Genomic DNA, 52,472 nt, shown 5'->3' on the forward strand with positions numbered 1-52,472 from the left:
TATGCAAATTGTGGTTCAAGCACTCATCAGAAGGGTGTTTGCTCACAAGCCACGTCCTTTAGGGCGTGGTGGTTGACGTAAAAGATGCATTATTATAATCATTAACACTAATTGAAAAGAAGGCAACAACCATCCAAAAGCATAATAATCCCATGTCTATTCGTATTTTGGCCCTAGTCATCGGTCTGGTCCTAAACGCCCTCGGCAACGGTCTGACCGTCGCCACCAATGTCGGGACCAGTCCCTGGACCGCCTCTGAAGTCAACATTGGTAACTTAATTCATACCACGGTCGGGATTCCGATGTTCTGTGTGGGCGTCCTGGTCGCCATCACTAACCAGCTTCTAATTCACCAGTGGGATAAGTGGCGCTTCTTCGGGGAAATTGGCTTCATCGCCTGTTTCAGTTATTTTGTCGACGTTTTTGTTGCCCTCTTCACCTGGCTGGGAGTAGGCCGTCTCCTATTCCTCATCCGGACCATCCTATGTTTTATCGGGGTGGCGACCTTCTGCTGCGCCATCTCCATCTACCAGCGGGCCAACCTGGTCATGCACCCCAACGACGATACGACCAACATCCTTCGCTTCCTCTACCTTCATAACCACGTCGCCGTGGCTCAGTTGGTCAACTTCATTCCGCCGATCGTCATCATGGTGGTCACCTTCCTGATCAGCGGTCACCTGTACGCCATCAACATTGGGACTCTGTTTGCCCTGCTAGCCAACGGTCCCCTGATCGGCTTCTTTGACCGCCACGTCTGGCACGGCCTGACCCACAATTTCCGGGTCAAGCGCGCTGGTGATGCCGCCTAAATTAAAATAAGGGTTTGTGACAAACGCACCTTTGTCACAAGCCCTTTTCGTTTACTCAGTTAGAAAATCAGTCACCAGCTGAACCACTTCTGCACGATGAGCCCCGTCAAACATGTGCCCTTCCCCGTCAATCAGGTGGAGAACACTCTGGGGCATAATGACGTGATACTTCCGCGTGGCTGCCGGTGAAACCACCTGGTCGGTCGTACCGTGAATCAGTAGGGCCGGACCGGCAAAGTGTTGCGCCGTCTCGTAGATCGGCAGCAGCTGGGCAGTCCGGAAGTAGTCCCCGCCGACCTTGAAGCCGTCCACCATCACGTGATCCGGGATGTGGTTGGGATCATAGGTGCTCCCTTGGCAGGTCCCCTGCAGGGCATCATCCTTCAGCGTGGCTGCCGGCGCCAGGAGAACCAGCTTGTCGATCACGTCCCGGTAGTAGGCTGCCAGCATCGAGGCCACCACCCCACCCTGGGAGTGCCCAACCAGGTAGATGTGCTTAGCCTTGACCTTTTGCCGGACAAAGTCGATGACCTTCATGCCGTCAAGGAGCTCGCCCAGCACGGTCATATTTTCAAGCCGGCCATTGCTCTTGCCGCAGCCGGCAAAGTCGAAGCGCAGCGTAGCCAGCCCCGCCTGGTTGAGAACACGGGCCAGGGTCGGCAGGATCTTAGTCTCATCGTAGCCCAGGTCACCCTTGAAGCCGTGCATCAGGATCGCCACCGTGTCGTTTTCCAGTGTGTCCGTCCCTTCCAGCAAGCCGTGGAGACGGAGACCGTCGCGTTCAATCGTAATTTCCATGATAATTCACCTCGCTATCATTATACCGGCTCGGCCCGGCGATCACCAACGGCGCCGGGCCGGAGTAATTTCTTTGCCCCGCATCGCTTTCGCCGTATAATTAAACTATCCTAAAAATAAGAAGTGAGTTTTTTAATGACAGCAAACAAGCGATTGTTGGAAACATTCCAACCAGAACACTATGACCTCTACCTCGACATCGACCGGGGTAAGAAGACGATCAGCGGTCGGACGACCATCACCGGTTACGCCAGCCAATCTCAGATCGCCGTCAACCAGAAGTACCTCCACGTCAACAGCGTCCAGGTCGCTGGTCAGGATGTGCCGTTTACCACTGATGACCAGGCGGAAGCGATCGACATCACCCTCCCGCAAGCCGGAGCAGTGACGCTGACCATCGACTACACCGCGCCCCTGACCGACACCATGATGGGGATCTACCCATCCTATTACGAGGTCAACGGGGAAAAGAAGCAGCTGATCGGGACCCAGTTTGAAACCACGGCGGCCCGGCAGGCCTTTCCAAGCGTCGACGAGCCAGCGGCCAAGGCTACCTTCAGCCTCGCCATCAAGTACGACGAACATCCTGGTGAAACGATCATCGCCAACATGCCCGAGGACCACGTCGAAAACGGCGTCCACTACTTCCAGGAGACGGTCCGGATGTCCACCTACCTGGTAGCCTTTGCCTTCGGGGAAATGCAGAGCAAGCTGACGGAAACCAAGTCCGGCGTCAAGGTCGGCGTCTTCGCTACCAAGGCCCACCAGCCAAAGGAACTCGACTTTGCCCTCGACATCGCCAAGCGGGCCATCGAGTTCTACGAAGACTTCTACCAGACTCCGTACCCACTGCCGCACTCCTGGCAGTTGGCCCTGCCCGACTTCTCCGCTGGGGCCATGGAAAACTGGGGACTGGTAACCTACCGGGAAGCCTACCTCCTGCTCGATCCTGACAACACCTCCCTGGACATGAAGCAGCTGGTCGCCACTGTGATCACCCATGAACTGGCGCACCAGTGGTTTGGTGACCTGGTCACGATGAACTGGTGGGATGACCTCTGGCTCAACGAGAGCTTTGCCAACATGATGGAATACGTCTCCGTCGACGCCATCCACCCTGACTGGCACATCTGGGAACTCTTCCAGACCACGGAAGCCCCGATGGCCTTGCAGCGGGACGCCACGGACGGGGTTCAACCAGTCCACGTTGCGGTTAACAACCCAGCTGAAATCGACTCGATCTTTGACTCCGCGATCGTTTACGCCAAGGGTTCCCGGATGCTGGTCATGGTCCGGGCCCTGCTCGGTGACGATGCCCTGCGCAAGGGACTGAAGAACTACTTTGCTGCTCACAAGTACCACAACGCCAAGGGGAGCGACCTCTGGCAGGCCCTCGGCGAAGCTTCCGGCCTGGACATCGGCAAGATCATGAACTCCTGGCTGGAGCAGCCCGGCTATCCAGTGGTCACGGCAGCAGTCGATGACCAGGGCCAGCTCGTGCTCAGTCAAAAGCAGTTCTTCATCGGTGACGGGGTCGACCAGGGACGGACTTGGCAGATTCCGTTGAACAGTAACTACGACGCTGCCCCACAGATCATGACTGACAAGCAAGTCGTCCTCGGCAATTACCAGGAACTGCGAGATAAGAACGGCCAGCCATTCCGGCTCAACGTTGGCAACAACTCCCACTTCATCGTCAAGTACGATGACACCTTGTTGAAGGACATCCTCGATAGCGCCGACCAGCTGGACCCAATCAGCCAGCGGCAACTGCTCCAAGACTTGCGGCTGCTTGCGGAAGGTCAGCAGGTTTCCTACGCCGACCTGGTCCCACTGCTGAAGCGGTTTGCCAACAGTCCATCGGCCATCGTCAACGCCGAGCTCTACCACATCGCCAACAACCTGAAGATGTTTGTCCAGCCTGGCAGTCCGGAAGAACAAGAGCTGCGCGCATTCTTCGACCAACTGAGCAAGCAGGCGGTGGCCCGGCTCGGCTGGCTCCCTAAGGACGGCGAGAACAATGATGACCAGCTGACCCGGCCATACGTTCTTAACGCCTCCCTGTACGCCCGCAACGCCGATTCAATGGCGGAGGCCCACCGGATCTTCAGCGACTACCAGGACCGGTTGGAGCAGCTGTCTGCCGACGTCCGGGAGTTGGTGCTCAAGAACGAGGTCCAGAACTACGGTAACGATGAGCTGTTTGAAAAGCTGATCAAGGCCTATCAGGACACCGCCGACGCCAGCTTCAAGCAAGATATTCGTGGTGCCTTGCCAAACACGACCGATCCGGCAACGATCAAGAAGATCATCGCCCTCTACGAAAACGCCAGTGTCATCAAGCCGCAGGATCTGCGGGCCTGGTACCGGGGCGTACTCGCCAACGATGCCGGCCAGCAAGCAGCCTGGGATTGGCTGCGGACCGACTGGCAGTGGCTTAACGATACAGTCGGCGGCGACATGGAGTTTGCCACTTTCATCACCGTCACTGCGGGCGTCTTCCACACGCCGGAGCGCCTGGCCGAGTTCAAGGACTTCTTTGAACCAAAGATCAACACACCTGGTCTGACCCGGGAGATCAAGATGGACATCAATATCATCGAGAGCAAGGTCGCCCTGATTGATTCTGAGAAGGCCGCCATCAACGCTACGATTGCCAAAAGCTTAGACTAATAATAAACACGAAACGTCCCTGGACCGGGAATAGTCCAGGGACGTTTTCTAGTTAAAATTGATCCATTATCAGTTGTTCTTCAACGTATTGACCAAAGTACGGCAACATAAAGTGAACATAGCCATAACCAGCTGGGGCAATAATCTGGTCGTCGATTAGTTTCCGCCGATACACAGAAACATAGCCTGGCTGCTTATCCATAGCCTGACCAATTTGCTGAGCTTTGACTTTTTCTTGACCGGTCTTAACCATTGCCTGGACAAATTCGCGTTCACGCATTGACATCTCGTGATAAACCTTGTGGTAAACATTACGGAAAAGTTCGCTAACGTAAGTATCAAGAACATTTTTTACTGTATCGATTGTAATTTCCTTACGGGCTTGTTTCTCACTAGTCTGCCAAACCAGATAGCCTAAAAGCTGAAACGCATACGCAAATCCCATTGTCTGTTTGGTCATATAAAGTAATGTTGGTGCTTCAACCTGATAACCAGCACTACGAAATATCCGCGCATAGCTAGTCTTAATACTCTCCACATCAAGAGGATTAAGAGTGATTCGATTAGCACGAAGTAAGAATGTCAGGACATCATCGTTCTGAATCTCCGAAATATTTTCTGGTAACCCTGCCATTAACAACGCTACAGACAGGTTATCGCGAAGCATAATTTGGTAACAACTGATCAGCTTCTTTAAAAGCGACGTAGTTCTGACCTCGTCAATCGTGATTAAAACTTTAACATTCTTTTGTGTGAATTTTTCCAGCAACCTATGAAAGACTGTTTGAAAGCTTTTCTGAATTGTCGATTTACTAAGTTTGGTATCTAATTGGATTCCCTTAAATGCAATTTTCAGGTCAAAATCTTTCAGAATTTTCATATCTACCAATTTCTCTTGTAACTGAGATATTAACGATTCTAGTAGGTCATCATCCAGTACCAAATTGACCACCTGCCAATGCGGATCTTTTTTTAACTCATTAGCAATATCTGTCATTAGCGTTGTCTTACCTGCACCTCGCTGGCCATATATCAGTGAAGTTTGAAATGGTGAATTATCATTATTAAGCTCCGTAACAATTCTTTTAGATAACAAGTTCCGATCTAGAAACACGCTTGGAACTGTTCCAAAACTAGGATTAAACGGATTCTCCATATCCGACGCTCCCTTTTTTATAACTTTTTATAACTCTCTGTTTATTTTATAACTTTTTATAACTTTTTAGCAAACGGAAACTATCTAATCATATTTTTTAGCAGTTGCCTTAAAAAACTCATCATCTTATCAAAAATAAACCTGCCATAAGCTCCACAAAACAAAAAAGGAAGCGTGACAGAAGTCATTTATGCCTTCGTAATCACAGCCCCCTCTTATGCTATTACTTTCCTGCCAGGTCGTTAGCCAGTTCCTGCTTGCTGACGCCGTAACGGGTGAGATATTCATAGGGATCCTGGTGGTCACCCCAGATGTGCTGACTGACCCAGCGGTGGCTCTTAATCCCCTTACTGCCCGTGCTGCCCTGGTCAAGGGCCAGTGGAATATCGTACTTGCCGGCCATGTCCCGGGCCAGGGCAACGTAGGCCCGGTAGTCCGCCCGAAATATGCTCTGACTGCTGGCGTGGCCGAGTTCAATCTGGACAGGAGCATTCTGATTGGCCGTCACCCCGGCCCCCCAGGAAACAATCCCCGGACGCTTCATCTGGTAGACCGTCCCGCCGTTGCCGACAATGAAGTTGGTGTAGGCCTGACTGCTGTTGGCCGTCCGCTGCATGAAACTGGCCGCTTGCTGTCCATCGGCCCGACTGCCCACATCGTGCAGGATAATGTACTTTGAACTGGCCGGCTGGCTGGTCCCCTGGTTGCTAGAAAGCTGGTACTGGTAACTGATCCGGTAAGGCAGGACCTGCTTGCCATCGCGGGCAAAGTGATAGGTGACCCCGTTGATCTGCCGAGTCCCGGTCACCTTATGGCCGCCCTGGACGAACGCCCAGTCCCGACCGTCATAATACCAGCCGTTGTGCAGGTAAAAATGCTGTCGGAGGGTCGCCGATGAAACGTAGTGAATTCCCCGGCCCGGGATCATCAAGACCGCCAGCATGATGATTGCCAGCGTGGTGATAATACAGGCCAAGATTAACATTAGTTGCCGCTTCTGCATTATGGACCCTCCCTTAAAATTTCATTGTCACTATCATACGAAAACCAACGGTAAAAGGTAAAATCATTTGTGCTTTTATGAACTTTCTGCGTGATGCACGCTTTTATAGTTCTTATTTTACTATTATTTTAAGCATAGATATTGATAAATACCCGGCTATATCGTATACTACCCACCGTTGGGGTAGGAACTGCCGAGTAATTGTTCGACGGAACGGAATGTGAACGTCGAAAGGAGGCCAGATGGGCCGCTTGGTTTTTTCCGCATTCACCACATTGGACACGAGTCAATGTCGTCCCTAACAAAAAATATTTAGGGAGGTTTTGACAATGTCAATTCTATCTTTTTCTGGTCCGCGTTTCACAACTCGTCAGATGACCTTGGCATCCATGCTGATTGCCCTCCAGGTCGTTCTCGGGAAGCTCTCGGTTGGTGATCCCACCGTCGTCAAGGTCGGCCTAGGCTTCATCGCCACCGCCCTGATCGGCTACTTCCTTGGTCCCTGGATCGGTGGTCTGGCGATGGTGATCAACGACCTGATCTCTAACACGATCTTGAGTTCGGGCACCCTGTTCTTCCCCGGCTTCACCCTGTCGGCATTTATCTCCGGGGTGATTGCGGGAATGTTCCTCTACAACCAGAAGATCACCTGGCAGCGGGCCCTGGTCTACGAGTTCTTCCAGATCCTCGTAACCAACGTCATCTTCACGACTCTGTGGATTTACCTGATGAGCCTCAGTTCGTCAAGCACCGGCCGGACTTTCATGGCCCTGCTGACGATCCGGCTCCCCAAGGAGGTCATCACCTGGCCGATCGAAGCCCTGATCGTCTTCGTTATTTTACGTCAGGTTTCCAAGATCAACCTGCAGACGACCAGATAAAATTTTTCTAAAAAAGACTTGCAATTGCTTAGAAATAGGTTAAAATATCATTAAAGATTTCAAAAGCGATGAGGAAGAAGAGTAAATCGCCGCATTCGTCAAGTGAGTCCGTGCCAGTGCGAAACGGACCGACCCTGGACGATTGAAAAACACTTTCTCGCAATGCCGCTGACCCAAATGATTTCGATCAGAGTAGGCTCAGCCGTCCCCGGTACGTTACCTCGCCGGTAGAACATGTAGTGTTCGAAAAGAGTGGCCTGGGTCCTTGCCCAGACAACTTGGGTGGTACCGCGGAATAAAGCCTTTCGTCCCTTAGTTGATGGGGACGAAGGGCTTTTTTATTTGCTCCCAAATACCGATTTTCTAAAGGAGTGTTATTTATGAGTTTGATTATTCCAAAGGATTACGATCCAAAGTTGTCAATTCGTGATACCGAAGCAGCGATCCGGTTCATTCGGGAAAACTTCCAAGATGAGTTTGGCCACGAACTCCACCTGCAGCGGATGTCTGCGCCGATGTTCGTCGAAAAGGGCACCGGGTTGAACGATAACCTGAACGGGATCGAAACGCCGGTCTCCTTCTCCATGCAGTCCATTCCGGATGAAACGATTGAAGTTGTCCACTCCCTCGCCAAGTGGAAGCGGCTGGCCCTCAAGAAGTACGGCTTCGGCATGCACGAAGGTCTCTACACCAACATGAACGCTATCCGGAAGGACGAAGACGTCGACAACTTCCACTCCATCTACGTCGACCAGTGGGACTGGGAAAAGATCATCGCCAAGGAAGAGCGGACTGAGACGACCCTGAAGGCCACCGTTCGCCAGATCTTCAAGGTCATCAAGCGGATCGAACGCGAACTCTGGGAGCTCTACCCGGACGCCGTTTACCAGCTGCCTGACGACATCCACTTCATCACCACCCAGGAGCTGGAAGACCGTTGGCCAGACCTGACCCCGATGGAACGTGAGGACAAGATCGCCAAGGAGATGGGCGCCGTCTTCATTATGAAGATCGGTGACAAGCTCAAGCGCTCCGGTAAGCCGCACGACGGCCGGGCACCCGACTACGATGACTGGCATCTCAACGGGGACATCATCTTCTGGTACGAACCGCTGCAGTGCAAGCTGGAAATTTCCAGCATGGGGATCCGGGTCAGCGAAGAGTCCATGCGTGAACAACTGAAGAAGGCTGGCGCTGAAGACCGGGCCAAGCTGCCATTCCATAAAATGTTGCTCAACGGCGAATTACCATATACAATTGGTGGAGGAATTGGCCAATCACGGCTCTGCATGCTCCTGCTGGGCAAGGTTCACGTTGGGGAAGTACAAGCCAGCGTTTGGCCAGAAGATATGCTGAAGAAATGTGAAGCAGCACATATTCAAATTCTGTAAAAATAAACAAGGTTGGGAGAGTATTCAACAGTGGAAACAATTACGATTAGTGAATCACCTAAGTACGTTGGCGAAACCGTTAAGATCGGTGTTTGGCTGACGGACAAGCGGTCCAGTGGTAAGATCGCCTTCCTGCAGCTGCGGGACGGCACCGGCTTCTTCCAGGGAATCATCCGGAAGAACGATGTCGACGAAAAGACCTTTGACCTGGCTAAGCATGACCTGCACCAAGAAACCAGCTTCTACGTTACCGGTGAGATCGCCGAAGACAAGCGTTCCAAGTTTGGCTACGAAATCCACATCAAGGACATCGAAGTCGTTGGGGCCAGCGAGGACTACCCGATTGGTAACAAGGAACACGGGATTGACTTCCTGCTCGACCACCGTCACCTGTGGCTGCGTTCCCGCAAACCGTGGGCATTAATGCGGATCCGCAGTCGGGTGAAGCTGGCCACGATGGAATTCTTCGACAAGCACGGCTTCACCCAGTTCGATGCCCCTGAACTGACCGCCAGTGCGCCAGAAGGGACGACGGAACTCTTCGATGTGAAGTACTTCGATGACGACGCCTACCTGTCACAATCCGGTCAGCTCTACGCCGAAGCCGGGGCCATGGCACTCGGTCGGGTCTACACGATGGGCCCAACCTTCCGGGCTGAAAAGTCCAAGACCCGGCGGCACATGACCGAATTCTGGATGATTGAACCTGAAATGGCCTGGATGCACCAGGACGAGAGTTTGAAGATCCAGGAACAATACGTTGCCTACCTGGTTCAAGACCTGATTGACCACTGCGCAACCGAATTGGAAATGGTTGGTCGTTCTGTGGACAGTCTGAAGCCATTCACTGAGCTGCCATACCCACGGATCACCTACAAGAAGGCCATCGAAATGCTGCAAGAAGGCGGCTTCGACTCCAAGTACGGTGACGACTTCGGCTCTCCAGAAGAAACCTACCTGGCCGACCAGTTCAAGAAGCCGGTCTTCATCATGAACTACCCACGGGCAATCAAGGCTTTCTACATGCCAACTGACCCCGAGGACGACCGGCAAGTTATCTGTGCCGACCTCCTGGCTCCCGAAGGCTATGGTGAAATCATCGGTGGTTCCGAACGTTCCTACGACTACGAATACATCACCAACAAGCTGGAAGAAAACGGCCTGAACAAGGAAGACTACGGTTGGTACGACGACCTCCGCAAGTACGGTTCCGTGCCGCACTCCGGTTTCGGGATGGGTCTGGAACGGTTCCTGGCATGGATCACCCTGCAGGACCACATTCGGGAAAACATTCCGTTCCCACGGATGCTCAACCGCCTGCGCCCATAATAAACTAATTTGGTAAATTACAAATCCCCCGTAAAATGGTATTTTTACCATTTTGTGGGGGATCTTTTTTGATTATAATCTTCAAAAATGCGTTTTTCGAAGTTTTCATGATGGTTTCATAGCAGCTATTGCCCCAAAATGACATTTTTGAAGAATACGTTCTTAGTAATAAGAACTAAAACACACCGAGTACTTGACTTTCTAACTAATATCGGCGCAACCAAACTCATATCTAAAAAGCCTAAGCAGCACGAGATTCTTATTATCTAGTTCCTTGTTAACCATTCTTACGTTATTCTTAACCACTTCAAAGCATTAATTCAGTTATGAACTTGATATAATTAATACTAAAGAAACCTAGATTTTACAGGAGGATTGGATATGACGAAACCAAGTTCACTGAAGTCGCGCTTAGTACGCATGATGGCCGTTACCGTTCTGACCACCAGCGCCATTGGTGGTATCAGTTTTGCCATTAACTCAACAACTGTCAGTGCGGCCCGGGCTACGACCGCCGATATCAAGCTCAATCAAGCGCAGGCCGTCCAGCGGTTCCACCGGCTGTTCAAGGATGCCCAGGTGACCGAGATTACCCTGGAGCCCAAGGGCAACCGGTACCAGTACCAGATCGACGGCTTCGACAAGGAGCAGGAGTACACCGCAGTGATCAACGCCAAGACTGGTAAGATCAGGTGGAGCCACTCGACCAAGCTCGACCACGACGACAAGTACTACGCCCTCGACCTGAACAAGACCATCAGCCGCCAGGACGCCACTAAGCTGGCCGAGAACGAGACTAAACAGGGCAAGGCGCAGCGGTGGAAGCTGGAAAATGATGATGGCCAGCAGACCTGGGAGGTGGACGTGATCGATGGCCACCACACAACTGAGGTCAAGATCAACGCCCTCACTAAAGACATCATCAACGACAACTAAACACAAAATGCCCCGGCACTCGGCAATTCTAGGTGTCCGGGGTAATTGTTTTCTATAAGTCAATGATTTCCGGATCGTAGCTCTCGGCCTTGAGGAACTTGAAGAGGTCCGGGGTCTTGATAAAGATGGTGTGGGTATTTTCGTTGGGGTGGAATGTCTGGATCGGTTCATCGACAATGTCCTGATCAAAGTAGACCTGGACGTTGTAGGCGGTGTTGTTGAGCAGGCCGAACGGGGAGACGATTCCCGGGGCCAGGCCGAGCTGTTCCTGCAGGTCCTCAGGCCGGGCCATCGAAACCCGCTTGGCCCCGGTCAGGTCCTGGAATTCATGGAAGTCCATCCGCTTCTTGTCATCCATGATGACCATGTAGAACTTCTTTTTCTTCCCCTTCAGAAACATTGTCTTGGTCCGCACGCCTTCCCGGCCGGCAATGTAGCGGTCGGCCTCCTCCGTAGTGTGGGCTGCCGGGTGATCGACCACCTCGTAGTCATCGATTCCCAGCTTCTTGAGTTCATCCTTAACCTGTTGATACGTTCCCATCGGCATCGTCGTCACTCCTTTACAGTTAATCGCTTACATTTATTATAACTGTTTCGGTTGCCAAAACAACACATGACAAAAGGCCCGGCACCTCTGACAGCCAACTGAGGAGGCGGCTGTGTTTGTCGGGGAGACGAGCCTTTTCGGGAGATTTTTTAGTTAATCATTAGTCGTTAGCGTGAACATCAAAGGCATTCAACAGCATTTCACCAACACCTAGAGCATCGGGATCGTGCATGCCCTTGCCCTTGTCGGGCTTGCTGAGAGCATCTATTTCATCAGAGATCAGTTCAAAGTCAAAGAGCTCGGCATTGGACTTGATCCGGGCTTCGTGGACGGACTTAGGGAAGACGATGACCCCCAGTTGGTGTTCGTAGCGTAGGATAATCTGGCCGACGTCCTTGTTGTACTTCTTGGCCAGGTCGTTCAGGACTGGTTCGGCAAAGAGGTCCTTGTTCCCTTCACCCAGCGGTGCCCAAGCTTCCAGCGCCACGTGACTGTCAGCTAAAATGTCACGCAGTTCTTGTTGTTGGAAGTACGGGTTGAATTCCACCTGGTTAACGGCTGGGGTGACGTTGAAGTTCGGCACCCACTTCTTCCAGAGCTTTGGCGTCATGTTGGAACCCCCCGATGGAACGGATCTTGCCCGCCTTTTGTGCTTCCTCCAATGCCCGCCAGGCTTCGTCAACCTTGCCGTATGGCTGGTGCAGGAGGTAGAGGTCGATGTAGTCCAGACCCAGCTTGTCCAGTGACATGTCGATGGCCTTTTTGGCATTCTCGTAGGCGTAGTCCTGGAGCCACATCTTAGAGGTAACCCAGATTTGGTCACTGGGAATCCCGCTGTCCTTGATGGCCTTGCCGACTTCCTGCTCGTTGAAGTAGGCAGCGGCAGTGTCAATGTGCCGGTAGCCGAGCTTCAAGGCTTCACTAACGGCCTTATAGGTTGAACCGTCAGCGGGGATCTGGAAGACCCCGAAACCAAAGGACGGAATCTCGTTGCCATCGTTTAACTTAAATGTTGGAATATTCATTCTGAGTAAACCTCCTTAGAACTTGTTCTTTTCGTCGTCTTGAACGACCCGCAGACTGGAACCGAAGATCTGTTCAATCGTAACCGGATCACGGTGATCAAAGAATTGACTCTCGTTCTTGTCAAGACCGGCCATGGCCTTCATGTCGTCATCGGACAGTTCAAAGTCGAAGACATCGATGTTCTCGGCCATCCGCTTCTGGTGAACGGACTTTTGAATGACCGTGATGCCCCGTTGTAGGAGCCAACGCAGGATGACCTGACCATTGGACTTGCCGTACTTGGCTGCAATCTTGGCAATCGTTTCGTTGGTGAAGATGTTGTGCTTACCTTCGGCGAATGGTGCCCAGGCTTCAACCCGGATGCCTTCACCTTGCGCAAACTTAACTTCCTGGTTCTGTTGGTACCAAGGGTTAACTTCGATCTGGTTAACAGCGGGCTTAACGGGTTCCGTCAGTTCCAGGTCCTCTACCAGACCGATTACGACGCTCTTAGAGAACTGACCAGGTACACCAACTTTCCCTTCTTTACTACTAATATTACCGACGAACATGGTCCTGAAGACTACCACATCGGCGATCGGGTTACCCTTCCAATCACGGATCCAACTGCTACAATGACCTTCTACGCTAGCTACTTGAAAGATCAACGCGACCAGCTTCAACCACTCATCAAGGATTTCACGGCCAACTGGCCCCAGTAATGGCCACCGGGACTTGTCATTTCAAGATCAGCCCATTAAAATATGTAGCAAAAACGGGTGGTTTCACATGACACAAAAGAAAATCCTCCTGCTCTCCACCGGGGGCACCATCGCTTCGGTCGTCTCGGACCAGGGCCTCGTACCCGGGGAGACCGGCAAGCAGCTTGTCCAGACACTGGGCAACGTTCCTTACAACGTCACCGTCAAGGACATCCTCCAATTAGACTCCTCCAATATTCAACCGGAGGAATGGAAAGTGATTGCTAAGGCAATTTACCAGTACCGCAACGACTACGATGGAATCGTTGTTTCACATGGAACAGATACCATGGCCTACACTGCCTCGATGATGACCTTCATGCTCCAGCATATTAACATTCCGGTGGTCTTTACCGGGAGCCAGGTCCCGATGAACGTCATCCTCAGTGACGCTCCGGACAACCTCCAACTAGCTTTCGCGGCAGCCGCCAACCTCCAGCCGAACATCTACCTGGCTTTCAACCGGAAGATCATGCGGGGGTGCCGAAGCGTCAAGGTCCGGACCACGGCCTTCGATGCCTTCGAAAGCGTCAACGTTCCACCGGTGGCCGAGGTAACCTCCGATGGCTTCACAATTAAGACCAAGCGTCCACGCAGCACTGAACCATGTGTCTTAAACACCAAGATCGATACCAACGTCTTCCTGATCAAGCTCTTCCCTGGCTTTGACCCCCGCCTCCTGATGGCCCTGGCCGAACATGACTGCCACGGGATTGTCATCGAAGCCTATGGTCTAGGCGGCATGACCTACATCCGCCGGAACATCGCGGCGGCGGTTGGTGAGCTGATCAAGCGCGGAATCCCCGTCATCGCCACCAGCCAGTGTCTCTACGAACGGAGTGACCTGACTAAGTACGAGGTTGGGCGCCAGGCGCTAGTTGAAGGAGCCATCAGCGCTCATGATATGACCTCCGAGAGTGCCATTACCAAGCTGATGTGGGGTCTCGGTCAAGGAATGGACGTCAAGAGAATTGCCAAGTTCTTTGAAACCGACGTGGCGGGCGAGGTCACCCTCGACTAACTAAAAAACGACTACTAAACAGCAATATTGTTGTTCAGTAGTCGTTATTTTTTATTGGCGATCTTTAAGCCGTTCCCAGCCTGACGTCACCGTGAACGTGAGCGCACAGATCAAGAAGATAAACAGGAATACAATCTGAATCCACTTGGGTGCGTGGAGGCTTGGCAATGCAGTGATGACTAACAGGACCAAGCTGACCAGGGCCACCCCGGCCGTCAATCGTTGATTCTTAAAAAAGCTCTTCACTAATTTTGCTTCCTTTCCGGTTTTAACGTGATTATATCACAAGCCGGTGGAGGCATAACAAGATGAATGGTCAGATTTGTCGACTGAGCGAGATCATCTCCAGAAGGCTCTGTGCCGTGCTGGCCCCCTCGTTCCCCATCTTCAGGCCGGCCCGCTGCATTGCCTGTTCAATGTCATCGGTTGTCAGAATTCCAAACGTTACTGGGATCTTACCCTGAACGTTGAGCCGCATGATCCCGCTGGCGACGTTTTGACAGATCAAGTCATAGTGATCCGTCTCGCCCTTAATCACGGCCCCCAGGGTCATGATTCCATCAAACTGGCCGCTCGCCAGTAGCCGTTGACTAATAAAAGGAATTTCAAACGCTCCTGGAACATGGTAAACATTGATCTGGTCTGTTGGAACCCCAAACTTTTCCAGGGTTGCCACGGCCCCTTCCATCAGCTGGCGAGTAACGGTGGCGTTAAAGTCAGCGACCACAATGGCAATCTTCAAGTTCTGCTGGTCAAATTTTCCACTAAATTCGTTCATGTTTATGCCTCCAAGTTCAATAGGTGATGAAATTTCTGCTTCTTCGTTTCCAGATATTTGTGATCATGAGCATTCGGTTGGATCTCTAGTGGTAGGCGGTGATTGATGGTAATCCCGTCTAGGCGGAGCTGGTCGATTTTATCCGGATTGTTGGTCAAAAGGTCAATCGTGGTTACGCCAAGCTCTTTAAGCATGTGTGCCGCCGTTTCGTACTTTCGCTCGTCAGGTGCAAAGCCCAGCTGTTCGTTGGCCTCCACGGTATCGTACCCTTCTTCCTGCAGACGGTAGGCCTTGAGCTTATTACGCAGGCCGATTCCCCGGCCCTCCTGCCGTAAGTAGAGGATGACCCCCTGCCCATTCTCCTCAATCCGGCGCATGGCCTCATGGAGCTGGGGACCACAGTCGCACCGCAGGGACCCAAGAACATCACCCGTAAAGCATTCCGAGTGCAGGCGGATCATCACTGGTGCTGATCTTGTCAGATCACCCTTGATTAGGGCTAGGTTGCCACCGGGAAAATAGTGTAAGCGAAAGTTTCCGTAGGTGCTGGGGAGCTTCACTTCTTCGACCGGCCTACTCACCTCGTTTCGCCGGTATTCCTGAAGCTCCTTGATGGTGATAATCGGCAGGCTGTATTCTTCCGCCATCTCGTGGAGTTCCGTGGACCGGGCCATCTCCCCATTCGACTTCAAGATCTCGCAGATATAGGCCACTGGCTCCTCACCCGCCAGCTTGGCCAGGTCAACTGCTGCCTCGGTATGACCGTTACGTTCCAAGACGCCGCCCTCCTTGGCAACTAATGGGAAGATGTGACCGGGCTTGTAGAAATCCTGGTTGGTCGATTTGGGATCCGCCAGGTGGGTAATTGTCCGCCAGCGGTCAAAGGCCGAAATCCCGGTCGTAGTCGAGCGGTGGTCAACACTGATCGTAAAGGCCGTGCCAAACGGGTCCGTGTTATCTGCCGTCATCTGAGGCAGCTGGAGGCGTTTAGCCACTTGCGGCGCCATTGGCACACACATCAGTCCCCGCGCATACTTGGTCATAAAATTGACCTTCGCCGGGGTTGCCTTGCTGGCGAGACCGATCATATCCCCTTCGGCCTCGCGATCCTGATCATCCATCACAATTACCAGCCCACCATTCTTCAGTTGTGCCAGTGCATCCTGGATCTTTTTAACATTCATTATTTCAGCCCCACTTTCATATTTCGCGCAACATACTTACCTAAAATATCAGTCTCCATGTTGACCAAATCGCCGTCCTGCAGCCTATCGAGATTGGTCACCGCCTGGGTATGTGGGATCAGGCCAACACTAAAGCTGGTTTCATCGGCCTGCATCACCGTCAGGCTAACCCCGTTGATAGCGACACTCCCTTGTGAAACCACCTGTCCGCGAAGACGTGCTGGTAACAAGAAGACCAGTTCAATGGCATTTTCGTTCAGTCGACGGTCAATCACCCGGGTAACTTCATCGACGTGTCCCGTCACAATGTGGCCTTCCAGCCGGTCTCCCAGTTTCAGCGAGCGTTCAAGGTTTACCAAATCACCAACTTGCCGTTCCTTAAAAATCGTCTTCATAAAGCTCTGCGGCATCAAGGTAACGGTAAAACCATTATCCACAAACTGTTCGATTGTTAGACAGGTACCGTCGATCGCAATCGAATCGCCAACTACCGCTCTCTTCAAAAAACCACTTGCTTGGGGGACCACTGTCAAACACATCGTCTCCCCAGTTTGCGCCAGCTGGCGGATCTTTCCGGTCGTTCCAATTAGTCCGCTAAACATTTGCTACCATCCTCTCACTTATTCTGATATTGTCATCTAAATGTTCCACCGTAGTCTCGTGCCCCGGATTCTGCCGCGGGTACCAGGCACCGGCTACCCCATGTTCTCCAATCCGCCTTGCGCTCTGGTAAGTCAGCAGTTCATTCACCAGACCACTCTTCAGAAAGGCCCGGTGAACGGTGGGACCACCTTCAACATAGAGGGCCTGCAGACCACGCCGCCCGCATTCCGCCACAACCGCCGGGATATCAGCGTCCGCCTGGTAGATCACCTCGGCGTTACTATCTGCCAGCCGCTCCTTCAATCCGGGATCACTGGTGAAGACCCAGGTAGGGGCGGCGCCGTCTTGTAACAGGGGCAGTGTTGAATACTGCGCCAATCTGCCTCGCCGGTCGAGGACGATCCGCACCGGCGGAAAGCTGGTGGGGGCCGTGGTCAGGAGGGTGGGATTATCAACGATGGCCGTTTGACTGCCGATGACAATCCCGTGAAACCAGGCCCGCTCCTGGTGAACCCGGTCATAAACGGCCTGATTAGTAATCGTAGTTCGCTCGCCGGGAGCCGCAGCCACCTTACCGTCCCGCGAAATTGCCTGCTTAAGGGTGACCCATGGTCGATGTTTCTGAAAATAAAAGTTGTAGTGGGGATTCACCACCGCGGCCTGATCAGCCAAGACTCCCGTTACAACTGCCACCCCACTGTCTCGCAACCGCCGAATTCCTTTCCCGGTCACCAGGGCATGCGGATCGGTCTCCGCAATCACAACCCGCCGAATCCCCGAATCAATAATCAGGTCCGCACACGGTGGCTGTTTCCCATAGTGGCTGCAGGGCTCTAAGGTCACATACAGAGTTGTGCCCCGCAGTTGGTCCGCCGACAGCTTTTTGATCGCGTTCCGTTCCGCGTGCACACCGCCGAACTCGTGGGTGTACCCCGTCGCCAGGAGCTGGTCGCCCTTGACGACCACGGCCCCGACCCGGGGATTCTGCCAGGTCGTATAGTCGGCCCGCCTTGCCTGGGCAATTGCTAAACGCATCCATTTTTCATCACTTTGCATCTATCTTCCCTTCCCAACAAAAAAGCTCCGAGAATATTTCTCGGGGCTTTTTCATCCTAGTTCTAGTGCGGCTTTAAAAATAAAACCCGGATAACAAACAATTATCCGGGGTCATTAACAATATTTAAAAACACTACTAGCGTTCCTAGTATATTAAATTTCTTCTCCCATCCAGACTTTAACTGTCGGTACCAGACTCACACTGGTTCAACCGCTAATCATAATGATCAGCGGGTCACGGACTCCAAGATTAACTTGTTACCGTCGGTTGGGAATTTCACCCTGCCCCGAAGAAATATATTCGATTTATTTTAAGAATACTATCTAACTTATCATTTGTAAAGGACTTCACTTAACCATTTTCAGCCAGCGGTGCGTCAACGCCCACTGTAACAGCCAGATCAGGCCAGCACAAACCAGCGTCAAAGCCATCGTTAGCAGGGTTCCCCAGAGGATTGGAACGACCTGCTGGTTTTGCAGGCCATCGAAGAGCAGCTGACCGAGCCCCCCGGCATTGATCGTGGCGGCAATCGTGGTCATCGCCATCGTCGACGCCAGGGCCACCTGGATGCCGCTGAAGATCGCCGGCAGGGCCAGGGGCAGCTGAACCTTGGTGAAGGTCTGCCACCGGGTCATTCCCATCCCGTGCGCCACCTCGACCAGGGCCGGGTCCACCCCCTGGATTCCGGTAATGAAGGACCGCAAGAGGATGTACTCACAGTAAACCGTCAAGACGATCACCGCCGTCCGCATTCCCAGTCCGGAGAAGGGCAGCAGGAGAGCGAAGAAGGCAAAGCTGGGGATCGAGTACAGTAAGGAGAAAAAGTAGACTAGGCCGTTCAGCCAGTTCCGGCGGCGCAGAAAGACCAGGACTAGCACCATCGCCACCAGCAAAGCAATCAACAGTGATAACAAGACCATCTGGGCGTGCTGGCCGACCTCCTGCAGCATCTCGGTGGAATTCATCTGCCAATACTCAATCATGGGCCCGCCCCCATAACTGCTCATTCTGCTGGACGGTTCCCAGCAGTTCCTTGACGAAAGCCGTTGCCGGGTGGGTGACCACTTCCTCAGGGGTCGCAAACTGTTCGATCTGGCCGTCATGCATCACCATCACCCGCTGGCCAAGGAAGAGGGCCTCGTTGATGTCGTGGGTGACAAAGAGGAAGGTCTTATTAGCCAGACTATCGTGGATCCGCTTAATCTCCCGCTGCAGCTCCAGCCGGGTCAGGGCATCCAGCGCCCCAAACGGTTCATCAAACAGGACATAGGGCGGGTTGGTCGCCAGGGCCCGGGCCACGCCGACCCGCTGCTGCTGACCGCCCGACAGCTGGCTGGGGTAACGGTCCGCAAAGCTATCTGGGTCGAGCTGGACCAGTTGGAGGAGCTCTGTTACACGTGAAACAATCTTCTCATGCGGCCAATTCAGCATCTTCGGAACCACCCCGATATTTTGGGCAATCGTCATGTGCGGGAAGAGGCCGATCTGCTGAACCACATAGCCGATGTGCCGGCGCAGGTTAACCAGGTCTTGGTCAGCCAGCTTCTTGCCCCCGATCAGGATCTCCCCGGCACTCGGTTTCAGGAGCCCGTTGACCATCTTAAGGAGGGTCGTCTTCCCGCTCCCCGAGGAACCAAGGATGGTGACAAACTCTCCCTCCTGGACGGTGAAGGAGAGGTCCGGGATGACCAAGTTGTCACCGAAGCTTTTTTGGACGTACTTAAATTGAATACTTGTTTTGGTCATTGCGTTGTACCTTCCTAATCAAAAAATCAAAACCGAGCATTGATAACAGCGAAAGCAGGGCCACACTAACCCCACCGATCACGACGTAGGACATATCGTACAGGCCCAGGCCGGTGAAGATCAACGTCCCCAGGCCGCCGGCGCCGATGTAGGTAGCCAAGGTTGCACTGGCGATAATTTCGACCAGGGCCAGCTTGATTCCGTTCAGGATATAGGGCATCGCCAGCGGAACCTCGATCTGCCGCCGCAGCTGTCGCCGGTCCATTCCCAACGCCAGCCCCACCTCCTTGTAGGTAGGGCTGACCTCGTTAAAACCGAGGATGGTGTTGATCATCAACGGTGGCAAGGCCAGGACTACCAGGGCGATCAGGGCTGGCACCACCCCGGTCCCGATAAATGGGATCAACAGGAATAACAGGGCCAGGCTGGGGATGATCCGCAGTACCTGGGCGAAGGCGGTGCAAAAACTGGCCACCGCCTTAACCCGGGAGCCAAGGTAGCCCAGTGGCAAGGCGATCACCATCGCAATGGCCAGCGCGCTGATGCTCAGCAGGATGTGCTGGCCGACATATTGCCAGTACTGGCCGCTGTCTGTTTGAAAATAATGAATAATCTGTGCTAACAAGGGTTGCCTCCTGATACAAATAAAGCTGTGACCTGTTTATCACAGCTTCCTGACAATTTACTTCATGTTCTTATTATACCAATTCTGGGCGACGGTCCGATAATTTTGCCCGTCGACACCGACTTCCTTGTTCAGCTGGGTCACGGTCTTGGTGGTCAGCTTGGCATCAACCTTGTTCAGCGTCTTCTCCATCTTCGGGTAACGCTTGACGGCCTGCTTGTTAGCCAGCGGAACCAGGTTGTATGGCGGCCAGATGTTCTTGTTATCCTTGACCAGTTGGAACTTGCTGGTGGCCAGCTGACCGTCTGTCGTGGAGACTGGAGCGGCATCGGCCTTGCCCTGCGCCATGATCTTGTAGAGCAGGTTAGCATCGTAGTCCTTGATCGACTTGAAGTTGAACTTGCCATAGGCCTTGTTCATGGCCGGCAGTGCATCCGGCCGCTTTTCAAACTCCCCCTGGGAGGCAAAGCGGATCTTGCCCGCCTGCTTCTGGAGGTCGCTCAAATCTTTAATGTGGTACTTTTTAGCCACGCTGGTCCGAATGCCGACCCCCTGCCGGTTATCATCGGGAGCGTAGTTAAAGGTGGTCAGGCCATCCTTGGCGACCCCTTTGTGGGCCAGGCTGGCCATCTGGGCAGCGGACTTGCCCTGACCATTCTTCTTCAGGTAGGCCGTCACAATCGTCCCCGTATATTCAGGGTAGACATCTACCTGGCCAGTCTTCACAGCCCGGTAGACCACTGAATTAGAAATATTCTGCTTCCGGATCACCTTATAGCCGGCGTGCTCAAGGGCGATGGCGTAGATCTCGCTGACCGTCTTGCTCTCCGGAACACTCTTGGAACCAACAATGATCGGTTTATTGCTGGCAGCACTGGCGGTTGCCGGCGCTACGGCCCCCATCAATAGGGTCACGATTGCTAACAGGGCCGCCGCTACTATTTTCTTAAATTGCATGTCGATATCGCTCCCTTTGTAACTTATTAAGTTTCATCGACACTCATTATAAATTCTCAATTAACGTTTGTCAACTGATTCATTGTTGATATTTGTAACTTAATAAATTACAATAATAGCAGAAGGAGTGATTAAGATTGAAGATTTCAACCCGATTCAGTGATAGCATTCATATCCTTGCTTTCATCAATATCTATCACGGCAAGGTTCCCCTAACTAGTAACAATATTGCTTCCAGCATCGGGACATCCCCAGTGGTGGTCCGGCGCCTGATGAGTCAGTTGCGGAAGGCAGGGTTACTCAATACCGTCCACGGGGCCGCCGAGCCGTCCCTGGCTAAGGACCCAACTGCCATCTCACTGTACGACGTGTTCCTCGCGGTTGAGGACAACCCCCACCTCTTTACAATCGACCACAAGACCAATCCAGAATGCATTGTCGGCGGCAACATCCAGGAAACCCTCACCGAGGCCTACCACCAGGCCGAGGTAGCGGCAGAAGCTAAACTAGCCCGGACCAGCCTCCAGGACATCATCGACACCATCCTGGTTAAGCAGGCCCAAAAAGAAGCTCAACAGAGAAAGGAAGATTAACTTATGAAGTACATGATCACTGGCGCCACCGGCCACCTCGGCCAAAAGGTGGTGGTCCAGCTCAGTAAACTAACCGCTAAGCAAAACATTCGTCTGGGCGTTCACACCCCGGCCAAGGCCGCCCACTTTAAGGACAAAGGCTACGAGATCGCGGTGATCGACTACCAAGACGTTGCCAAGATGACGGCCGCCTTCACGGGCGCGGACGTCCTCATCTACATCCCCAGTCTGACTTACGACGTCCAAGGCCGGATCAACGAGTTTGAAAACTCTCTGACGGCCATGGAGCAGGCCGGAGTCAAGAACCTGGTCGACGTCAGCTTCATTGCCGACCAGTACAACAACCCCTTCCAGATGGCCGGCTACTACGCCTACCTCCCTGCCCGGCTCGCCTCATCAGGCCTTCAGTACGCGGTCCTCAAAAACGCCCTCTACGCCGACCCGCTGATCCCCTACCTGCCCGAGCTGATCGAACGGCAGAACGTCATCTACCCGATCGGTGACCAGGCGATGAGCTTCATCAGCCGGCAGGACAGCGCCGAGGCCATCGCCAACGTGGCCGTCAAGCCCTACCTCCGTGACCATGGGCAGAACTACCTGCTCTCCATGGAGCAAAACTACAACATGGTAGAGCTGGCGCATCTGATGACCCAGACAACCGGTAAGCAAATCGGCTACGCACCGGTGACCATCCAGAAGTTCGCCGACATCTACCGGGCTGAGAGTAACGGGGACGAGCTCGCCTCTATGTACCACGCCGCAGCCATGGGCTTGATGGACGGCGTCACCCGCGACTTCCGCCACATCACCGGCCACGCTCCGCAGAATATGGAAAGCTTCCTTAAGGAAAACTATCAACATTAATAACACTCAACTCAAAAGGCGCCGTACGATCAGCCAGACCGTACGACGCTTTATTTTGAATAAAACCTGCGTGAACCAAAAAACGGGAACCCTCCGCAACGATGGTCTCCCGTTTTGCTTATTTTTAGAACCAGCTGCGCAGCCAGTTGACGAACTTGTCCCACCAGGATATCGCCTTCTGCTGGGCCGCCTGACCGTCAGCCGAGTTGAGGAACTTCTTGGCCTTGTTCATGATGTCCCCAGAGGAGTTCTTAACGTTCTTGATCGTGTCGCTGACGTGGGAACTGTAGTCCTTGCTGGAACTGATCGGTGAGTTGTTAAACTGCACCAGGGCGTTGACGATCGGCCCGGTATAGTTCTTGGTCTGATTATAGATGTTGCGCTCCTGCAGGTTCTGGTTAAACGTGTTCTGGATCTCCGTCTTAGTCGGCGTCTCACCCTGCTTCTTCTGCTGGTTGATCGACTTAGTGGTATCACCGACCGCCGCCATCAGCTTACCAGAATAGGAGCTGTCGTCCTTGTTGGCCTCGATTGCCCCATTGGTGGCGTCCAGCATCTGGTTGGCAGACTGGGTGTTCTGACTGTCGAGATCGACCCCGTCGGCCGCAATGGCCTTGTAGACCCCGGTTAGGGCCGACTCACCAGAAACCGGCCGGTTAGCGCTGACGGTGATCGTCACGTCGGTTACCCCGGCCATCTGGGCAACCATCGCGTACTGTTGTGCGGTGACCTTGGTGATGTTGTTGTCACCGTTGAACTTCTTGACGTTGACCTGAACCCCAGAACTCGGGTCGGTTGGAACAATCGAAACTGAGCTGACCATGGCCGCATTGGTGGTCGAGCCGTTCGGGTTGATGTACTTCTGATAGTCACTAGCCGTTGCCGTCAGATTTGTGAAATCATCCCCGACTGCCAGGACCTGGTTCAGTTCATCCTTGTCCGTTGCTCCGGCCCCGTAGACCACGTAGGACTTCTTCAGGGTGTGGGTTTGGTTCTGACTGGCTGAGCTGGCACTGCTAGCAGAAGTGCTGGTAACTTGGTCATCAGCATGCACCACGGCCTGACTGACCGGTACCGCTAACAGCGTTAATGTTAAGGCAGAAGCCGTCAGGATTTTGGCTAATTTTGCAGATTTCATCTTTATTTTCTCCGTTCCTTAGTTTCTCACCTATCATAGGTGAACCGGTCATAAATTACCAGCCTTCTGGTAAATTTTTAGAACAGTTTTACGAAACAAAAAAGATCCTCGCCGCTCTGGCGCGAACCTTCTTTAATCACTTAGCGTAGAAGTGTTGCCACTCCTTGTTAACATTTTGACGAGTCGTCTTTGTTCCGGCCCACGATGGCACCTTGACGACCCCATCGATCTTGTTCTTCGGCACGAAGCCCCAGTAACGACCATCATTAGAAACGCTCCGGTGGTCCCCCAGGACGAAGTATTCGCCCTTTGGTACCTTCGTGGCCCCATTGTTCTTCAGCCAGCTGTTTTGAACGGAGATACTCTTCAGGTTCCAGTTCCCGGTTCCTGCATCCCGTTGACTCATGCTGATGTAGCTCTGGTTAATCTTCTTGCCGTTAACGTAGATGTTACCATTCTTGGAACGGACCGTGTCCCCCGGCAGACCAATTACCCGCTTAACGTAGTCGGTCTTAACGGCGACCTGCGGATCAACCCCGTTGGCATCAAAGATCACGACGCTCCCGTGGTGGATCTGGGACCGCTTCAGGCAGAAGACCCGCTCGTTATTCTGCAGGTTGGGCTGCATCGAAGGCCCGTCGACCCGGACAACTTGGAACAAAAACTGTTTAATCAGCAGGGCGATCAACAGTCCGATCACAATCGGGATCACCCAGCTCATCACTTGCCGAAATGTTTTCATATCTTACGCCTCATTCATCACTATTTTTCAATCTCATCAATATAATCATGGGCAATCTTACTGTCAGAAGCATATGGCGTGTTCACACCCTTAATCTTCTGGTAAGGATCTTCGCCCTTCCCGGCCAGGACCACGATGTCGCCATCCGTACTCCCATCAATCGCCTGCTTGATCGCGCTGGCCCGGTCCATGATAAACTGGACCGTCCCGACCTGCTCGTGGTCGATGTAGGAGTCAATCTCCTTGGCGATCTTCATTGGGTCCTCAAAGCCAGGGTCGTCAGTCGTCAGGATGATCCGCTCCGGGTGTTCCTCCGTCAGGCCCTTGCCCAGTCCGGGCCGCCGGGAAATTCCCTTATCACCGGCTGACCCCAGCACAACCGTCACCTTACCGGCATTGGTCTGCCGTTTCAGGAAGGCCAATAGCCGCTTGGTGCTGGCATAGTTGTGGGCATAGTCAACATAGATTGTCCCGTGGTGCTTCGTCGTCAGCATTTCCATCCGGCCCCGGATATGAACATGGTTAAGCGTTGCCGCAGCATCTTCTGCCTTGGCCCCTGCCAGGCCGCTGGCAATCACGGCCGCCACCGCATTACCCTCATTGTAGTCGCCGGGTACACTGGTTGTATAGCGGTGATCCAGCCCAAGGTGACGGGCCCGGTCGGACAGGGCCGCCAGTTCAAACTCGCTCTCATGCAGGTCCTCAAGGTCATTGCGGTACTCGAAGTCCAGTTGCCGGTCGTCTGGCAGGTCAACCTTAGCTCCGTGCCGGGCAAACAGGTAGATATTCTCCGGCTGCGTGGTTGCCTTGGCCGTGTAATAAACATCTGTGAAGTGCTGGGTCTCAGCATTGATCACGCACGTATCGGCATTAACCAACAGTTGTTCCTTGCAGTGCAGGTAATCCGCAAAAGTTGGGTGCTCATTGCGGCCGATATGGTCGGGGGTGATGTTTAAGAAGATCCCAACATCATAATGCAGGCCATAAACCCGATGCTTCTTGTACGCCTGGGAGGAGACCTCCATTACCAGGTGGGTCATCCCATTATTAACGGCGGCTCGCATGTCGTGGAAGAGGTCCAGCGACTCCGGAGTCGTCAGGTCCGACTTAAACTTGTCGCCCGGCTGGTTGCCCAAAACCCGGTCCAGGGTCGAGAACAGGGCCACGTGATCATCGGTTGCCCGCTTGAGGATGTGGTCGGCAAAGTAGGCCGTCGTGGTCTTCCCCTTCGTCCCCGTGATGGCAATGATGAACAGGTCGTTCTGTGGGAAGCCATAGAAGGCCGCGCCCAGCAGGGCCATGGCCTTCTGCTCGTCCTTGACGATAATTGCCGGCAGGCCCTGTCCTTCCGGATACTCCTGTTCGGCAACGTAAGCAATCGCGCCCTTCTCATTGGCCATCGCCAAGTACTTCGGCATGAAGTTCCCCTTGCAGAAGAACAGTGTCCCCTGTTCGACCCGCCGTGAATCATAGGATACAGCGGTTGCGGTAAAATCGGTTAAATTGCTGACGTGATCCAGTAAATGGTGCTCACGCAATAACGCTAGCATTGGCGTAACATGCAATTCCATTTGTAATTGACCCCTCTTATTTTTCTCTCTTAAAAGTCTATTATTTCATTTTTTAGGCTAAATGTGAATATATGGCAGTCAATCGTCACGAAATTAACATAAATAAAAGCTAGCTCACGGTATTTTATGAGCTAGCTTGAATAATTATTTAGTTTTGGCATTTTATTTAATTTTATATCCGAACCTAGTGACCAATCAATTTGAAGCCCATTGGTATCACAAACCTTTCGTCTTCCTCGAGGTCTACAATCTTTAGCTTACTGCCCGAATCATCTTCGTCATGGTACTCATCTCACAATTAAGAAACCTTAGTGACTTACCTCAACACAATTGCCCATTGGTATCACTCCGTTCTCTCAATTCCAAGCAACGGCAACGTTAACTTACTGCTCGAATCATCCTTATCATTGGAGTCACCTCACTAGGTATTACCTTTTCTACACTTATAGTATAGCATTTCTTGTTAGCGCTTTCAACTATTACAAAAAGAAATCACCCACCGTAGTAAATGAGTGATTTGATTGACCTATGCTTCGGCAGCAGCAGGCTGCTTAGCGCGGTCGATGCCGGACTCATCCGGCTTGAACTTGTCGATGAAGTACAGCTTGTACCAAACGAGGAAGGTGTAGACTGTCCAGATCTTCCGCCGGCCATCGATCTTGCCGGCAAAGTTATCGTCAGCCAGCTTCAACAGCTTATCCTGGTCAAAGAATTCACTGACAAAGTCCTGTTCGAACATTTCACGAACGATCTCGTAGTACTTCTTCTCCCGCAGCCATTCACGAACTGGGGTTGGGAAACCAAGCTTTGGACGGGTGGCCCATTCTTCTGGCAGGTGCCGGTTGGCCGCCATCCGGAATGCCCACTTGGTCCCCTTGTAGTTGAAGAGGTAGTTGGTTGGCGTGGTTTCCGCCACCTTCATAACCTCCTTGTCCAGCAATGGAACCCGGATTTCAACCGAGTTGGCCATACTCATCTTGTCGGCCTTCAGGCAGATATCACCGGGCATGAAGCGGTGCAGGTCCACGTATTGCTTCTTGGCCACTTCGTTCATGTCCTTCTTCTCGTCACACTTGTCGTAGAGCGGCTTGAGGAGGTCGGTGATGGATGGGCCATCCTGGTAGTCCGGCTTCAGGTACTCGTTGGCTTCAGTTGGGCTGAAGATGTAGGCCTGCCCGATGAAAGTGTCGCGGGCCGGTGCCAGGTTCCGGTAAAGGTGTTCGGAACCGTGGAACTGCTTGCCTTCCAGCCACTTACCTAGCTTGTAGCGCTTTTCTTTCGGCAGCTTCTTCAGCTGGTCAGTGACCCACCGCAGGAACTTGATCTTGGTGTTGAAACCGTAGGCCGTGTAACCGGCGAAGAGTTCGTCGGCCCCTTCCCCAGACAGGAGGGCCTTGTAGCCGTTGTCCTTAGCCAACTTGTTCAGGAAGTAGAGCGGCACCACGGACGGGTTGGAGTCTGGTTCGTCCAGGTAGTACTGGATCAGCGGGAAGGTCTTGAAGGCTTCCTCATCCGTCAGCAGCTTATCGGTGTTCTTCAGCTTCAGCTTGGCGGCCAGTTCACGGGCCTGCTTGGTTTCATCATAACCACTGTCAAACCCGATTGAGAAGGTGTTGTTCGGCCGCATCAGTGCCGTTACCAGACTGGAGTCCACTCCGGCAGACAGGAAGGAGCCAACCTTGATTCCCTTATCTGCAAAGGTGTGGGCCTTAACGGAGTCCTTAACCACGTTGTCGATGTTGTCAACAGCCTGGTCAAAGGGCTCGTCCTTTGGTTCGAAGTCCTCGTCCCAGTACTGGGTCATCTCAAACTTCCCGTCCTTGTAGGTAAAGTAGTGGGCCTCTGGCAGGCGGTAAACGTCCTTGAAGAAGGTCTCCTGGGTGACGTTGTACTGGAAGGTCATGTAAGACTTGAGGGCCCGCTTGTTCAATTCCATCTTGAAGTTCGGGTGGTCCAAGAAGGCCTTGATTTCGGAACCGACAAAGAAGGTCCCGTTCATCTTAGCGTAGTAGAGGGGCTTGATCCCAAAGTGGTCCCGGGCACCAAACATTTCCTTCGTCTTCTTGTCCCAGATGACGAAACCGAACATCCCGCGGAGCTTGTTGACGATCTCCTTGCCCCACTGTTCGTAACCGTGCAGGATAACTTCCGTGTCGGCATGGGTCTTGAAGGTGTGCCCGTCCTCGATTAATTCTTCACGCAGTTCTTCGAAGTTGTAAATTTCACCATTGAATTCGATGGCTTTGGAACCATCTTCGTTAAAGATTGGCTGGTTACCGGACTTAACATCGACAAAGCTGAGTCGCCGGAAGCCAAGGGCGACATCATCATCCACGTATTGGCCCTCGGCATCGGGGCCCCGGTGAATGATCCGGTCTTTCATTTTTTTAATTAATTGGTCCTTAATTTGTGGTTTTTCATTATCAACAAATGCAACAATCCCACACATTCTAAAGTACCTCTTCTTTCCCTAGATTAATCCGCTGATCGCCCGGACGATTGCGGGTGACGATCAGTAAAAAAGTGCGTAATTAAACTTGAAACTAAATTATATCATATTCAGGCCAATACTTCTGTAATATTCCCTCGGTCCCGAAAAATGGTCCTCTCCCCTGGTTTAGCCCATTAACCAAAAAAGGGGCCGTAACAAAAGCGCCTTCTGTTACAGCCCCTAATATTTACGAGTTTCTTAAAAGCAACAGTTAAGCTATTCCAGACTCAGCAAAATCACTGTTCGTTCTTCTTGGAGAACTTCCCTTGCCGGACGTAAACACTCAGGATGGCGATATCCGCCGGGTTAACCCCGGAGATCCGGGAAGCCTGGGCCAGGGTCTCTGGCCGAATCTTCTCCAGCTTCTGCCGGCCTTCCGTTGCCAGGCCATCGATGTCCTCGTAGTCAATGTCAGATGGAATCCGCTTAGCTTCCATCCGCTTCATCCGTTCAACTTTGACCTCTTCCTTCTTGATATAGCCGGCATACTTGAGCTGAATTTCAACCTGCTCAATCACGTGCCGGTCCAGAGTCTCCTGGGGAGCCGGAATAAAGTTCAGCAGAGTCTGGTAGTCGAAGTATGGCCGCTTCAGCAGGTCGGCGGCAGCGACCGCGTCTTTCAGCTGGTTGTCACCATGCTGCTTAATGAAGGTATTGATCTTCTCATCGCTTGGCTTGAGCTTGATCAACTTCAGCCGCTTGATCTCGGCAGCTACCTTGGCCTTCTTGTCCTCCATCTTGGCCAGTCGTTCATCGCTGACCAGGCCGATCGCGTGGCCCTTCTCCATCAACCGGAAGTCAGCGTTGTCGTGACGGAGGATCAGCCGGTATTCAGCCCGACTCGTCAATAGCCGGTAAGGTTCCTTGGTCCCCTTGGTAACCAGGTCATCGATCATGACCCCGATATATGCATCCGAACGCTTGAGAACAAACGGCTTCTTGCCCTGGGCCCGCAGTCCGGCGTTGATCCCGGCGATCAGACCCTGGCCGGCCGCCTCTTCGTAACCGGAGGAACCGTTCGTCTGGCCCGCCGTGTAGAGGTTCTTGACAATCTTCGTCTCCAGGGTTGGGTGCAGCTGGTATGGGGCCACCACGTCATACTCGATGGCATAACCGGGCCGCATCAGTTCGGCATGTTCCAGCCCCTTGATGGAGTGGACGATCTTGTTTTGGATTTCCTCAGGCATGGAAGTGGAAACCCCGTCGAGGTAGTACTCATCGGTGTCCCGGCCCTCGGGTTCCAAAAAGACCTGGTGGCGGGACTTGTCAGCAAACCGGACGATCTTATCTTCAATTGATGGGCAGTAGCGGGGACCAACCCCCTTGATTACCCCGGAGAACATCGGGGCCCGGTTCAGGTTGGCCCGGATGATTCCGTGAGTCGTTGGGTTAGTGTAGGTCAGCCAGCAGGCTAGCTGGTCACTGACGGAGATGTACTGGCTGTCGGGCGTGTCGAAACTGAAGTGGTGCGGTTCTTCATCCCCGGACTGGATGTCGGTCTCATCGAAGTTAATGGTGTTCCCATTAACCCGCGGCGGCGTCCCGGTCTTGAACCGTTCCAGGTCAAAGCCGAGGTCCTCCAGGTTCTCCGACAGCTTGACCGCGGACTTGGAGTTGTTGGGGCCAGACTGGTACTGCAATTCACCGATAATGATCTTGCCCCGGGCGGCCGTTCCCACCGTCAGGACGACCGTCTTAGCGTGGTAACGGGCCCCGGTGTTGGTGATGACCCCCTTGCAGACGCCATCTTCAACGATCAGCTTGTCAACCGTGGCCTGGCGAAGGGTCAGGTTTGGTTCCCGTTCAATGGTCAATTTCATCTGCCGGTGGTAGGCGTGCTTGTCGGCCTGGGCCCGCAGTGCACGAACAGCCGGGCCTTTCCCGGTGTTGAGCATCCGCATCTGAACATAGGTCTTGTCGATATTATGGCCCATTTCACCACCGAGGGCATCGATCTCCCGGACCACGATTCCCTTGGCCGGGCCCCCGACAGACGGGTTACATGGCATAAAGGCCACCATTTCCAGGCTGATCGTTACCAACAGGGTTTTATTCCCCATCCGGGCAGCAGCTAAGGCAGCCTCACTTCCGGCATGACCGGCACCGACAACAATGACATCATAGTCGCCGCCCTCGTACTGAACGGCGTCCGAAGTTTTTAATGATTCTGCAGACTTCATAACTTTCCCTACTTTCCTAGGCAGAATTGACTAAACAGTTGATCGAGCAGCTCGTCTTGGTAGCTATCCCCGGTAATCTCACCGAGCAGGTCCCAGCACCGGGTCATGTCGATCTGAACCAGGTCGACCGGCATCCCGTCCGCGATCCCCTTTAAGACATCGTTTAAGGCATCGTTGGCCTGGTGGAGGAGGCCGATGTGGCGAGCATTAGTAACCATGACATTGTTCTGGCTGCTCTCGATTCCCTGATCAAAGAACATGTGGCTAATTTGCTGGCCGAGCTGGTCCATCCCCTCGTGTTTGACGATCGAGGTTTCAATCAAGGCATCGTCGCCCACCAGCTTCTTCAGGCGGTCCAGGTCCAGCTTGCTTGGCAGGTCGGTCTTGTTCAAGATGACGATCCGCTGCTTGTCCTTGGTTGCTGCCAGCAGCTTCTCGTCCTCGTCGGTCAGCGGTTCGGAATTATCGATCAGCAAGAGGACCAGGTCAGCCGCGTCCAGGGCCTTGCGACTCCGCTCCACCCCGATTTTCTCGACTGTGTCGGCGGTGTCGCGGATTCCCGCAGTATCGATCAGCTTCAACGGTACCCCATTGACGTTGACATACTCCTCGATCACGTCCCGGGTCGTCCCGGCCACGTTGGTCACGATTGCCTTGTCCTCGTGAAGCAGAGAGTTCAGCAGACTGGACTTGCCGACGTTCGGCCGGCCGATGATCGCGGTGGCTAGGCCTTCGCGCAGGACCTTCCCCTGCTTAGCCGTCTTGAGCAGGGCTTGGATCCGTTGTTGGATCTCCGTAGCCTTCTCCTTCAGCATCTTGGTCGTCATTTCCTCGACATCATCGTACTCAGGGTAGTCGATGTTGACCTCGACCTGGGCCAAAACATCCAGGATGTCCTTGCGCAGGTGCCGGATCAGGCGGGAAAGGTCCCCATCCAATTGGTTCAGGGCCACCTTCATCGACTTGTCCGTCTTAGCCCGAATCAGGTCCATCACTGCTTCGGACTGGGAGAGGTCAAGCCGGCCGTTCAGGAAGGCCCGCTTAGTGAACTCACCCGGTTCAGCCATCCGGGCCCCGTAGCTCAGTACCAATTGGAGGATCCGGTTGGTGGCGAGCAGGCCCCCGTGACAGTTGATTTCAACCACGTCTTCCCGGGTGTAGGTGTGTGGTGCCAGCATCACTGAAACCATCACCTCATCGACCTCTTGCTTGGTATCGGGATCAACAATGTGGCCATAGTTGATTGTGTGGCTGGCCACCTTGCTCAGGTCCTTGCCCTTGTAGATTCGCTGCGCCACCTTGAGGGCATCATCACCGCTGATCCGGATGATTGAGATACCACCCTCGCCAACCGGGGTTGAGATAGCCGCAATCGTATCTGCCTCACTGTTTGCCATTATCTGCACTCCTTTCTAATAAAAAAAGTGCCCAGTCCACGTCTGAAGGCATTTCTGCCATCACCATGGTCAAAGCACTTTCACTACTTTAACTGATTTAATTTAATAACCGACAATATTCTAAAATCATCAATGATAAATGTCAACCAAAGACTTTCCGCTTAGTTCTGCGGAGCCACCACTACGCTGCGGTAGGGTTCGCGGCCGTGCGAGTATGTCTTTACGTGGGGATTATCTTCCAATTCCTTATGCAGCTGCTTGCGTTCCCGGGCTGGCATCGGGTCGAGGAAGACTGCCTGGCCACTGGCGACCACCTCGGTCTCAGCATGCTGAGCCAGTTCATGCAAGGTCTGCCGCCGCCGTTCACGATAATTTGAGGTGTCGAGCATCACCACCGTCTTCGGGGCCCCATGATAGTTCATAAAGACGTTGCTCAGCTGCTCCAGTGCGTTAATTCGTTGACCGTGACGGCCAATCACCCGTCCTGGTTCCGGCGACTTGATGTCAACGGTGATCGCGTGAGCTTCAACCGCCGTGATCGTCGGTACCGTCCCGATCCCCAGGTTCTTGAAGATCTCCTGCAGGTATTCCACCAGCTGGTCACCGGCAGTCCGCACCTTCTTCAGGTTGGCAGCGTGCCGCGCCTTGATGACGGCCGGATCCAGGTCATCCCCCGCAGCGACAGCCGGTTTTGCCGGAGCTTGCGCGGCGGCTGATTTTACCGGCGCTGACGAGGCAGGCGTCTTAACCTCTTTCGCCGCCTTTGGCTTGTGGGCAGCAATTGGTTCGGCACTGATCTGGGCTGGTCGCCGGCCGATTCTTAAAAAGCCCCGACGCGGTTCCTGAAGAACCTTGATCGTCAGCTGGTCAACGGGAACCCCGAGGGCCGCACCCGCCGCCTGTTTGGCTTCTTCAATTGTTTTACCAGTATAGATTGGCATCTTAATTCATTCCTTTGCATCAAGTTCTTCTATATATTGTACCCTGTTCGTCAATGACGGGCGAACAAAAAAAGCCGGCCACCGCACTTGGTACCCAGCTTCAATTGATTAATTTACTTGCGGCGACTCTGGTAGGCACGGCGCTTGGCCTTCTCCAGCTTCCGCTTCTTGTGCCGTTCCTCGCGCTGCTTCTCTTCTCGTTCCCGACGAATCTTGAATGGGTTCTGGATCAGCAGGGTCTGAACCACCTGGAAGGCGTTAGAAACCACCCAGTACAGAGTGATGGCAGAGGAGAAGCCCAGGGCCATGAAGAATACCATGATCGGCATGAACCAGGTCATGGCGGTGGTCATCCCGTTCCGCTCCGGCATCGAGGCCATCGACAGCCACGAACTGATGAAGGTGAAGAGGGCGGCCAGAATCGGCATGACGTAGTACGGATCGGTGTGCCCCAATTGCATCCAGAGGAAGGTCCCCTGCTTCAGTTCCGGCGTCCGCCAGATAGCCTGGTACAGGGCCCACATGATTGGCAGCTGAATCAAGAGCGGCAGCATGGAGGCCATCGGGTTAACCCCGGCTTCCTTGTAGAGCTTCCGTGATTCTTCCTGCAATTTCATCATTGAGTCCCGGTCCCGCGACGAGTACTTCTTCTGCAGGGCCTTCAGCTTCGGCGTCAGTTCCTGCGTCTTCAGCATCGTCCTCGTCTGGTAGAACATCAGCGGCAGCAGCAGCACCCGGATGATCAGCGTGAAGACAATGATCCCCATTCCGTAACCGCCGATGTGGTTAGAAAGCCAGATGATAAACTGCGAGAAATTATAAACAATGTAGTGATCCCAAAAGCCGGTACTGTTCTTCGTAACCGGCGCATTGGAACAGGCTGCCAGCAGCAGGGTCAGACTCATTACCGCTGACAGGCTCAAGATCTTCTTTCGTTTCTTTATCAAAACGTGTTCCTCACTTTTCATTTAATAGGTCTGCCCGCTTTAAGGCGTGGACAAGGTTCTTTTTCACTTCAGGCATCTCCAGGCCGTCTGCAGCCGGACGGGCGATCACCAGGAAGTCAACGTCCGGCTTGAGTTGGGGCTTGACCTCTAGCAGGGTCTGGCGAATGCGGCGCTTGACCCAGTTCCGGTGAACGGCATTCCCAATCTTCTTACCGACAGAGATTCCCACGCGAAAATGCTTTTGGCCTGGCTTTTTCATCTGGTAAATGATGAATTTACGGTTGGCGACGGAATTATGGGTTTCAAAGACCCGTTGAAACTCACTTTCCTTTTTTACTCGGTATGATTTTCTCATTTGTATAATCCCTAGCCTTACATTTAGATATGAAAAAAGGGCCAGGCAAACGTCCGCTAACTAAACAAAGCGGCCTGCCCTGCCCTAACACAATAAAAAAAGCCACTATAAAAGTGGCCGTGTGGTTATGCAGATAATACTTTTCTGCCCTTTTGACGCCGACGTGCTAATACCTTACGGCCGTTACTGGTGCTCATGCGCTTACGGAAGCCATGGACACGTGCACGGTGACGCTTCTTTGGTTGAAACGTGCGCTTCATACAATTGCACCTCCTATTCAATTGAATGGGTTTGCTTTCTAGTCTAAAAAGACGTTCTCTTCAAACATACTTTGGAAGTATACCATACTTTTCGCAATTAATAAATGGCAAAAATTTATTTTAATTTTTTATTTATCCACAGAATGATAAAAAACTATGCACAGGCCTGTGCAACATATTTTGCTGTGGAAAACTATCCACCACAATATCTTGTAGTTATGCACAATTCACACCCTGTGACTAGAGTTATCCACAAGCAAGTGATTTGTTGTTCATAAGTGTTTGAAACGTTGGTATGATCGTATCTAGTTATCCACAATCACTGTGTATTCATCAATTTAGGACAGTACAGATCACAAAATCAACAACGCTTATCAAAAATACCACACAGTGTTGTGTAAAGAACTTTTCTGCTTATCCACCCTGTGGAAAACTTTTTAATCTAATGATAAAATACCGTTTGGAATTTTATATATTAGGAGGAATTATTTTGACTGAGCTCGATTCTCTGTGGGAAGCGATCCAAAATTCATTCCGTCAAAATACCACTAAGGTCACTTTTGACACCTTGATTGCTCCGGCAAAAGCAATTTCTCTCTCCCAAAACCAACTGACCGTTTTGACACCAACCCAGGTTCACCGGGACTTTTGGCGGCAAAACCTGGATGCCAAACTCAAAGAATATGCCCGCTTAGAACTGGGCCACGACATTGAGCCACGGTACGTTTTAGAGAGCGAGATTAAACCAACCCCCGATAATAACTCGGCGGCAAAACCGACTTTCGAGATGGATACCCCGCTTAATCCCCACTACAACTTCAGTACCTTCGTTGTTGGTGAAGGCAACAAAATGGCCCACGCTGCAGCATACGCGGTGGCCGAAAGCCCCGGCGGTCTGTACAACCCCCTCTTCATCTATGGAGGGGTGGGGCTTGGCAAGACCCACTTAATGGAGGCTATCGGGAACCACATGCTCCAGGCCAACCCTAAGGCCAAGGTCAAGTACATTACCAGCGAAGAATTTACGAATGATTTCATCAACTCCATCCAGAGCAATTCAATGGAGAAGTTTCGGGAGGAGTACCGGAACCTCGACCTGCTCCTGATCGATGACATCCAGTTTCTCGCTACTAAGGAAGGGACTCAGCTGGAGTTCTTCTATACTTTTAATGCTCTGCATGACCGAAAGAAACAGATCGTCATGACGTCCGACCGCATCCCCAACGAGATCCCCGAACTGCAGGATCGCCTGGTATCCCGCTTCCGCTGGGGCCTGCCGGTTGAAATCACTCCGCCGGACCTCGAAACGCGAATTGCCATTCTGCGGAGCAAAGTCGAAGAGGACCATATCCAGATCGGCAACGACACCCTGAACTATATTGCCGGTCAGATCGATACCAACATTCGTGAACTTGAAGGGGCCCTTAATCAGGTCCAGGCCTTTGCCAACCTCAGCGGGGAACCGATCACCCCTCACCTGGCCTCCCAAGCCTTGAAAGGATTACGGCAAAAGCAGCAGACCACTATCTCCATCGCCGAGATTCAAAAGCAGGTCGCCAGTTTCTACAATATTACCCAGAGTGACATCCTGGGAAAGAAGCGGGTCAAGCAGATCGTTGTTCCCCGTCAAATTGCCATGTACCTTTCCCGGGAACTGACCGACTTCTCCCTGCCGAAGATCGGCAACGAATTTGGCGGCAAGGATCACACGACGGTTCTTCACGCCATCGACAAAATCGAGGCGGCCCTCAAGAAGGACACCGATCTGCAGAAGGATATCAATAACTTGAAGGAGCGGCTCCACTCGTAGCCTGTGCACAACTGAAAAAGTTATCCGCATTTTTATCCACAGGTTATCAACAGCGATTTCAGCTTGATATCAAGGGGTTAGCGCACTTATCCACAGTATTAACATCCCCTACTACTACGACTATTTTTAAACTATAAAATATATTTATATATAAGGAGCAATCAACAATGAAATTCACTATCAACCGACCAGCATTCATCAGTCAGCTTAACAATGTGTTACGTGCCATTTCATCTAAGACAACTATTCCGATCTTGACCGGACTCAAGATGGTGGTTGATAAAGAAAGAATCATTTTAACAGGCAGCAACTCTGACATCACTATTGAAAGTGTTATCGATGCGAATAATCCTGACTACGATTTGACAGTAGAAGATTCAGGAGCCATTGTGTTACCCGCTCGCTTCTTTAGTGAAATAGTCAAGAAGCTCCCAGACAAACAGGTAACCATTGAAGTCACAAGCGGTTTCCAGGCTGATATTACTTCTGGAACTGCCAAGTTCCAAATCAACGGCCAGGATGCTGAAAACTTCCCGCACCTGCCAGAAGTTGAGACCGACAAGACCATTACGCTGCCCAATGATGTTTTACAAGAGGTCATTCGGCAGACGGTCATTGCCGTTTCCAAGCAGGAAAGCCGGCCAATCCTTGCCGGGATTCACATTACCCTGCATGATGGCCTGCTGACGGCCGTGGCCACCGATAGCCACCGTCTGGCACAACGGAAAGTGGCCCTAAAAGATGTTGACAACGGCATCGATTTTGACGTCATCATTCCGGGGAAGAGCATGAACGAATTGTCCGGAATGATCAGTGATGTCGACGAAGATGTCCTGGTTCAGGTAACGGAGAATCAGATTCTCTTCATCTTTGGCAACACCCACTTCTACTCCCGCCTGCTTGAGGGGAACTACCCAGAAACCAGCCAACTGATCCCTGATACGGCGGATACCACAGTTGAACTGGACGCCGGCAGCTTCCTCGCCTCCATTGAGCGTGCTTCTCTGCTGTCCCACGAAAGCCGCAACGACGTGGTTAAGCTTACATTGAAGCCAAGTGAAAACCTGGTCCGGATCAGCAGCGACTCGCCTGACATTGGGACGGTGGAAGAAGAGGTTGCCACTACTGCCTTGGACGGCAACGACCTTGAGATTTCATTCAACCCGAATTACATGAAGGATGCCCTGCGCTCATTCGGGCAGACGACCGTCAAGATTTCCTTCACTTCCCCATTGCGGCCATTTACCCTGGTCCCAACGGAAGACGGTGAAAACTTTGTCCACCTGATTACGCCGGTGCGGACGTTCTAACGTGAATAATTAAAGATCTATATTATTAAAAGTCACCTGCTTGATTGCGGTGGCTTTTAATTTTTCCTACTGGACAGTTTTTGAAGGCAAAAGTGACAGAAAGTGGCTTGATCGGCCCATTGACCATTTCAAAAGCAATTTTGATGAAAATGCCTCGAGGGACACTAACGGGCTGAGATTGGCTCTTAACGCCTATTTAGTGGATAACTGTGCTATAATAGAATAAGTAAAGTAGGTGAATTAGTGTGGAAGACAAGCAAATTACAATTGACCGCCCGTTTATCACGCTCGGCCAATTGCTAAAAGAAGAAGGAATCATTCCCACCGGTGGTGCCGCCAAGTGGTACCTCAAGGAAAACCAAGTCCTTGTTAACGGTGAGCCGGACGACCGGCGGGGACGGAAACTGTACCCCGACGACCAGGTTGTTCTTCCCGATTACCCAACGCTGGTTATCAAGGCTAAGTAGGCGACGGCGATGATTCTGACGGAATTACGGTTGCACAACTTCAGAAACTATCAGGATCTGACCGTTCACTTTGCCTCCGGGATCAACGTCCTGATTGGTCGGAACGCCCAGGGGAAGACTAACATGCTGGAGGCAATCTACGCCCTGTCACTGACCCGGAGCCACCGGACCAGCAATGACCGGGAGCTGATCAACTGGCAGGAGCAGTCGGCATCCATCAGCGGGGTGGTGCAGAAGGCAACGGGCAAGGTCCCGCTGGAACTGCAGTTTACCAAAAATGGTAAGAAGGCTAAGGTCAACCACCTTGAGCAGGCCCGGCTCGGTCAGTACGTTGGGCAGTTGAACACGATCCTGTTTGCCCCCGAGGACCTCTCGCTGGTGAAGGGGGCGCCCGCTGTTCGACGGCGTTTCATGGACATGGAATTCAGCCAGATGAGCAGCAAGTACTTGTACGATGCGAGTCAATTTCGCACGCTTTTGCGGCAACGCAACAAGTACCTGAAACAATTGAAATATGGCCAGCAGCATGACCGGGTTCTCTTATCGGTTCTGTCAGACCAGTTAGCAGCGTATGGTGCCGAGGTAATCGTTGCTCGGCATCATTTTTTGCAGCACTTGGAAAAGTGGGCAGCGGACCTGCACTACCAGATCTCCCTCAACCAGGAGAAGCTCCACCTGGCCTACGTGACCCAGGTGAAGGTGGACGATGAGACAACGGTCGACCAGGTTTACCACGAGCTGCTGGGGCAATACACGGATAACCAGGAACGGGAGATCGATCAGGGAACCACGATGTATGGTCCCCAGCGCGATGACATCCGCTTCATGGTTAACGGCAAGAATATCCAGGCCTTCGGTTCGCAGGGCCAGCAGCGGACGACCGCCCTGTCGGTCAAGCTGGCCGAGATCGACTTGATGAAGGAGCAGACGGGCGAATACCCGCTGTTGCTTTTGGACGATGTCTTGTCGGAGCTCGATCCGGTCCGGCAGACCCACCTGCTGACGGCGATTCAGGATAAGGTGCAGACCTTTCTGACCACCACCAGCCTGAGCGACGTGGCCCGGCAATTGATTAAGGAACCAACGATTTTTGAGATTAAACATGGCACTTTGGACAAGGAGGAAGCATAGTGAGCGACGAGCGTAAGGAAACAAAGGCTGAGCTGGCGAGCGAATACGATGCCAGCCAGATTCAAGTTCTGAAGGGGCTGGATGCGGTTCGCAAGCGTCCCGGAATGTATATCGGTTCAACGTCTGCACAAGGTTTACACCACCTTGTTTGGGAAATTGTCGATAACGGGATTGATGAGGCCTTAGCGGGCTTCTGTACCGAAATCAATGTTGAAGTTGAACCTGACAACAGCATCACGGTCCGCGATAACGGACGGGGGATCCCGGTTGACACTCAAAAGGAAACCGGCAAGCCGGCCCTGGAGACGGTTTTCACGGTCCTACACGCCGGTGGTAAGTTCGGCGGTGGCGGCTACAAGGTCTCCGGTGGTCTGCACGGGGTCGGGGCTTCAGTCGTTAACGCCCTGTCAACGGAGCTGGATGTTAAGGTGGCCCGGCAAGGCAAGCGCTACTACATGGACTTCGACCACGGTCACGTCAAGACGTCCATGAAGGTGGTTGATACGGGGCTGCCCGAAGACGTTCACGGGACCACGGTCCACTTCAAGCCGGACCCGGACATTTTCCGTGAGACCACGACCTACAACATTAAGACCCTGACCGACCGTCTGCGTGAGCTGGCCTTCTTGAACAAGGGCCTGAAAATCACAATTCAGGATAAGCGGAACCAGGACGCCGAACGCCAGGAATTCCTCTATGAAGGCGGAATCCGGCACTACGTTGAATACCTCAACCGGGGCCGAGAAGTTCTCTTTGATCCGCCGATCTACGTTGAAGGCAAGGAAAACAACATTACGGTAGAAGTATCCCTCCAGTACATCAACGGTTACCGGAGTGAGTTGCTGACTTTCACCAACAACATCCATACCTATGAAGGTGGGACCCACGAGACCGGATTCAAGATGGCCCTGACCCGGGTGATCAACGACTACGGCCACAAGAGCGGGGCACTGAAGAGCAACGAAACCCTCTCCGGGGATGATGTCCGTGAAGGGCTGATCGCGGTGGTTTCCATCAAGCACCCTGACCCGCAGTTTGAGGGCCAGACGAAGACCAAGCTGGGGAACTCCGATGCCCGGACAGCTACTGACCACATCTTTGCGGAGACCTTCAACCGCTTCTTGATGGAGCACCCGGACGAGGCCAAGAAGATCATTGAAAAGGGGCAGCTGGCTTCTAAGGCCCGGGTTGCGGCCAAGCGGGCCCGGGAAGTTACCCGGAAGAAGAGCGGCCTGGAAATTTCCAACCTGCCTGGTAAGCTGGCGGACAACACCAGCAAGGATCCGAACATCTCTGAACTGTTTATCGTCGAGGGGGACTCCGCCGGCGGTTCCGCTAAGCAGGGCCGCTCGCGGTTGACCCAGGCAATTCTGCCGATTCGGGGGAAGATCTTAAACGTTGAGAAGGCCACCCTGGACCGGGTCCTGGCCAATGACGAAATTCGTTCCCTTTTCACAGCATTGGGAACCGGCTTCGGTGACGACTTTGATATCACCAAGGCCAACTACCACAAGCTGATTATCATGACCGATGCCGATGTCGACGGGGCCCACATTCGGACTCTGCTCTTGACTCTGTTCTACCGGTTCATGAAGCCGATGATCACCCACGGCTACGTCTACATTGCGCAGCCGCCGTTGTACCAAGTTCGGCAGGGGAAGTTCGTCAAGTACATCGAATCTGACGAAGAACTGGAACGGGTTGTCAACTCCCTGCAACCGAGTCCCAAGCCGGTTATCCAGCGGTACAAGGGGCTTGGTGAAATGGATGCCGAACAGCTTTGGGAGACCACGATGGATCCTGAACACCGGCACCTGCTCCGGGTTCAATTGGACGACGCCAAGCAGGCGGACGAAATTTTCCCAATGCTAATGGGAACCAAGGTTGGCCCGCGGCGGGACTTTATCGAACGAAATGCCAAGTTTGTTGAGAACCTGGACCTGTAAAATAATCACGAGAAATTAAAAAAGGAGGAGCGGCATTGGCTGAAGAAGATATGTCAAACCGGATCACGGACGTCAAATTGACGAGCCAGATGAAGAACTCATTCCTGGACTATGCCATGAGTGTTATCGTCTCGCGGGCTCTGCCAGACGTGCGTGATGGCTTAAAGCCGGTTCAGCGGCGGATCCTTTACGGGATGAACGAACTGGGGGTTACCCCGGATAAGCCGTATAAGAAGTCGGCCCGGATTGTCGGGGACGTCATGGGGAAGTTCCACCCCCACGGTGACTCCTCGATCTACGAAGGGCTAGTCCGGATGGCGCAGGACTTTAGTTACCGTTACATGCTGGTTGACGGCCACGGTAACTTCGGGTCGGTCGACGGTGATAGTGCGGCCGCCATGCGTTATACCGAGGCGAAGATGAGCAAGATCGCGGTGGAAATGCTGCGCGATATCAACAAGGACACCGTGGATTTCCACCCCAACTACGATGGCACGGAAAAGGAGCCCGACGTTCTGCCGGCGCGTTTCCCAAACCTGCTGGTCAACGGGGCTTCCGGGATTGCCGTCGGGATGGCCACTAACATTCCAACCCATAACCTGGGGGAAGTCATCAGCGCCATTCACATGCTGATGGACAACCCAGACGCCACCACCGAGGACCTAATGAAGGTGCTGCCGGGACCAGACTTTCCAACCGGCGGGGTTGTCATGGGCAAGTCCGGGATCCGCAAGGCCTATGAGACCGGCCGCGGTACGATCATCGTGCGGGCCAAGGTCGACATTGAGGAACAAAAGAACGGCAAGCAGCGGATTATCGTCCACGAGATTCCGTACATGGTCAACAAGGCCAAGCTGATCGAGCGGATCGCCGAATTGGCCCGGAACAAGGAGATCGACGGGATCACCGACATCAATGATGAAACCGACCGCGACGGGATGCGGATCGTGATCGATGTCCGGCGGGATGCCAGCGCGGAGGTCATCTTAAACAACCTCTACAAGATGACCCTGATGCAGACGACCTTCAACTTCAACATGCTGGCGATCGTCAACGGCGCGCCGAAAATCCTGAGCCTGAAGCAGATCCTGCAGTACTACCTTGAGCACCAGGAAAACGTTGTGCGGCGGCGGACTAAGTTTGACCTGAAGAAGGCGCAAAACCGGGCCCACATCGTTGCCGGACTGCGGATTGCCCTCGACCACATCGATGAGATCATCAAGATCATCCGGAACTCCCAGACCAGTGAGATTGCCAAGGATGAGCTGATCCAAAACTATGGTCTGTCCGATCGTCAGTCCCAAGCCATCCTCGACATGCGGCTGGTTCGACTGACCGGTTTGGAACGGGAAAAGATCGAGGCTGAGTACAAGAAGCTGATGGATGCCATTGCCGACTATAAGGACATCCTGGCCCACGACGAGCGGATCCACCAGATTATCTATGACGAACTGATGGAGATCCAGCGCAAGTTTGGCGACAAGCGGCGGACCGAATTGCAGGTCGGCGACATCACCAACATTGAAGATGAGGACCTGATCGAAGAAGAAGACATCATCGTCACCCTCACCCACAACGGCTACATCAAGCGGCTGCCGGTTGACGAATTCAAGTCCCAGCACCGTGGCGGCCGTGGTGTCAAGGGGATGGGCGTTCACAAGGACGACTTCATTGAACAGCTGATTTCCAGCTCGACGCATGACCTCCTGCTCTTCTTCACGAACTCCGGGAAGGTCTTCTCCATGAAGGGGTACGAGGTTCCTGAATACGGCCGGTCTGCCCAGGGAATCCCGATCATCAACCTCTTGGGGATCAACAATAAGGAGAAGATCAGCGCGGTCATCAACGTTTCCCACGCGGCGAATGATGATGACAAGTTCCTCTTCTTCACGACCAAGTACGGGACGGTCAAGCGGACGCCGGTACCAGAGTTCAAGAACATCCGGAGCAACGGTCTGAAGGCCATCAACCTCCACGATGGCGACGAACTGATCAACGTCAACGTCATCAAGGATGGGCAGCTGATGATCATCGGGACCCACAACGGTTACGCCCTGAGCTTTGACTCCGATGTAGTGCGGTCCATGGGCCGTTCTGCTGCCGGGGTACGCGGAATCCGCCTGCGTGATGAAGATTACGTCATCGGGGCTGCGCCGCTGAACCCTGACAGCAAGGTGCTGGTCATCAGTGAAAACGGCTTTGGTAAGCAGACGCCGGCCCGCGAGTACCCAATCAAGGGTCGTGGCGGCCTCGGTGTCAAGACAGTCAACGTGACGGCCAAGAATGGTCCGCTGGTTGGCCTGACCACGGTTGACGGCGACGAAGATATCATGCTGGTTACCGACCGCGGGGTCATCATCCGCTTTGGCATCGAGACGGTTTCCCAGACCGGTCGTTCTGCCGTTGGTGTTCACCTGATCAAGATGGATAAGGGCACCAAGGTAGCAACGATGGCCAAGGTTGAAAAGGAATCTGATGACGACGAAGAAGGCCAGGACGAATCAGCACAGACGCCGGTTAATTCCGAAGATCACCAGTAAAATTTATTAACTAAGACGAAAATCCTGAGTGCTTGCGTATTATCTTAATAGAGCGCAACTCTCAGGATTTCTTGTTATTTGTTTCTTGTTTTAAAGCCTAGTATATGCTATATTTTATATCTGTGAGTATACGTACAGACGTCTACTCTCCTTGTTCTTCTACAATTTAGAAGAGCCAGAGTCCATAAGGAGGTGTAACATTCATGGAAACACGTAAATATGAAATTACTTACATCATTCGTCCTGACATCGAAGAATCAGCTAAGAGCGAATTAGTTGACCGTTTTGACAAGGTATTGACGGACAATGGTGCAGATGTCGCTGAATCAAAGGATTGGTCAACGCGTCGCTTCGCTTACCCAATTGAAAAGTACACTGAAGGTACTTACCACGTGGTTACTTTGACCACCAACACTGACGAAGCATTAAACGAATTTGACCGTTTGGCTAAGTTCAACGACGATATCCTACGTCACATGATCGTTAAGCTTGATGCTTAATTAGATCGTCAATGTAAATAGAGAGGAGAACGATCGAATGATTAATCGTGCAGTTTTGACTGGACGCTTAACGCGAGATCCTGAGTTGCGATACACTACCAGCGGTACAGCAGTAGTCTCATTTACGCTCGCGGTTGATCGGCAGTTCCGCAACCAAAACGGGGACCGGGATGCAGATTTTATCAACTGTGTTATCTGGCGTAAATCTGCCGAAAACTTCAGCAACTTCACCCATAAGGGCTCCTTGGTGGGAATCGACGGCCGGATCCAAACCCGGAATTACGAGAACCAGCAAGGTCAACGGGTATATGTTACCGAAGTCGTGGTTGATAACTTTGCCCTGCTTGAACCCCGGCAAAATGGCGGGATGAACCAGGGTAGTCAGCAACCGTTCAATAACGGTAACCAGCAGTCGTTTGGTAACCAGGCCCCATTTAGCGGTCAGGGTCAATACGGCGGCAATAACAACCAGCCACAATCGACCAACAACGCTCCTCAAGCTAACTCGTCAGCCAATGCCGATGCTTCTGGCTTCGGTGTTGGTCAGAATAACTCAGCCAACCCATTCTCCAGCAATAACGATGATGGGGACACTGAGATCTCTGATGACGATTTACCATTCTAAAATTTTTTACCGGATAGGAGGGTAATTTCATGGCACAACAACGTCGGGGCGGCCGTCGTCGTCGTAAAGTCGACTTCATCGCCGCAAACCACATCGAATACATCGATTACAAAGACACTGATTTGTTACGTCGGTTCATTTCCGAACGGGGTAAGATCTTACCACGTCGGGTAACTGGTACGAGCGCCAAGAACCAACGTAAGTTAACGGTCGCTATCAAGCGTGCCCGGATCATGGGTCTTCTGCCATTCGTTGCTGAAGACTAATCCAAAATAAAAAAGCTTGCTTCGTTTGAAGTGAGCTTTTTTTGTATTGTCGTTAGGACGGGAAACGGCCACTGGATGCTTTTTTCATGGCTGCTTCGCTGCTTCGCCGTATTGGTGAAAGGAAGGAAAATGCGTAAGGTTGAAGGACACATTCATCTTGTTCGGGAGATGGCCGGTGCCAAGGGCCAGGGGCGGCTCAGTCCCCTGGGTAACGGGTACGCTATCTGGGACGATGGTGAGATTATCAAATTGATTCCCGACGGCTGGGGCGACGACAACTTCCTGGCCGAGAAATACCTGCAGATCATGGATGAGGAGGAAATCGAACGGGCGGTCATCCTCTAGGGCACCCTGAATGACTACCAGAATTACTATACCTATTAGGTGGTCAAACGCTACCCGGACCGCTTCATCGGCGCCTTCTCCGTCGACCCCTTTGATGACCAGGCCATGGCGATCGTTCACCGGTACGTTGAAGATCTGGGCTTTCGGGCCATTAAGTTCGAGATCAGTCAGGGCGGGGGCTGCACGGCTTTCACCGGCCGTTTCGCCTGGATCTTGACAACCGGGTGTCCCAGATTTTTCATTACCTGGCGGACTATCCCGGCTTTGTGATCACAGTTGATTATGGTGCGGCCGATCAGACCAGCTACCAGCCGGAAGCGATCGTTAACCTGGCCCGCCGCTATCCAGAATTGGATTTTGTGGTCTGCCACCTGTCTTTCCCAGATGCCCAGCACCCCTACCAGCTAGTTAACGTCCTCGCGCAGTTTGCTCCGATGGATAACATCAGCGTCGATATTTCGGCAATCCAGGATATCCTGGGCGAGGGCCGGGACGACTTCCCATACCCGAAGAGTCAGTGGGTAGTCCGGCTGGCTAAAAAATGGCTGGGTGCCAAACGGATCATCTGGGGAAGCGACGCCCCGTGGTCAGCAGCTTTCAATGACTACCACCAGCTGGCCACCTGGCTGGAACGCACCGCTATCTTCACGCCGGCGGAACTGGCCGATGTGATGGCTAATAACGCCGCCAGGATCTACTTCAAACCTACGAACGTGCAAGCGGCCCGTCAAGCCAGCGCCCCGGCCTTGGCGCGGTTCAAGGCCCATCATCCAGGAACGGTTGATTAAGTGAATCGGGCTGTTTTTGGCGGCCGGTGTGATATGATAGTAATATCCAATTAGCAGGCGGCATGACCGCCGATTTGGGAGGATTATTATGCGTGAATTTTTCAGTCGTGAAAACTGGCTGTTTTATCTGAAACACCCAGCGGTCCGCTGGAATGTCTATTACATATTATGTATGACCGTGATTAGTCTGGTTCTGGCTTTCATGTTTAGCTGGGTCGTCGGACTGGTGGTTTTAGTATTGGCAGTCATCGGGAGTACTGTCAGTCTCCGGCGGCTCCGGCAGCTGGTCAATGATACTCACGAGTACCTCAAACGCCTGACTTACCAGATTAAAAGCGGCCAGCAGGAGGCCCTGCTGGAGATGCCGCTGGGGATGATCATGCTCAACGCCCGGAACGAGATTGAGTGGATTAACCCGTACATGGCCCGCTACTTCAAGCTGGAGAAGGTTGTCGGCAAGAACGTTGCCAATGTTGACGAACGGCTGGCGAAGCTGATTGATGACGGCCGCAGCCACAAGGGGGCCCAGATCGTTACCTGGCGCGACCGCCAATTCGAATTTCTGGTCCAGCCGCGTTACCGGGTCGCCTACCTGCTGGACATCACCAAGTATGCTGCGGTGGAACAGCAGTATCGGCAGGAGCAGATCTTCCTGGGAAACATCTACCTGGATAATTACGATGAGCTGATCCAGGGGATGAGCGACACGGATGTCTCGAACCTGCACAACTACGTCACCTCAGAGATCAGCAAGTGGGCGAGTGCTAACCACCTCCTGATGAAGATCATCGATGACGATAACTACCTGATCATCGGGCACCAGAGTTCGCTGGAAGAGCTGGAGAAGAAGAAGTTCAAGATCCTCGACGTAATCCGCCAGAGCACGTCCCAGCGCAACTCACCGGTCACCCTTAGTGTGGGGATTGCCTACGCTGAGAACGACCTGATCAAGCTGGCCGACACGGCGCAGAACAACCTGGACCTGGCACTTGGTCGTGGGGGCGACCAGGTTGTCGTCCGGGCGAAGGACCAGCCGGCACGTTTCTACGGCGGTAAGACCAACCCGATGGAGAAACGGACGCGGGTACGGGCGCGGATGATTAGCCAGGCCTTACAGGAGTTGATCAATCAGGCGGACCAGCTGTTTGTTATGGGGCACGAGAACCCCGATATGGACTCCTTGGGGGCTTGTCTGGGGATTCGGCGGATTGCCGAGATGAATGGCAAGGAGTGCTGGATTGTGGTGGACAATGAGCACCCGCATGCCGACATCCAGCGCCTGATGAACGAGATCGACAACTACCAGACAATCAAGGACCAAATCATCACGCCGGATGAGGCCCTGGAGAAGGCGACTGACAACAGCCTGCTGGTGATGGTGGATCATGCCAAGCGCAGCATTACGATCTCGCCCGAGTTGTACAACCAGTTGCAGAACCGGCTGGTAATCATTGACCACCACCGGCGCGGCGAAGAGTTCCCCGAGAACCCGCTGCTGGTCTACATTGAACCGTACGCCTCCTCAACCTGTGAGCTGATCACCGAGATGTTCGAGTACCAGCCACGGGAAGGCAAGGGGCTGAACAAACTTGAGGCCACGACGATGCTGACGGGGATCCAGATCGATACGAAGTCCTTCACGAAGAGTGCCGGGACCCGGACCTTCGATGCGGCCAGCTACCTGCGTTCGGCTGGGGCTGATGGAATGATGATCCAGTCCTTCATGAAAGAGGATCCGCAGAGCTTCATGGATCGCAACCATTTAATTTCCCGGGCAATAATCAACGATCACATGGCTATCTGTGCCGGGGAAGACGACCGGGTCTATGATTCCGTCACGGCGGCCCAGGCAGCTGACATGCTCCTTCAGGTCGAAGGGGTTGAGGCCTCGTTTGTCATCACCAAGCGGGCCGATGATAAGGTCGGAATTTCCGCGCGGTCGGCCGGCGATGTCAATGTCCAGATTATCATGGAGCAGATGGGCGGCGGTGGCCACCTGGCCAACGCGGCGACCCAGATTACCGGTAAGACCGTCGATGCTGTCCGGAAGGAATTAATTGATCTTCTGACCAAGACGGTTGATAATAGTAATCAGGAAGATGAAGAGGAGTGAATAAGATGAAAGTTATTTTTACGCAAGATGTTCGTGGCCGGGGTAAACGCGGCCAAGTCAAGGAAGTCCCCGATGGCTATGCCCAGAACTACCTGATCAAGCGCGGCCTGGCCAAGCAGGCCACCAAGGCGGCCATGAGTCAGCTGGCTGGTCAGCAACGGGCTGAAGCCAAGCACGCCGCTGAAGAGCTGGAAGAAGCCAAGCGCTTGAAGAAGGTCTTAGAAGACGACAAGACGGTCGTTGAACTCAGCGGCAAGGCCGGCACGGACGGGCGGATGTTTGGCTCCATCTCAACCAAGCAGATTGCCACGGCTCTGCAGAAACAGTACAAGATCAAGATCGACAAGCGGAAGATTGAACTGGCGGCGCCGATCAAGGCCTTGGGTTACGTCAACGTACCGATCAAGCTGCACCCCGAAGTTAGTGCCGAAATTCGGGTACACATTGCGGAAAAGTAGTTTAATCGGTATAATTGAATTTCGATTTATTAAAAGCGAGGTATCGTCATGGATAATGCACCAATGCAAGAAGAGCCACACGATATTGAAGCTGAAAAGGCAGTTCTCGGAGCTGCTTTTTTAAGTAAGAACGCGTTGGCCGACGCAATGGAATACTTGCAACCCGGGGATTTTTATAAGCGGGCCCACCAGATCATCTTTGCGAAGATGGTGGCGCTAAATGATGACGACCAGCCGATCGACGTGGTGACGATCAAGAGTGCCTTAGACAAGGACAAGCAGACCGAGAACGTCGGCGGGATGGTCTACCTGGCCGAACTGGCCTCGTCGGTTCCATCGGCGGCTAACGTGACCTTCTATGCTAAGATTGTCCATGATAAAGCCGTGCGGCGCAATCTGATTAACACCGCCACTAAGATCATCAACGAGGGTTATGCGGACGACAACGACACCACCGACCTGATCGACCAGGCGGAGCAGTCTATCCTGCACGTGTCCGAGTCGAATAACCAGGATGGCTTCCAGAACATCCAGCAGGTCTTAAACAGTGCGATGAGCCACATTGAGACCCTCTCTGGCAATGATTCCGATATTACTGGTTTGGAGACCGGTTACCCGCAACTGGACCGGATGACCACTGGTTTCCATCCGGATGAACTGGTAATCATTGCGGCACGGCCAGCGGTGGGGAAGACCGCCTTCGCCCTCAACATCGCCCAGAACGTGGCCACCAAGACTGATAAGACGGTGGCAATCTTCAGTCTGGAAATGGGGGCCGAATCACTGGTCAACCGGATGCTGTGTGCCGAGGGGAACATCGATGCCAACCACCTGCGGACTGGGAACCTGACGCCAGATGAATGGGAGAGCCTGTTCTTTGCCGCGGGGACGCTGTCGAATGCCCACCTCTACATCGACGACACCGCCGGAATCAAAGTGGCCGAGATTCGGGCCCGTTGCCGGCGGCTGAAGAAAGAGACCGGCAACCTGGGCTTAATCGTCATCGACTACCTGCAGCTGATTGAAGGGAACAACCCTGACAACCGGCAGCAGGAAGTGTCCGAGATTTCGCGGCAGCTCAAGAAGCTGGCCAAGGAATTAGAGGTACCGGTGATTGCCCTGTCCCAGCTCTCCCGGGGAGTTGAACAGCGGCAAGACAAGCGGCCGGTCCTGTCGGATATCCGTGAGTCCGGATCAATTGAGCAGGATGCGGATATTGTCAGTTTCCTCTACCGTGACGACTACTACGAGCACGGTGATGGCGATGATGACCAGCAGGATGGCAGTCAGAATGGTGACGGCGACGACTCCAACGTCAGTGAAGTCGAAGTCATCATTGAGAAGAACCGGAGCGGTCCGCGAGGGACGGTCAAGCTGTTGTTTGCCAAGTCTTACAACAAGTTTGCCTCCGTGGCCTATGTACCGGGAGAACAACAGAATTAATGTTTGAGGACCAGCCGCTGGGGTGGTGCTCGTTTACGTAACTATGGATAGAAGGGGCGTTTCAGGTTCACTGGAGGGCTCTTTTCGTTCGCTTAAGGAGAAAAACAAGGAGGCGTTAGGATGAACCGTCAAACGAAGGGAATTGAGTTGAAATGGCTGCTGCTGGGGATGTTCTTTGGGAGCATCGGCAACAGCTTTGTCTGGCCATTGACCACGATCTATATGCATGAACAGCTGCACGAGTCATTAACTGTATCAGGGATTGTCTTGCTATTTTATTCCGGGGCCAATGTGGTCGGGAGCTATATCAGCGGCCTGCTCTTTGACAGGCGGAATCCGCGCCACCTGATGCTAGGCGGGACGATCGCCGCGACCATTGTGATCGGCGCGATGATCTTTTTCAACGGCTGGCCTGTCTATGCTATTCTGCTGACGGCGATCGGTTTCTTCAACGGTTGGATCATCACGATGGTCAACTCGTTCGGGACCCGGTTGCATAAGGACGGGCGTTACGTCTTCAACATGCTCTACTTCGCCAACAACCTGGGGATGGTGATCGGGACTACGATTGTCGGTCCGCTCTACCAGCACGCTCACGGGAACATCTCGCCGCTGTTTACCATCACGACGATCCTCTACATTCTCTTTACGATCGTCGTCTTCGTCTACTTCCGGGAGGACCCGCATCCGGTAGCAGTCGATCCGGAACGCTTCAAGAGCGACGAGCCGGAAACGACGGCCAAGCTTTCCCGGGCCAACCTGTGGATCAATTGGATCTTCTTCGTGGCCCTTTGCGTGGTTTGGACGATGTACGAGCAATGGTCCAGTAACCTGTCCGTCTTCATGACTGAACAGGGAATTTCGATGACCAAGTACAGTCTGCTGTGGACGCTGAACGGGGTCCTGATTGTGGTGATACAGCTGCTTTTGACCTGGCTGAACCGCTGGTATAACAACCCGTACGCTCAGGTCTTCATCGGGATCTTTACCGTTGGCTTCTCCTTCGTCCTCTTGCTGTTTGCCAAGAACTACGCCTGGTACGTTATCGCTATGGTGATCCTGACGATCGGTGAGGCCACGGCCTTCCCAACGATGCCGGCGATCGTCAACAGCCTGTCGCCGGTTGAGGTCAAGGGAAAGTACCAGGGGATCCTCAATGCCTTCTCGTCGTTAGGGAAGGCGTTTGGGCCCCTATTCGGTGGCCTGATTATCGGGGCAGCTTCCTACCACGTCCTCTTTGTGGTCTGCGCGGTCTCGATCTTTGCGATGGAAATTGTTGTCTGGGCGGTTGTCCAGCTGAATAAGGCCCGGACGGTCAAATACTAAGGAAGTAATCACGGTGTTCTACAATAACTTTGACAATGTTCACGGCGAGGACCGCTACGGAATGGTCGGCAAGACCGGGGACGGTTTTCGCGAGAATCGGCAGCTGCAGCTTTCGTGCTACAAGTGTCATAAGGAACCGCTGGTGATCGCGGAACGAAACTGGATGGATACCAACCAGGACGACTCCCAGCGCTACCAGATTGTGGTAGCCTGCGAGTACTGCGGGGCGGTGGATGAGTTTATTGTCAATGATGGGCGCGAGGGCCAGATCAGCAAGCTGAAACATGGCAAGCAGTCGGTCCGGCCTGAACAGCTGAATTAGTAAAAAATGGTTAGGCCCTGGAGGGGACCTAACCATTTTTAGCTGTGCGCCCGGCATGGGTATTAGCTAGGCGGTGAAAGTCCGCTATGGGCCGTAGTAGTCGGAACCATGAGCTGAGGACAAGGGTGTCCACTGTGAGGTGGAATCTGAAGGAAGTTTAAGGTAAAGTACCGCACCGATGAACAAGAAGTAGCTATAAGGCTGGAACTAGCTGGATGAGGCTGCTGCACAAGTCGAAGTCCAATACTACTCAAAGTTAGTTTTAGTAAAGCTAACGGTGATGTGGTACGAAAGCTAATATTCTTACCCGGGGAGGCCTGACCTACACGCTTCCGACAAG

General features: G+C 53.0%; 47 protein-coding genes, 3 pseudogenes, 2 riboswitches and 1 other annotated feature. Of the genes and pseudogenes, 25 read left to right on the forward strand and 25 right to left on the reverse strand.

Annotation, left to right across the window (positions count from 1 at the left end; all coding sequences use genetic code 11):
• Positions 1-152 precede the first annotated feature (152 nt).
• The gene (locus QOS10_RS02985; RefSeq protein WP_283593621.1) at positions 153-812 is read left to right on the forward strand and encodes a YczE/YyaS/YitT family protein; all 660 of its coding nucleotides are present in this window, start codon (positions 153-155) and stop codon (positions 810-812) included.
• Positions 813-863: 51 nt separating this feature from the next.
• Here the strand turns inward: QOS10_RS02985 and QOS10_RS02990 are convergent, their stop codons facing one another.
• Positions 864-1,610, reverse strand: coding sequence for an alpha/beta hydrolase (locus QOS10_RS02990; protein WP_283593623.1), 747 nt, complete (start codon positions 1,608-1,610; stop codon positions 864-866).
• 135 nt (positions 1,611-1,745) lie between these two features.
• Here QOS10_RS02990 and QOS10_RS02995 point away from each other — a divergent pair, with 135 nt between their 5' ends.
• Positions 1,746-4,283, forward strand: coding sequence for a M1 family metallopeptidase (locus QOS10_RS02995; protein ID WP_283593624.1), 2,538 nt, complete (start codon positions 1,746-1,748; stop codon positions 4,281-4,283).
• A gap of 52 nt (positions 4,284-4,335) precedes the next feature.
• On the opposite strand, the gene QOS10_RS03000 is transcribed toward QOS10_RS02995, so the two are convergent.
• Positions 4,336-5,439, reverse strand: a complete 1,104-nt coding sequence (locus tag QOS10_RS03000; RefSeq protein ID WP_283593626.1) for an ATP-binding protein — start codon at positions 5,437-5,439, stop codon at positions 4,336-4,338.
• A 223-nt stretch (positions 5,440-5,662) separates the two neighbouring features.
• The gene (locus tag QOS10_RS03005; RefSeq protein ID WP_283593628.1) at positions 5,663-6,442 is read right to left on the reverse strand and encodes an N-acetylmuramoyl-L-alanine amidase; all 780 of its coding nucleotides are present in this window, start codon (positions 6,440-6,442) and stop codon (positions 5,663-5,665) included.
• 177 nt (positions 6,443-6,619) lie between these two features.
• Positions 6,620-6,717, forward strand: a riboswitch (THF riboswitch).
• 54 nt (positions 6,718-6,771) lie between these two features.
• Between QOS10_RS03005 and QOS10_RS03010 the strand changes: the two genes are divergently transcribed.
• The 4 genes from QOS10_RS03010 (at position 6,772) to QOS10_RS03025 (ending at position 10,979) form a co-directional block, all read left to right on the forward strand.
• Positions 6,772-7,323, forward strand: a complete 552-nt coding sequence (locus QOS10_RS03010) for a folate family ECF transporter S component (RefSeq protein ID WP_283593629.1) — start codon at positions 6,772-6,774, stop codon at positions 7,321-7,323.
• A gap of 59 nt (positions 7,324-7,382) precedes the next feature.
• Positions 7,383-7,639, forward strand: a binding site (T-box leader).
• A gap of 64 nt (positions 7,640-7,703) precedes the next feature.
• A complete protein-coding gene (gene asnA, locus QOS10_RS03015) occupies positions 7,704-8,714 on the forward strand; it encodes an aspartate--ammonia ligase (RefSeq protein ID WP_283593630.1) in 1,011 nt (336 codons plus the stop codon).
• Between the two features lie 30 nt (positions 8,715-8,744).
• Positions 8,745-10,043, forward strand: coding sequence for an asparagine--tRNA ligase (gene asnS, locus QOS10_RS03020; protein ID WP_283593631.1), 1,299 nt, complete (start codon positions 8,745-8,747; stop codon positions 10,041-10,043).
• A gap of 381 nt (positions 10,044-10,424) precedes the next feature.
• On the forward strand, positions 10,425-10,979 hold the full coding sequence (locus QOS10_RS03025) for a PepSY domain-containing protein (RefSeq protein ID WP_283593633.1): 555 nt from the start codon (positions 10,425-10,427) through the stop codon (positions 10,977-10,979).
• A gap of 52 nt (positions 10,980-11,031) precedes the next feature.
• On the opposite strand, the gene QOS10_RS03030 is transcribed toward QOS10_RS03025, so the two are convergent.
• The 3 genes and pseudogenes from QOS10_RS03030 to QOS10_RS03040 all read right to left on the reverse strand — a co-directional run.
• Positions 11,032-11,526 (reverse strand): prolyl-tRNA synthetase associated domain-containing protein, encoded by a 495-nt coding sequence (locus tag QOS10_RS03030; protein ID WP_283593635.1) that lies wholly within the window; start codon positions 11,524-11,526, stop codon positions 11,032-11,034.
• 160 nt (positions 11,527-11,686) lie between these two features.
• Positions 11,687-12,551: pseudogene (locus QOS10_RS03035) on the reverse strand (aldo/keto reductase).
• A 15-nt stretch (positions 12,552-12,566) separates the two neighbouring features.
• Positions 12,567-13,085, reverse strand: a pseudogene (locus tag QOS10_RS03040) (aldo/keto reductase); the annotation flags it as partial.
• Positions 13,086-13,320: 235 nt separating this feature from the next.
• On the opposite strand from QOS10_RS03040, the gene QOS10_RS03045 reads away from it, so the two are divergent.
• On the forward strand, positions 13,321-14,313 hold the full coding sequence (locus tag QOS10_RS03045; protein ID WP_283593637.1) for an asparaginase: 993 nt from the start codon (positions 13,321-13,323) through the stop codon (positions 14,311-14,313).
• Positions 14,314-14,364: 51 nt separating this feature from the next.
• Here the strand turns inward: QOS10_RS03045 and QOS10_RS03050 are convergent, their stop codons facing one another.
• The 9 genes from QOS10_RS03050 to QOS10_RS03090 all read right to left on the reverse strand — a co-directional run bounded on the left by QOS10_RS03050 (position 14,365) and on the right by QOS10_RS03090 (position 21,263).
• Complete coding sequence (locus QOS10_RS03050; protein WP_283593640.1) at positions 14,365-14,559, reverse strand: hypothetical protein; 195 nt, start codon at positions 14,557-14,559, stop codon at positions 14,365-14,367.
• Positions 14,560-14,629: 70 nt separating this feature from the next.
• A complete protein-coding gene (gene ribH, locus QOS10_RS03055; RefSeq protein ID WP_283593641.1) occupies positions 14,630-15,091 on the reverse strand; it encodes a 6,7-dimethyl-8-ribityllumazine synthase in 462 nt (153 codons plus the stop codon).
• A gap of 2 nt (positions 15,092-15,093) precedes the next feature.
• Positions 15,094-16,275: a 3,4-dihydroxy-2-butanone-4-phosphate synthase gene (ribB, locus tag QOS10_RS03060; RefSeq protein ID WP_283593643.1), complete on the reverse strand. Its 1,182-nt coding sequence runs from the start codon at positions 16,273-16,275 to the stop codon at positions 15,094-15,096.
• Positions 16,275-16,877, reverse strand: coding sequence for a riboflavin synthase (locus QOS10_RS03065; RefSeq protein WP_283593646.1), 603 nt, complete (start codon positions 16,875-16,877; stop codon positions 16,275-16,277). The genes ribB and QOS10_RS03065 overlap by 1 nt, the downstream gene beginning before the upstream one ends.
• Entirely contained in the window at positions 16,870-17,934 is a 1,065-nt protein-coding gene (ribD, locus tag QOS10_RS03070; RefSeq protein WP_283593647.1) for a bifunctional diaminohydroxyphosphoribosylaminopyrimidine deaminase/5-amino-6-(5-phosphoribosylamino)uracil reductase RibD, read from the reverse strand. Before ribD ends, QOS10_RS03065 begins: the two co-directional genes overlap by 8 nt.
• Before the next feature lie 155 nt (positions 17,935-18,089).
• A riboswitch (FMN riboswitch) is annotated at positions 18,090-18,233 on the reverse strand.
• 49 nt (positions 18,234-18,282) lie between these two features.
• On the reverse strand, positions 18,283-18,918 hold the full coding sequence (locus QOS10_RS03075; protein ID WP_283593648.1) for an ABC transporter permease: 636 nt from the start codon (positions 18,916-18,918) through the stop codon (positions 18,283-18,285).
• Positions 18,911-19,681, reverse strand: a complete 771-nt coding sequence (locus QOS10_RS03080) for an ABC transporter ATP-binding protein (RefSeq protein ID WP_283593649.1) — start codon at positions 19,679-19,681, stop codon at positions 18,911-18,913. Before QOS10_RS03080 ends, QOS10_RS03075 begins: the two co-directional genes overlap by 8 nt.
• Positions 19,656-20,306 (reverse strand): ABC transporter permease, encoded by a 651-nt coding sequence (locus QOS10_RS03085; RefSeq protein WP_283593650.1) that lies wholly within the window; start codon positions 20,304-20,306, stop codon positions 19,656-19,658. Before QOS10_RS03085 ends, QOS10_RS03080 begins: the two co-directional genes overlap by 26 nt.
• Before the next feature lie 57 nt (positions 20,307-20,363).
• The gene (locus tag QOS10_RS03090; RefSeq protein ID WP_283593651.1) at positions 20,364-21,263 is read right to left on the reverse strand and encodes a glycine betaine ABC transporter substrate-binding protein; all 900 of its coding nucleotides are present in this window, start codon (positions 21,261-21,263) and stop codon (positions 20,364-20,366) included.
• A gap of 137 nt (positions 21,264-21,400) precedes the next feature.
• Between QOS10_RS03090 and QOS10_RS03095 the strand changes: the two genes are divergently transcribed.
• Together QOS10_RS03095 and QOS10_RS03100 are read left to right on the forward strand one after the other, a co-directional pair.
• Positions 21,401-21,856 carry an Rrf2 family transcriptional regulator gene (locus QOS10_RS03095; RefSeq protein ID WP_283593653.1) on the forward strand — a complete coding sequence of 152 codons (456 nt, stop codon included), beginning with the start codon at positions 21,401-21,403 and terminating at the stop codon, positions 21,854-21,856.
• A gap of 3 nt (positions 21,857-21,859) precedes the next feature.
• On the forward strand, positions 21,860-22,720 hold the full coding sequence (locus QOS10_RS03100) for an NAD(P)H-binding protein (RefSeq protein ID WP_283593654.1): 861 nt from the start codon (positions 21,860-21,862) through the stop codon (positions 22,718-22,720).
• A gap of 124 nt (positions 22,721-22,844) precedes the next feature.
• Here the strand turns inward: QOS10_RS03100 and QOS10_RS03105 are convergent, their stop codons facing one another.
• From QOS10_RS03105 to rpmH, 10 genes are all read right to left on the reverse strand, one after another.
• Positions 22,845-23,858, reverse strand: a complete 1,014-nt coding sequence (locus QOS10_RS03105) for a DUF1002 domain-containing protein (protein ID WP_283593655.1) — start codon at positions 23,856-23,858, stop codon at positions 22,845-22,847.
• A gap of 136 nt (positions 23,859-23,994) precedes the next feature.
• The gene (lepB, locus tag QOS10_RS03110; RefSeq protein WP_283593656.1) at positions 23,995-24,600 is read right to left on the reverse strand and encodes a signal peptidase I; all 606 of its coding nucleotides are present in this window, start codon (positions 24,598-24,600) and stop codon (positions 23,995-23,997) included.
• A 20-nt stretch (positions 24,601-24,620) separates the two neighbouring features.
• Positions 24,621-26,171, reverse strand: coding sequence for a UDP-N-acetylmuramoyl-L-alanyl-D-glutamate--2,6-diaminopimelate ligase (locus QOS10_RS03115; RefSeq protein ID WP_283593657.1), 1,551 nt, complete (start codon positions 26,169-26,171; stop codon positions 24,621-24,623).
• Between the two features lie 526 nt (positions 26,172-26,697).
• Positions 26,698-28,620, reverse strand: a complete 1,923-nt coding sequence (asnB, locus tag QOS10_RS03120) for an asparagine synthase (glutamine-hydrolyzing) (protein WP_283593658.1) — start codon at positions 28,618-28,620, stop codon at positions 26,698-26,700.
• A gap of 278 nt (positions 28,621-28,898) precedes the next feature.
• The gene (gene mnmG / locus QOS10_RS03125; RefSeq protein ID WP_283593659.1) at positions 28,899-30,842 is read right to left on the reverse strand and encodes a tRNA uridine-5-carboxymethylaminomethyl(34) synthesis enzyme MnmG; all 1,944 of its coding nucleotides are present in this window, start codon (positions 30,840-30,842) and stop codon (positions 28,899-28,901) included.
• Between the two features lie 8 nt (positions 30,843-30,850).
• Positions 30,851-32,239 carry a tRNA uridine-5-carboxymethylaminomethyl(34) synthesis GTPase MnmE gene (gene mnmE / locus QOS10_RS03130; RefSeq protein WP_283593660.1) on the reverse strand — a complete coding sequence of 463 codons (1,389 nt, stop codon included), beginning with the start codon at positions 32,237-32,239 and terminating at the stop codon, positions 30,851-30,853.
• Between the two features lie 161 nt (positions 32,240-32,400).
• Positions 32,401-33,180, reverse strand: a complete 780-nt coding sequence (gene jag, locus QOS10_RS03135) for an RNA-binding cell elongation regulator Jag/EloR (protein WP_283593661.1) — start codon at positions 33,178-33,180, stop codon at positions 32,401-32,403.
• A gap of 113 nt (positions 33,181-33,293) precedes the next feature.
• Positions 33,294-34,127, reverse strand: coding sequence for a membrane protein insertase YidC (yidC, locus tag QOS10_RS03140; RefSeq protein WP_283593662.1), 834 nt, complete (start codon positions 34,125-34,127; stop codon positions 33,294-33,296).
• A gap of 10 nt (positions 34,128-34,137) precedes the next feature.
• A complete protein-coding gene (gene rnpA / locus QOS10_RS03145; protein WP_283593663.1) occupies positions 34,138-34,482 on the reverse strand; it encodes a ribonuclease P protein component in 345 nt (114 codons plus the stop codon).
• Between the two features lie 125 nt (positions 34,483-34,607).
• Entirely contained in the window at positions 34,608-34,742 is a 135-nt protein-coding gene (gene rpmH, locus QOS10_RS03150) for a 50S ribosomal protein L34 (protein ID WP_003665227.1), read from the reverse strand.
• Positions 34,743-35,232: 490 nt separating this feature from the next.
• Here rpmH and dnaA point away from each other — a divergent pair, with 490 nt between their 5' ends.
• The 16 genes and pseudogenes from dnaA to QOS10_RS03230 all read left to right on the forward strand — a co-directional run bounded on the left by dnaA (position 35,233) and on the right by QOS10_RS03230 (position 52,132).
• Positions 35,233-36,552 (forward strand): chromosomal replication initiator protein DnaA, encoded by a 1,320-nt coding sequence (dnaA, locus tag QOS10_RS03155; protein WP_283593664.1) that lies wholly within the window; start codon positions 35,233-35,235, stop codon positions 36,550-36,552.
• A 167-nt stretch (positions 36,553-36,719) separates the two neighbouring features.
• Positions 36,720-37,862: a DNA polymerase III subunit beta gene (dnaN, locus tag QOS10_RS03160; protein WP_283593665.1), complete on the forward strand. Its 1,143-nt coding sequence runs from the start codon at positions 36,720-36,722 to the stop codon at positions 37,860-37,862.
• A 245-nt stretch (positions 37,863-38,107) separates the two neighbouring features.
• Positions 38,108-38,329 carry a S4 domain-containing protein YaaA gene (gene yaaA / locus QOS10_RS03165; protein WP_283593666.1) on the forward strand — a complete coding sequence of 74 codons (222 nt, stop codon included), beginning with the start codon at positions 38,108-38,110 and terminating at the stop codon, positions 38,327-38,329.
• Positions 38,330-38,338: 9 nt separating this feature from the next.
• Positions 38,339-39,460: a DNA replication/repair protein RecF gene (gene recF, locus QOS10_RS03170; RefSeq protein ID WP_283593667.1), complete on the forward strand. Its 1,122-nt coding sequence runs from the start codon at positions 38,339-38,341 to the stop codon at positions 39,458-39,460.
• Entirely contained in the window at positions 39,460-41,406 is a 1,947-nt protein-coding gene (gene gyrB / locus QOS10_RS03175) for a DNA topoisomerase (ATP-hydrolyzing) subunit B (protein WP_408621544.1), read from the forward strand. Before recF ends, gyrB begins: the two co-directional genes overlap by 1 nt.
• A 35-nt stretch (positions 41,407-41,441) precedes the next feature.
• A complete protein-coding gene (gene gyrA, locus QOS10_RS03180) occupies positions 41,442-43,946 on the forward strand; it encodes a DNA gyrase subunit A (protein WP_283593668.1) in 2,505 nt (834 codons plus the stop codon).
• Positions 43,947-44,149: 203 nt separating this feature from the next.
• Positions 44,150-44,446, forward strand: a complete 297-nt coding sequence (gene rpsF / locus QOS10_RS03185; RefSeq protein ID WP_104688142.1) for a 30S ribosomal protein S6 — start codon at positions 44,150-44,152, stop codon at positions 44,444-44,446.
• Positions 44,447-44,483: 37 nt separating this feature from the next.
• On the forward strand, positions 44,484-45,071 hold the full coding sequence (ssb, locus tag QOS10_RS03190; protein ID WP_283593670.1) for a single-stranded DNA-binding protein: 588 nt from the start codon (positions 44,484-44,486) through the stop codon (positions 45,069-45,071).
• Positions 45,072-45,100: 29 nt separating this feature from the next.
• A complete protein-coding gene (rpsR, locus tag QOS10_RS03195) occupies positions 45,101-45,337 on the forward strand; it encodes a 30S ribosomal protein S18 (RefSeq protein WP_025022578.1) in 237 nt (78 codons plus the stop codon).
• A 129-nt stretch (positions 45,338-45,466) separates the two neighbouring features.
• Complete coding sequence (locus tag QOS10_RS03200) at positions 45,467-45,682, forward strand: hypothetical protein (RefSeq protein WP_283593672.1); 216 nt, start codon at positions 45,467-45,469, stop codon at positions 45,680-45,682.
• A gap of 6 nt (positions 45,683-45,688) precedes the next feature.
• Positions 45,689-46,470: pseudogene (locus QOS10_RS03205) on the forward strand (amidohydrolase family protein).
• Between the two features lie 88 nt (positions 46,471-46,558).
• Positions 46,559-48,583, forward strand: coding sequence for a DHH family phosphoesterase (locus QOS10_RS03210; protein WP_283593673.1), 2,025 nt, complete (start codon positions 46,559-46,561; stop codon positions 48,581-48,583).
• A gap of 5 nt (positions 48,584-48,588) precedes the next feature.
• Positions 48,589-49,041: a 50S ribosomal protein L9 gene (gene rplI / locus QOS10_RS03215; protein WP_283593674.1), complete on the forward strand. Its 453-nt coding sequence runs from the start codon at positions 48,589-48,591 to the stop codon at positions 49,039-49,041.
• A 48-nt stretch (positions 49,042-49,089) separates the two neighbouring features.
• Positions 49,090-50,484 (forward strand): replicative DNA helicase, encoded by a 1,395-nt coding sequence (gene dnaB / locus QOS10_RS03220; protein WP_283593675.1) that lies wholly within the window; start codon positions 49,090-49,092, stop codon positions 50,482-50,484.
• A gap of 120 nt (positions 50,485-50,604) precedes the next feature.
• Positions 50,605-51,810: an MDR family MFS transporter gene (locus QOS10_RS03225; protein ID WP_283593676.1), complete on the forward strand. Its 1,206-nt coding sequence runs from the start codon at positions 50,605-50,607 to the stop codon at positions 51,808-51,810.
• Between the two features lie 13 nt (positions 51,811-51,823).
• Entirely contained in the window at positions 51,824-52,132 is a 309-nt protein-coding gene (locus tag QOS10_RS03230; protein ID WP_283593677.1) for a hypothetical protein, read from the forward strand.
• Positions 52,133-52,472: the final 340 nt, after the last annotated feature.

This window comes from Limosilactobacillus galli (assembly GCF_947381495.1).
Lineage (GTDB): Bacteria > Bacillota > Bacilli > Lactobacillales > Lactobacillaceae > Limosilactobacillus > Limosilactobacillus galli.

What these genes read in the sequence shown, in the direction of transcription:
- lepB (WP_283593656.1), bottom strand. Translation starts at nt 24,600, where the DNA reads ATGAAAACATTTCGGCAAGTGATGAGCTGGGTGATCCCGATTGTGATC.
- QOS10_RS03065 (WP_283593646.1), bottom strand. Translation starts at nt 16,877, where the DNA reads ATGTTTAGCGGACTAATTGGAACGACCGGAAAGATCCGCCAGCTGGCG.
- ribH (WP_283593641.1), bottom strand. Translation starts at nt 15,091, where the DNA reads ATGAACGAATTTAGTGGAAAATTTGACCAGCAGAACTTGAAGATTGCC.
- QOS10_RS03080 (WP_283593649.1), bottom strand. Translation starts at nt 19,681, where the DNA reads ATGACCAAAACAAGTATTCAATTTAAGTACGTCCAAAAAAGCTTCGGT.
- QOS10_RS03075 (WP_283593648.1), bottom strand. Translation starts at nt 18,918, where the DNA reads ATGATTGAGTATTGGCAGATGAATTCCACCGAGATGCTGCAGGAGGTC.
- QOS10_RS03115 (WP_283593657.1), bottom strand. Translation starts at nt 26,171, where the DNA reads ATGGAATTGCATGTTACGCCAATGCTAGCGTTATTGCGTGAGCACCAT.
- QOS10_RS03030 (WP_283593635.1), bottom strand. Translation starts at nt 11,526, where the DNA reads ATGCCGATGGGAACGTATCAACAGGTTAAGGATGAACTCAAGAAGCTG.
- rnpA (WP_283593663.1), bottom strand. Translation starts at nt 34,482, where the DNA reads ATGAGAAAATCATACCGAGTAAAAAAGGAAAGTGAGTTTCAACGGGTC.
- QOS10_RS03090 (WP_283593651.1), bottom strand. Translation starts at nt 21,263, where the DNA reads ATGCAATTTAAGAAAATAGTAGCGGCGGCCCTGTTAGCAATCGTGACC.
- QOS10_RS03005 (WP_283593628.1), bottom strand. Translation starts at nt 6,442, where the DNA reads ATGCAGAAGCGGCAACTAATGTTAATCTTGGCCTGTATTATCACCACG.
- dnaB (WP_283593675.1), top strand. Translation starts at nt 49,090, where the DNA reads ATGGATAATGCACCAATGCAAGAAGAGCCACACGATATTGAAGCTGAA.
- rpmH (WP_003665227.1), bottom strand. Translation starts at nt 34,742, where the DNA reads ATGAAGCGCACGTTTCAACCAAAGAAGCGTCACCGTGCACGTGTCCAT.
- ssb (WP_283593670.1), top strand. Translation starts at nt 44,484, where the DNA reads ATGATTAATCGTGCAGTTTTGACTGGACGCTTAACGCGAGATCCTGAG.
- mnmG (WP_283593659.1), bottom strand. Translation starts at nt 30,842, where the DNA reads ATGAAGTCTGCAGAATCATTAAAAACTTCGGACGCCGTTCAGTACGAG.
- QOS10_RS03010 (WP_283593629.1), top strand. Translation starts at nt 6,772, where the DNA reads ATGTCAATTCTATCTTTTTCTGGTCCGCGTTTCACAACTCGTCAGATG.
- rplI (WP_283593674.1), top strand. Translation starts at nt 48,589, where the DNA reads ATGAAAGTTATTTTTACGCAAGATGTTCGTGGCCGGGGTAAACGCGGC.
- QOS10_RS03210 (WP_283593673.1), top strand. Translation starts at nt 46,559, where the DNA reads ATGCGTGAATTTTTCAGTCGTGAAAACTGGCTGTTTTATCTGAAACAC.
- rpsF (WP_104688142.1), top strand. Translation starts at nt 44,150, where the DNA reads ATGGAAACACGTAAATATGAAATTACTTACATCATTCGTCCTGACATC.
- QOS10_RS03100 (WP_283593654.1), top strand. Translation starts at nt 21,860, where the DNA reads ATGAAGTACATGATCACTGGCGCCACCGGCCACCTCGGCCAAAAGGTG.
- QOS10_RS03200 (WP_283593672.1), top strand. Translation starts at nt 45,467, where the DNA reads ATGCGTAAGGTTGAAGGACACATTCATCTTGTTCGGGAGATGGCCGGT.
- asnB (WP_283593658.1), bottom strand. Translation starts at nt 28,620, where the DNA reads ATGTGTGGGATTGTTGCATTTGTTGATAATGAAAAACCACAAATTAAG.
- QOS10_RS02985 (WP_283593621.1), top strand. Translation starts at nt 153, where the DNA reads ATGTCTATTCGTATTTTGGCCCTAGTCATCGGTCTGGTCCTAAACGCC.
- QOS10_RS02995 (WP_283593624.1), top strand. Translation starts at nt 1,746, where the DNA reads ATGACAGCAAACAAGCGATTGTTGGAAACATTCCAACCAGAACACTAT.
- QOS10_RS03105 (WP_283593655.1), bottom strand. Translation starts at nt 23,858, where the DNA reads ATGAAATCTGCAAAATTAGCCAAAATCCTGACGGCTTCTGCCTTAACA.
- jag (WP_283593661.1), bottom strand. Translation starts at nt 33,180, where the DNA reads ATGCCAATCTATACTGGTAAAACAATTGAAGAAGCCAAACAGGCGGCG.
- dnaN (WP_283593665.1), top strand. Translation starts at nt 36,720, where the DNA reads ATGAAATTCACTATCAACCGACCAGCATTCATCAGTCAGCTTAACAAT.
- recF (WP_283593667.1), top strand. Translation starts at nt 38,339, where the DNA reads ATGATTCTGACGGAATTACGGTTGCACAACTTCAGAAACTATCAGGAT.
- ribB (WP_283593643.1), bottom strand. Translation starts at nt 16,275, where the DNA reads ATGAATGTTAAAAAGATCCAGGATGCACTGGCACAACTGAAGAATGGT.
- ribD (WP_283593647.1), bottom strand. Translation starts at nt 17,934, where the DNA reads ATGCAAAGTGATGAAAAATGGATGCGTTTAGCAATTGCCCAGGCAAGG.
- QOS10_RS03225 (WP_283593676.1), top strand. Translation starts at nt 50,605, where the DNA reads ATGAACCGTCAAACGAAGGGAATTGAGTTGAAATGGCTGCTGCTGGGG.
- mnmE (WP_283593660.1), bottom strand. Translation starts at nt 32,239, where the DNA reads ATGGCAAACAGTGAGGCAGATACGATTGCGGCTATCTCAACCCCGGTT.
- QOS10_RS02990 (WP_283593623.1), bottom strand. Translation starts at nt 1,610, where the DNA reads ATGGAAATTACGATTGAACGCGACGGTCTCCGTCTCCACGGCTTGCTG.
- QOS10_RS03000 (WP_283593626.1), bottom strand. Translation starts at nt 5,439, where the DNA reads ATGGAGAATCCGTTTAATCCTAGTTTTGGAACAGTTCCAAGCGTGTTT.
- QOS10_RS03025 (WP_283593633.1), top strand. Translation starts at nt 10,425, where the DNA reads ATGACGAAACCAAGTTCACTGAAGTCGCGCTTAGTACGCATGATGGCC.
- QOS10_RS03045 (WP_283593637.1), top strand. Translation starts at nt 13,321, where the DNA reads ATGACACAAAAGAAAATCCTCCTGCTCTCCACCGGGGGCACCATCGCT.
- rpsR (WP_025022578.1), top strand. Translation starts at nt 45,101, where the DNA reads ATGGCACAACAACGTCGGGGCGGCCGTCGTCGTCGTAAAGTCGACTTC.
- asnA (WP_283593630.1), top strand. Translation starts at nt 7,704, where the DNA reads ATGAGTTTGATTATTCCAAAGGATTACGATCCAAAGTTGTCAATTCGT.